At 60.7% G+C, this 55,953-nt stretch carries 53 protein-coding genes and 1 pseudogene (2 of these 54 running past the window's edge); 33 read left to right on the plus strand and 21 right to left on the minus strand.

What is annotated here, in order from left to right; translation table 11 throughout:
* A protein-coding gene (locus tag BMY45_RS09930) for an HTH-type transcriptional regulator GntR (protein WP_092397106.1) crosses the window boundary here: on the minus strand, window positions 1-228 show its 5' end (the start). 804 nt of this gene lie to the left of the window's left edge; 228 of the gene's 1,032 nt are visible here — the first part of the coding sequence; its start codon is at window positions 226-228; its stop codon lies off the left edge, out of view.
* Window positions 229-443: 215 nt separating this feature from the next.
* Here BMY45_RS09930 and BMY45_RS09935 point away from each other — a divergent pair, with 215 nt between their 5' ends.
* Window positions 444-977, plus strand: coding sequence for a gluconokinase (locus BMY45_RS09935; RefSeq protein ID WP_076386036.1), 534 nt, complete (start codon window positions 444-446; stop codon window positions 975-977).
* Between the two features lie 92 nt (window positions 978-1,069).
* Complete coding sequence (locus tag BMY45_RS09940) at window positions 1,070-2,422, plus strand: GntP family permease (RefSeq protein ID WP_047228337.1); 1,353 nt, start codon at window positions 1,070-1,072, stop codon at window positions 2,420-2,422.
* Between the two features lie 187 nt (window positions 2,423-2,609).
* Here BMY45_RS09940 and alaC read toward each other — a convergent pair whose 3' ends face one another.
* On the minus strand, window positions 2,610-3,827 hold the full coding sequence (gene alaC, locus BMY45_RS09945; protein ID WP_092397108.1) for an alanine transaminase: 1,218 nt from the start codon (window positions 3,825-3,827) through the stop codon (window positions 2,610-2,612).
* Window positions 3,828-4,038: 211 nt separating this feature from the next.
* On the opposite strand from alaC, the gene BMY45_RS09950 reads away from it, so the two are divergent.
* Together BMY45_RS09950 and BMY45_RS09955 are read left to right on the plus strand one after the other, a co-directional pair.
* Window positions 4,039-4,701 carry a LysE family translocator gene (locus BMY45_RS09950; protein WP_092397110.1) on the plus strand — a complete coding sequence of 221 codons (663 nt, stop codon included), beginning with the start codon at window positions 4,039-4,041 and terminating at the stop codon, window positions 4,699-4,701.
* Between the two features lie 78 nt (window positions 4,702-4,779).
* Window positions 4,780-5,268: a GyrI-like domain-containing protein gene (locus BMY45_RS09955; RefSeq protein WP_092397112.1), complete on the plus strand. Its 489-nt coding sequence runs from the start codon at window positions 4,780-4,782 to the stop codon at window positions 5,266-5,268.
* 117 nt (window positions 5,269-5,385) lie between these two features.
* Here the strand turns inward: BMY45_RS09955 and BMY45_RS09960 are convergent, their stop codons facing one another.
* On the minus strand, window positions 5,386-5,871 hold the full coding sequence (locus tag BMY45_RS09960; protein ID WP_092397114.1) for a GNAT family N-acetyltransferase: 486 nt from the start codon (window positions 5,869-5,871) through the stop codon (window positions 5,386-5,388).
* A gap of 143 nt (window positions 5,872-6,014) precedes the next feature.
* Here BMY45_RS09960 and BMY45_RS09965 point away from each other — a divergent pair, with 143 nt between their 5' ends.
* The 4 genes from BMY45_RS09965 (at window position 6,015) to BMY45_RS09980 (ending at window position 8,597) form a co-directional block, all read left to right on the plus strand.
* Window positions 6,015-6,449 (plus strand): YybH family protein, encoded by a 435-nt coding sequence (locus BMY45_RS09965; RefSeq protein WP_092397116.1) that lies wholly within the window; start codon window positions 6,015-6,017, stop codon window positions 6,447-6,449.
* A 67-nt stretch (window positions 6,450-6,516) separates the two neighbouring features.
* Window positions 6,517-6,861: a YciI family protein gene (locus tag BMY45_RS09970; RefSeq protein ID WP_092397118.1), complete on the plus strand. Its 345-nt coding sequence runs from the start codon at window positions 6,517-6,519 to the stop codon at window positions 6,859-6,861.
* A gap of 27 nt (window positions 6,862-6,888) precedes the next feature.
* Window positions 6,889-7,365 (plus strand): SRPBCC family protein, encoded by a 477-nt coding sequence (locus tag BMY45_RS09975; protein ID WP_092397120.1) that lies wholly within the window; start codon window positions 6,889-6,891, stop codon window positions 7,363-7,365.
* The gene (locus BMY45_RS09980) at window positions 7,365-8,597 is read left to right on the plus strand and encodes an RNA polymerase sigma factor (RefSeq protein WP_092397122.1); all 1,233 of its coding nucleotides are present in this window, start codon (window positions 7,365-7,367) and stop codon (window positions 8,595-8,597) included. The genes BMY45_RS09975 and BMY45_RS09980 overlap by 1 nt, the downstream gene beginning before the upstream one ends.
* Window positions 8,598-8,942: 345 nt before the next feature.
* Here the strand turns inward: BMY45_RS09980 and BMY45_RS09990 are convergent, their stop codons facing one another.
* From BMY45_RS09990 to BMY45_RS10005, 4 genes are all read right to left on the minus strand, one after another.
* Window positions 8,943-10,277 (minus strand): imelysin family protein, encoded by a 1,335-nt coding sequence (locus tag BMY45_RS09990; protein ID WP_092397126.1) that lies wholly within the window; start codon window positions 10,275-10,277, stop codon window positions 8,943-8,945.
* 277 nt (window positions 10,278-10,554) lie between these two features.
* Window positions 10,555-12,606: a putative bifunctional diguanylate cyclase/phosphodiesterase gene (locus tag BMY45_RS09995; protein ID WP_092397128.1), complete on the minus strand. Its 2,052-nt coding sequence runs from the start codon at window positions 12,604-12,606 to the stop codon at window positions 10,555-10,557.
* A gap of 303 nt (window positions 12,607-12,909) precedes the next feature.
* Window positions 12,910-13,506, minus strand: coding sequence for a superoxide dismutase (locus tag BMY45_RS10000; RefSeq protein ID WP_092397130.1), 597 nt, complete (start codon window positions 13,504-13,506; stop codon window positions 12,910-12,912).
* 175 nt (window positions 13,507-13,681) lie between these two features.
* Window positions 13,682-14,284 (minus strand): LysE/ArgO family amino acid transporter, encoded by a 603-nt coding sequence (locus BMY45_RS10005; RefSeq protein ID WP_092397132.1) that lies wholly within the window; start codon window positions 14,282-14,284, stop codon window positions 13,682-13,684.
* 96 nt (window positions 14,285-14,380) lie between these two features.
* Between BMY45_RS10005 and BMY45_RS10010 the strand changes: the two genes are divergently transcribed.
* From BMY45_RS10010 to BMY45_RS10025, 4 genes are all read left to right on the plus strand, one after another.
* Complete coding sequence (locus tag BMY45_RS10010; protein WP_092397134.1) at window positions 14,381-15,274, plus strand: LysR family transcriptional regulator ArgP; 894 nt, start codon at window positions 14,381-14,383, stop codon at window positions 15,272-15,274.
* Window positions 15,275-15,330: 56 nt separating this feature from the next.
* Window positions 15,331-16,323: an NAD-dependent epimerase/dehydratase family protein gene (locus tag BMY45_RS10015; RefSeq protein ID WP_092397136.1), complete on the plus strand. Its 993-nt coding sequence runs from the start codon at window positions 15,331-15,333 to the stop codon at window positions 16,321-16,323.
* Window positions 16,324-16,431: 108 nt separating this feature from the next.
* The gene (locus BMY45_RS10020; RefSeq protein ID WP_092397138.1) at window positions 16,432-17,316 is read left to right on the plus strand and encodes an ATPase; all 885 of its coding nucleotides are present in this window, start codon (window positions 16,432-16,434) and stop codon (window positions 17,314-17,316) included.
* A 235-nt stretch (window positions 17,317-17,551) separates the two neighbouring features.
* Entirely contained in the window at window positions 17,552-18,394 is an 843-nt protein-coding gene (locus BMY45_RS10025; protein ID WP_092397140.1) for a cache domain-containing protein, read from the plus strand.
* Between the two features lie 158 nt (window positions 18,395-18,552).
* On the opposite strand, the gene rapA is transcribed toward BMY45_RS10025, so the two are convergent.
* On the minus strand, window positions 18,553-21,399 hold the full coding sequence (rapA, locus tag BMY45_RS10030; RefSeq protein ID WP_092397142.1) for an RNA polymerase-associated protein RapA: 2,847 nt from the start codon (window positions 21,397-21,399) through the stop codon (window positions 18,553-18,555).
* Between the two features lie 248 nt (window positions 21,400-21,647).
* Here rapA and BMY45_RS10035 point away from each other — a divergent pair, with 248 nt between their 5' ends.
* From BMY45_RS10035 to ccoM, 3 genes are all read left to right on the plus strand, one after another.
* The gene (locus BMY45_RS10035; protein WP_092397144.1) at window positions 21,648-21,989 is read left to right on the plus strand and encodes an aspartate-semialdehyde dehydrogenase; all 342 of its coding nucleotides are present in this window, start codon (window positions 21,648-21,650) and stop codon (window positions 21,987-21,989) included.
* 93 nt (window positions 21,990-22,082) lie between these two features.
* Window positions 22,083-22,244: a hypothetical protein gene (locus tag BMY45_RS28155; protein WP_092397146.1), complete on the plus strand. Its 162-nt coding sequence runs from the start codon at window positions 22,083-22,085 to the stop codon at window positions 22,242-22,244.
* Window positions 22,245-22,391: 147 nt separating this feature from the next.
* Window positions 22,392-22,508, plus strand: coding sequence for a cytochrome c oxidase subunit CcoM (gene ccoM, locus BMY45_RS28535; RefSeq protein ID WP_025212288.1), 117 nt, complete (start codon window positions 22,392-22,394; stop codon window positions 22,506-22,508).
* A gap of 249 nt (window positions 22,509-22,757) precedes the next feature.
* Here ccoM and BMY45_RS10045 read toward each other — a convergent pair whose 3' ends face one another.
* Window positions 22,758-24,233: an inorganic phosphate transporter gene (locus BMY45_RS10045; protein WP_092397148.1), complete on the minus strand. Its 1,476-nt coding sequence runs from the start codon at window positions 24,231-24,233 to the stop codon at window positions 22,758-22,760.
* Window positions 24,234-24,594: 361 nt separating this feature from the next.
* Window positions 24,595-24,795, minus strand: a complete 201-nt coding sequence (locus tag BMY45_RS10050) for a hypothetical protein (protein WP_047228318.1) — start codon at window positions 24,793-24,795, stop codon at window positions 24,595-24,597.
* A 564-nt stretch (window positions 24,796-25,359) separates the two neighbouring features.
* On the opposite strand from BMY45_RS10050, the gene pcaR reads away from it, so the two are divergent.
* The 10 genes from pcaR to pcaC all read left to right on the plus strand — a co-directional run bounded on the left by pcaR (window position 25,360) and on the right by pcaC (window position 34,996).
* Window positions 25,360-26,202, plus strand: coding sequence for a pca regulon transcriptional regulator PcaR (gene pcaR / locus BMY45_RS10055; RefSeq protein ID WP_092397150.1), 843 nt, complete (start codon window positions 25,360-25,362; stop codon window positions 26,200-26,202).
* A gap of 291 nt (window positions 26,203-26,493) precedes the next feature.
* On the plus strand, window positions 26,494-27,840 hold the full coding sequence (locus tag BMY45_RS10060; RefSeq protein WP_092397152.1) for a 4-hydroxybenzoate transporter PcaK: 1,347 nt from the start codon (window positions 26,494-26,496) through the stop codon (window positions 27,838-27,840).
* A gap of 293 nt (window positions 27,841-28,133) precedes the next feature.
* Window positions 28,134-28,991: a CoA transferase subunit A gene (locus BMY45_RS10065; protein WP_092397154.1), complete on the plus strand. Its 858-nt coding sequence runs from the start codon at window positions 28,134-28,136 to the stop codon at window positions 28,989-28,991.
* Window positions 28,988-29,770 carry a CoA-transferase subunit beta gene (locus BMY45_RS10070; RefSeq protein ID WP_171061413.1) on the plus strand — a complete coding sequence of 261 codons (783 nt, stop codon included), beginning with the start codon at window positions 28,988-28,990 and terminating at the stop codon, window positions 29,768-29,770. Before BMY45_RS10065 ends, BMY45_RS10070 begins: the two co-directional genes overlap by 4 nt.
* Complete coding sequence (gene pcaF / locus BMY45_RS10075; RefSeq protein WP_177193335.1) at window positions 29,767-30,972, plus strand: 3-oxoadipyl-CoA thiolase; 1,206 nt, start codon at window positions 29,767-29,769, stop codon at window positions 30,970-30,972. Before BMY45_RS10070 ends, pcaF begins: the two co-directional genes overlap by 4 nt.
* A 36-nt stretch (window positions 30,973-31,008) precedes the next feature.
* Window positions 31,009-31,713 (plus strand): protocatechuate 3,4-dioxygenase subunit beta, encoded by a 705-nt coding sequence (gene pcaH / locus BMY45_RS10080; RefSeq protein ID WP_092397158.1) that lies wholly within the window; start codon window positions 31,009-31,011, stop codon window positions 31,711-31,713.
* Between the two features lies 1 nt (window position 31,714).
* Window positions 31,715-32,281 (plus strand): protocatechuate 3,4-dioxygenase subunit alpha, encoded by a 567-nt coding sequence (gene pcaG, locus BMY45_RS10085; protein ID WP_092397160.1) that lies wholly within the window; start codon window positions 31,715-31,717, stop codon window positions 32,279-32,281.
* A 134-nt stretch (window positions 32,282-32,415) separates the two neighbouring features.
* Window positions 32,416-33,780 (plus strand): 3-carboxy-cis,cis-muconate cycloisomerase, encoded by a 1,365-nt coding sequence (locus BMY45_RS10090; RefSeq protein ID WP_092397162.1) that lies wholly within the window; start codon window positions 32,416-32,418, stop codon window positions 33,778-33,780.
* Window positions 33,781-33,792: 12 nt separating this feature from the next.
* Window positions 33,793-34,593 carry a 3-oxoadipate enol-lactonase gene (gene pcaD / locus BMY45_RS10095; protein WP_092397164.1) on the plus strand — a complete coding sequence of 267 codons (801 nt, stop codon included), beginning with the start codon at window positions 33,793-33,795 and terminating at the stop codon, window positions 34,591-34,593.
* Window positions 34,594-34,603: 10 nt separating this feature from the next.
* The gene (gene pcaC / locus BMY45_RS10100; protein ID WP_014336968.1) at window positions 34,604-34,996 is read left to right on the plus strand and encodes a 4-carboxymuconolactone decarboxylase; all 393 of its coding nucleotides are present in this window, start codon (window positions 34,604-34,606) and stop codon (window positions 34,994-34,996) included.
* A 224-nt stretch (window positions 34,997-35,220) separates the two neighbouring features.
* On the opposite strand, the gene BMY45_RS10105 is transcribed toward pcaC, so the two are convergent.
* Window positions 35,221-36,474: an OprD family porin gene (locus BMY45_RS10105; protein ID WP_092397166.1), complete on the minus strand. Its 1,254-nt coding sequence runs from the start codon at window positions 36,472-36,474 to the stop codon at window positions 35,221-35,223.
* A gap of 1,016 nt (window positions 36,475-37,490) precedes the next feature.
* Between BMY45_RS10105 and BMY45_RS10110 the strand changes: the two are divergent.
* A pseudogene (locus BMY45_RS10110) lies at window positions 37,491-37,840 on the plus strand (DUF6124 family protein).
* Window positions 37,841-38,079: 239 nt separating this feature from the next.
* On the opposite strand, the gene adeC reads toward BMY45_RS10110, so the two are convergent.
* Genes adeC through BMY45_RS10125 form a run of 3 tightly spaced genes read right to left on the minus strand, consistent with a single transcriptional unit; the run spans window position 38,080 to window position 43,859 of the window.
* The gene (gene adeC / locus BMY45_RS10115) at window positions 38,080-39,537 is read right to left on the minus strand and encodes an AdeC/AdeK/OprM family multidrug efflux complex outer membrane factor (protein WP_092397168.1); all 1,458 of its coding nucleotides are present in this window, start codon (window positions 39,535-39,537) and stop codon (window positions 38,080-38,082) included.
* A complete protein-coding gene (gene emhB / locus BMY45_RS10120) occupies window positions 39,534-42,698 on the minus strand; it encodes an efflux RND transporter permease subunit EmhB (protein ID WP_092397170.1) in 3,165 nt (1,054 codons plus the stop codon). The genes adeC and emhB overlap by 4 nt, the downstream gene beginning before the upstream one ends.
* Window positions 42,699-42,701: 3 nt before the next feature.
* The gene (locus BMY45_RS10125) at window positions 42,702-43,859 is read right to left on the minus strand and encodes an efflux RND transporter periplasmic adaptor subunit (RefSeq protein WP_143071624.1); all 1,158 of its coding nucleotides are present in this window, start codon (window positions 43,857-43,859) and stop codon (window positions 42,702-42,704) included.
* A gap of 266 nt (window positions 43,860-44,125) precedes the next feature.
* On the opposite strand from BMY45_RS10125, the gene BMY45_RS10130 reads away from it, so the two are divergent.
* Window positions 44,126-44,758, plus strand: a complete 633-nt coding sequence (locus BMY45_RS10130; protein ID WP_092397172.1) for a TetR family transcriptional regulator — start codon at window positions 44,126-44,128, stop codon at window positions 44,756-44,758.
* A 211-nt stretch (window positions 44,759-44,969) separates the two neighbouring features.
* Here BMY45_RS10130 and BMY45_RS10135 read toward each other — a convergent pair whose 3' ends face one another.
* The 4 genes from BMY45_RS10135 to BMY45_RS10150 form a co-directional block, all read right to left on the minus strand.
* Window positions 44,970-45,482, minus strand: a complete 513-nt coding sequence (locus tag BMY45_RS10135) for a hypothetical protein (protein WP_092397174.1) — start codon at window positions 45,480-45,482, stop codon at window positions 44,970-44,972.
* Between the two features lie 325 nt (window positions 45,483-45,807).
* Window positions 45,808-46,857, minus strand: coding sequence for an alkene reductase (locus BMY45_RS10140; RefSeq protein ID WP_092397176.1), 1,050 nt, complete (start codon window positions 46,855-46,857; stop codon window positions 45,808-45,810).
* Window positions 46,858-46,888: 31 nt separating this feature from the next.
* Window positions 46,889-48,055, minus strand: a complete 1,167-nt coding sequence (locus BMY45_RS10145) for an MFS transporter (protein ID WP_092397178.1) — start codon at window positions 48,053-48,055, stop codon at window positions 46,889-46,891.
* Window positions 48,056-48,072: 17 nt separating this feature from the next.
* Window positions 48,073-48,375 (minus strand): ArsR/SmtB family transcription factor, encoded by a 303-nt coding sequence (locus tag BMY45_RS10150; protein WP_014336977.1) that lies wholly within the window; start codon window positions 48,373-48,375, stop codon window positions 48,073-48,075.
* Between the two features lie 156 nt (window positions 48,376-48,531).
* Between BMY45_RS10150 and BMY45_RS10155 the strand changes: the two genes are divergently transcribed.
* Entirely contained in the window at window positions 48,532-49,116 is a 585-nt protein-coding gene (locus tag BMY45_RS10155) for an acyl carrier protein phosphodiesterase (RefSeq protein ID WP_092397180.1), read from the plus strand.
* Between the two features lie 156 nt (window positions 49,117-49,272).
* On the opposite strand, the gene BMY45_RS10160 is transcribed toward BMY45_RS10155, so the two are convergent.
* Window positions 49,273-50,064 (minus strand): lysophospholipid acyltransferase family protein, encoded by a 792-nt coding sequence (locus tag BMY45_RS10160; protein WP_092397182.1) that lies wholly within the window; start codon window positions 50,062-50,064, stop codon window positions 49,273-49,275.
* Window positions 50,064-50,819, minus strand: coding sequence for an L-ornithine N(alpha)-acyltransferase (olsB, locus tag BMY45_RS10165; RefSeq protein WP_092397184.1), 756 nt, complete (start codon window positions 50,817-50,819; stop codon window positions 50,064-50,066). The genes BMY45_RS10160 and olsB overlap by 1 nt, the downstream gene beginning before the upstream one ends.
* A gap of 145 nt (window positions 50,820-50,964) precedes the next feature.
* On the opposite strand from olsB, the gene BMY45_RS10170 reads away from it, so the two are divergent.
* The 5 genes from BMY45_RS10170 (at window position 50,965) to BMY45_RS10190 (ending at window position 55,394) form a co-directional block, all read left to right on the plus strand.
* On the plus strand, window positions 50,965-51,849 hold the full coding sequence (locus tag BMY45_RS10170) for an acyl-CoA dehydrogenase middle domain-containing protein (RefSeq protein WP_092397186.1): 885 nt from the start codon (window positions 50,965-50,967) through the stop codon (window positions 51,847-51,849).
* A gap of 173 nt (window positions 51,850-52,022) precedes the next feature.
* Window positions 52,023-53,117 carry a serine hydrolase domain-containing protein gene (locus BMY45_RS10175; RefSeq protein ID WP_092397188.1) on the plus strand — a complete coding sequence of 365 codons (1,095 nt, stop codon included), beginning with the start codon at window positions 52,023-52,025 and terminating at the stop codon, window positions 53,115-53,117.
* Entirely contained in the window at window positions 53,114-53,425 is a 312-nt protein-coding gene (locus BMY45_RS10180; RefSeq protein ID WP_092397190.1) for an amidase, read from the plus strand. The genes BMY45_RS10175 and BMY45_RS10180 overlap by 4 nt, the downstream gene beginning before the upstream one ends.
* A 219-nt stretch (window positions 53,426-53,644) precedes the next feature.
* Complete coding sequence (locus BMY45_RS10185; RefSeq protein ID WP_092397192.1) at window positions 53,645-54,235, plus strand: YceI family protein; 591 nt, start codon at window positions 53,645-53,647, stop codon at window positions 54,233-54,235.
* 1 nt (window position 54,236) lies between these two features.
* Entirely contained in the window at window positions 54,237-55,394 is a 1,158-nt protein-coding gene (locus BMY45_RS10190; protein ID WP_092397194.1) for a phospholipase D-like domain-containing protein, read from the plus strand.
* A gap of 88 nt (window positions 55,395-55,482) precedes the next feature.
* Here BMY45_RS10190 and bglX read toward each other — a convergent pair whose 3' ends face one another.
* Window positions 55,483-55,953 carry the 3' portion of a beta-glucosidase BglX gene (bglX, locus tag BMY45_RS10195; RefSeq protein WP_092397196.1) on the minus strand. The gene runs 1,821 nt beyond the window's last position, so the window shows 471 of its 2,292 coding nt (coding positions 1,822-2,292); its start codon lies off the right edge, out of view; the stop codon is at window positions 55,483-55,485.

Genomic DNA, 55,953 nt, shown 5'->3' on the forward strand with positions numbered 1-55,953 from the left:
CACCGAATGGCTCTGGGCCGAAGCCAGGGCGCGGGCGGCGGGGTTGACCACGTAGTTCAGGTCGCGGGCGGCCTGGCGGACTTTTTCCACCAGGCTTTCGGCAACGGTGCTGACGCCGCGCAGGGCACGGGAAGCGGTGATAGGACTGACACCGGCCAGGCGTGCGACTTCGTTGAGCGTGGGGCGGCCGGTGGTGCGGGTATTCTTATCGTTTTTAGTGACGGTCATCAGGGCGGCTTGCCAAACAAAAATCAAGGCACTAAGGTAGCGCTGTCTCGACGCGGCTGCAAATGCGTGAGCGGGGTTTGCCTGAGCCCTGACCGTTAGCGTTGTGAACGAACATGCTGCAACCACAAAAATGACAAGAAGGCGTCGGCAACTTCTGCTTTTGCTCTGGTGTCACAACTTGCAAAGGTAGCGCTGTCTGCGCGCTGAGGTGTTACATGAATAATCCCATCACCGCCCTGGTCATCATGGGCGTTGCCGGTTGCGGCAAGACTTGCGTCAGCCAGGCCCTGTGCCAGTTGAGCGGCGCCACCGCCATTGAAGGCGACACTTTCCACCCTGCGGCCAACATCCAGAAGATGAGCGCCGGTATCCCCTTGAACGACGACGACCGTGCCGGCTGGCTTGACAGCCTGTGCGACGAGTTGCGCCGTGTCGATGCGATGGGCGAGCGTCCGGTGCTGACCTGTTCGGCCCTCAAGCACAGTTATCGCGAACGTCTGCGCAGCGCCTTGCCGGGCCTGGGCTTCGTGTTTCTTGAGTTGACCCCTGAAGTGGCCGCCGACCGCGTGTCCCATCGTCCGGGGCACTTCATGCCGTCGACTCTGATCGACAGCCAGTTTGCCACCCTTCAATCCCCTGTTGGCGAGCCCCTGACCCTGGCTCTGGACGCGTCCAGCCACAGCGTCGATGAACTGGCTCATCAGGCTTATGTCTGGTGGGTGGATCACGGTTTGAAGCTGGCCAGTTGAATTGCAAAAATTTTGCGTCAGAAAGATAGCGCTGTCCCGACGGCTTATAAATAACCGCTTCAATAACAACAACAAATCAGGAGACACCTCCCATGTTCGGCATGTCCCACGAGACGTTTCTGCTGCTTGATGCAGTGGTTACGGTGATCGGACTTATCGTCCTCATCACCAAGTTCAAACTCCACCCGTTTATTGCACTGACCATCGCGGCCGCTTTTCTGGGCCTGACCTCGGGCATGCCGATCGGCACCATCATCAAGGCGTTCCAGGACGGCTTCGGTGGCGTGCTGGGCTTTGTCGGCATCATTCTGGCGTTGGGCACAATGCTCGGCAAAATGATGGCCGAATCGGGCGGGGCCGATCAGATCGCCCAAACCCTGATCCGTGCCTTCGGCAAGGATAAAGTTCAGTGGGCCATGATGTTCGCCGCCTTCCTGGTGGGCATTCCGCTGTTCTTTGAAATCGGTTTCGTGCTGCTGATCCCGCTGGTGTTCATCGTGGCGCGTCGCACCGGTGTCTCGATCATCAAGATCGGTATCCCGCTGCTGGCCGGTCTCTCCGCGGTCCACGGCCTGGTGCCACCGCACCCGGGCCCGCTGCTGGCGATTGGCGTATTTGGTGCCGACATCGGTAAAACCATTCTCTATGGCCTGATCGTGGCGTTGCCAACGGCCATTATTGCCGGGCCGATTTTCGGTACATTCATTGCCAAGCACATCCCCGGCCATCCGAATCAGGAGCTGGTGGATCAACTGGCCCGTGAGACCGATTCTGCCGATCTGCCGAGCTTCAACATCACGCTGATCACCGTGCTGTCGCCGGTGTTCCTGATGCTGCTCAAGACTTTTGCCGATGTGGTGCTGCCTGAAGGCAATTTCTTCCGCACGTTCATGGACCTGATCGGGCATCCGATTTCTGCACTGCTGTTGGCGTTGCTGCTATCGCTGTACACCTTCGGCTACAAGCAGGGCATCGGTTCCAGCCAGATACTCAAGTGGCTGGACGCGAGTCTGGCACCGACTGCGGCGATCATTCTGATCATCGGTGCAGGCGGTGGCTTCAAGCAGATGCTGGTCACCAGCGGTGTGGGTGATGTGATCGGTCACATGGCGGTGAGTGCGCAGATTTCACCGATCCTGTTGGCCTGGCTGGTGGCGGCGGTGATTCGCATCGCCACAGGCTCGGCGACCGTGGCAACCATCACGGGTGCCGGGATCGTGGTACCAGTGGTCGGGATGATTCCGGGTGTGAACCGTGAGCTGCTGGTCCTGGCGACCGGTGCCGGTTCGCTGATCCTGTCTCACGTTAACGATGCCGGTTTCTGGCTGGTCAAGCAGTACTTCAACATGACCGTGGCCGAAACCTTCAAGACCTGGACTGCGATGGAAACCATCCTGTCCGTGGTAGCGCTGATCTTCATCTTGTTGCTGTCGCTGGTGATCTAAGAACACCTGGACTGTCTGTGGCGAGGGAGCTTGCTCCCGCTGGGCCTTGTAGGAGCTGTCGAGTGCAACGAGGCTGCGATCTTTCCCTAGACGCTTGAATCTCAAGCGAAAGATCAAAAGATCGCAGGCTTCGCCAGCTCCTACAGAGTCGAGCGCGAGCAAGCCCGCTCCCACACTGGGTTTTGTGTCAGGCGTTAGGTTTGCTTACCAACCCATCCGCCCGGAACATCCCGCGAATGCCGCGCACGGCCTGGCGAATCCGGTCCTGGTTTTCGATCAGTGCAAAGCGCACGTGATCATCGCCATATTCACCGAACCCCACCCCCGGCGAGACGCAGACCTTGGCTTCGGCCAACAGTTTCTTGGCAAACTCCAGCGAACCCAAGTGAGCATAAGCCTCGGGGATCTTGGCCCAGACGTACATCGACGCCTTGGGATTTTCCACCATCCAGCCCAGTTCATGCAGGCCCTTGACCAGCACATTGCGGCGCTGGCGGTACTGTTCGGCGATATCACGCACGCACTGCTGATCGCCTTCAAGCGCGGCGATGGCCGCCACCTGCAGCGGTGTGAAGGTGCCGTAGTCGTGATAGCTCTTGATCCGCGCCAGGGCGTTGACCAGCTCCGCATTGCCCACCATGAAGCCGATACGCCAGCCAGCCATGTTGTAGCTCTTGGACAGGGTGAAGAATTCCACGGCAATGTCTTTCGCACCGGGCACTTGCATGATCGACGGGGCTTTCCAGCCGTCGTAGACGATGTCGGCGTAGGCCAGGTCGTGGATCACCAGCACGTCGTACTGTTTGGCCAGGGCGATGACCCGCTCGAAGAAATCCAGCTCCACGCATTGCGCGGTCGGGTTGGACGGAAAGCCCAGGATCATCATTTTCGGCTTGGGAATCGAGCCGCGAATGGCGCGCTCCAGCTCATCGAAAAAATCCACGCCCGGCACCAGGGGCACCGAACGCACCTGGGCGCCGGCGATCACCGCGCCGTAGATGTGGATCGGATAACTGGGATTGGGCACCAGCACGGTGTCGCCCTGGTCCAGGGTCGCCAGCATCAGATGCGCCAGGCCTTCCTTGGAACCGATGGTGACGATGGCTTCGGTTTCCGGGTCAATGTCCACCTCGTAGCGGTCCTTGTACCAGCGCGAAATGGCGCGGCGCAGGCGCGGTATGCCTTTGGAGGTGGAATAACCGTGGGTGTCTTCACGCTGAGCGACGGTGACCAGCTTTTCCACGATGTGTGCAGGTGTGGCGCCGTCGGGGTTACCCATGCTCAAGTCAATGATGTCTTCGCCGCGCCGACGCGCAGCCATCTTCAGCTCGGCAGTGATATTGAATACATACGGGGGGAGTCGATCGATGCGCGCAAAGCGGCGCGGCGAACCTGGGTTGGCCATTGTTGCCTCGAGATACGTGAGCGCCCGGAACCGTCCGAGCGACGTTGGCCACTGCGGTGGCCTGCGGCGCAAGATAAAGGGGCTGATGGCCAATTGTCCAGTAGCGGCGCGCAACTATTTTCGACGACACTGTCGATCCGGTCGTGGGGCTTTGAGTCACGCCTGCAGGCTGCACGACTCGTCTTCTTCAAAAAATCGAATGGACTGAATGATGGAATTTTCCAGCGGTTTCCTGCTGAGCCTTTCTTTGTGCCTGGACATTGGCGTGGCCAATATCGCCATGATTACCTTGGCCATGCAGCGTGGCTATTTCCAGGGTTTTGCCCTGGGCTTGGGCACATGTGTGGGGGACTTGGTCTACGCGGTCCTGGCCTTGGCCGGCATGACGGTGCTGCTGCAATACGAAACGGTGCGCTGGGTGCTGTGGATCGGCGGCTCGGTGGTACTGCTGTATTTCGCCGCGAAGATGATTCATTCAGCGATCTATCACCCTGCGGTGTTGGCCGAGGCTGGTGAGGTGCGGGGTAATTCTTCCGGGCAGGAATTTTTTCGCGGGATTTTCCTGGCGATGTCCTCGCCCAGTGCCATTCTCTGGTTCGCGGCGGTGGGCGGCACATTGATCGCTCGTTCGGGCGGCGGAACGATCCTCAGTTCGGCGCTGTTCCTGAGTGGGTTTCTCTGTGCCGGACTGCTCTGGTGTGCAGGCCTGTGCCTGGCGGCAACCCAGGGTGGCAAGCTGTTGGGCGATAAACTGTTGCGCTATTGCTATTGGGCATCGGCAGCCATCTTCTGCTATTTCGCGGTGTACGTGATTGTTTCTGGCTACAACGAGTTTATCGGCAAGCTCGCGCCGGCCGTTGTGCCTGGACTCTGACAAGCGAAACGGACCTGGCAATCTCCATTTGGCTTCTATACTGCAAAACCCGACCTCACGTTTCTGGAGTGTTGATGCATGGAAAAGCACGAATCCGATAACACCGCCGAACCACGCTTCGAACACGGACGCTTTCAGCTCATCGCCGGTTTTGGTGGCCGTTTTACTCAGGACTCCGCCCAGGATATCCCGCTGCTCTGGGAAAAGTTTTTGCCCTGGCTCGGTAAAGTGCCAGGGCAGAAAGACGAGGTCACCTATGGCGTGTGTTGCAACCCGGACGGGGAGGGAGGGTTTGAATACATTGCCGGAGTGGAAGTCAGCCGGCTCGATGACCTGCCCGAACAGTTGCGCTGGATCGAAATTCAGCCTGGGCACTACGCCGTGTTCGAACACAAAGGACCGTTGAAAGACCTGCCGCAGACGTTCCACTACATCTGGAAAGAGTGGCTGCCGCGATCCGGCCACACTGCTGCCGACGCACCGGAGTTCGAACGCTACAGCGAAGACTTCAATCCCAGGACCGGTGAGGGCACTCTAGAGATCTGGATTCCTCTCAAACCGAGCTGATTGCCATCCTCTGGGCAATGCGAAACCTGTGGGAGCGAGCCTGCTCGCGATAGCGGTAAAACCGTCAGCGACGATGCTGATGTGAGGGTCTATCGCGAGCAAGTTCGCACAGTTGGGTCAAAACACCAGCCCCATCCGCCGCTCGTAACCGATGCGGCCCTTGTACGCCTCGCCACTGTCGACCCAGCCCAACCGCGTGTACAGGCCGATGGCCAAGACATTATCGGCGTCGACCGAGAGCTCCAGCCCTCTGATTTGCGGCCATGCCGCCCGAGCCACGGCAGGAAGCGCTTGCAGGCAGGCCTTACCGTAACCTTTGCCCTGGGCCCGATAATCGACTTGCAGGGCGTGCAGGGTGGCGCTGTGTTCGTTGGCCCAGGCTGGCAGCACTGGCGGGCGCTTGAGTAACAGGAACGCTACTGGCACCTCGCCTGCCAGCAACGCAAACCCTTTGACGCCGGGGCCGGGCCTGGACAACAGCGTGTGCAGTGCGCCGTGGATATCGCCGGCGAACTTGATCTGTTCGGGGTGGATTTCGATGGCTTCGACCTGCGTGCGCTGCAGCTCGGTGAGGTCTTCGTAGGGGACGAGCTGAGCGGTCACAGAAGCATCCGTTGTTTGCCGACAGAATGGGCCTGGGATTCTAGCGAATTTTCTTCTTTGAATTATTTTTGTTTGGGTTGTCGATTCGCAGTTTCTCTAAACGACAAAGGGTGTCTTCAACAAAAAACCTGCGGAGAATTACCATGAATAGCCAAACCACCGAAACCGAAATCAAGGCCCTGATCGAGACTTATCGCCAGGCCGTCATGGAAAAGAATGTTGAAAAAGTCATGGCGCTCTATGACGACAACATCGTTTCGTTCGATGCCATCCAGGCCCTGCAATTCAAGGGTAAAGTCGCTTACCGGGCCCATTGGCAGGCGTGCATGGAGATGTGCCCCGGACCGCACAAGTTCGACTTCCATCAAGTCGAGATTACCTCGGCCGACGCTATCGCCTTCGCTCACTGGCTGGCCTATTGCGGCGGTACCAACGACAAAGGTGAAGAGCAGGCGTGCTGGATGCGCACCACGGCTTGCTATCAGCGTGTGGCGGGGCAATGGAAGATCGTCCATGAGCATTGGTCCGCGCCGTTTGATCCGATGGCCGGCACAGCCCTGTTCGACCTGCAGCCCTGATCGTCGGGTTTTTCGCCGAGTGTCTTTCAGCGGTCCATAGTTGATCAGTTCGATCACGGAGCTTTCCATGAAGTATTTATGCCTGGTCTATAGCAACGAGCATGCGCTGCACAACTCACCCGACAGCCCGCAGGACGCTGAATGCATGGCCTATGCCGAGTCGATCCAGGGCAGCGGTCGGATGATTGCCGCCGAGGCCCTGGAGTCGGTGCAAACCGCTACCACGGTGCGCATGCGCGGCGGCAAGTTGTCGATTACGGACGGTCCGTTTGCCGAAACCAAGGAGCAACTGGCGGGCTTCTACCTGATCGACGCCAAAGACCTGAACGAAGCCCTCCAGGTCGCCGGCAACATTCCGGCGGCCCGGGTCGGCTGCGTCGAGGTCCGACCGGTACGCCAACTGAACCCCTGAACAACAATCACAAACAGGATTTCATTCATGAACCTCAAACCTGCCTCGTTCGAGTTATCCATCAGCCGGGTGATCGACGCCCCGCGCCGGAAGATCTTTCGCGCCTGGACCGAGCCGGCCCTGCTTGTCCAATGGTGGGGGCCCCACGGCATGACGACGCCGGAGTGCGAAATGGACCTGTGGGTCGGTGGTCAGTTTCGCACCCTGATGCGTGCCCCGGACGGCAGTGAGTATCCGACCATGGGCGTGTTCCTGGAGATCATCGCCCCGCAGCGGCTGGTGTTCACCGATGCGTTTGTGCCCGGCTGGATCCCCTCCGGCAAAGCCTTCATGACCGGCGAAGTGTTGCTTGAGGAGGTGGGCGATAAAACCCGTTACACCGCCCGCGCCCTGCACTGGAACGAAGAAGACCGCCAGGCCCACGAAGCCATGGGCTTTCATGACGGCTGGGGCCAGAGCCTTGACCGGCTCGAGGCGCTGGTGACCCAGGGCATGCCCGACTGATGTCGGCCGAAGAAGTCAGCGCACGGGTCGAGCAGGTTTATCGGCAAGACTCGCGGCGCATCCTGGCGACGCTGATTCGCCTGCTGGGAGATTTCGACCTTGCTGAAGAGGCCTTGCATGAGGCCTTCTTCATCGCGGTCGAGCGCTGGCAGCGTGACGGTGTGCCGGATAACCCTCGGGCCTGGCTGGTGTCGGCCGGGCGCTTCAAGGCCATCGACAGTTTGCGCAGGCGCGCTCGCTTCGCGGCGTCCCGGCCGATGCTGATTGCCCAGCTCGAAGAACTGGAGCAGAGCGACTGGAGTGATGAGGACGTGGAAGACGATCGCCTGCGGCTGATCTTCACCTGTTGCCACCCGGCCCTGGCGGCTGATGCCCAGGTGCCGCTGACGTTGCGGGAAGTGTGCGACCTGACCACCGAAGAGATCGCCCGGGCCTTTCTCGCCGCCCCGGCGGCCATCGCCCAGCGCATCGTGCGGGCCAAGGCAAAAATTCGCGATGCGAAGATCCCCTATCAGGTGCCGTCCCGCTCGGAACTGCCCGAGCGGCTGGACAGCGTGTTGCGAGTGATTTACCTGGTATTCAACGAAGGCTATTCGGCCTCGATGGGGGCCGAGGTCACGCGTGAAGATTTGACCCGCGAAGCGATCCGCCTGGCCCGCCTGTTGATGGAGCTGTTGCCTGAAGCCGAAGTCATGGGGCTGTTGGCGTTGATGCTGCTGCACGAGTCGCGGCGGCGAGCACGAACCTCTCCCAGCGGTGAACTGATCCTGCTGGATGAGCAGGACCGCTCCTTGTGGGACGCCGACATGATCGCCGAAGGCTGCGCCTTGGTGGAAGCCGTGCTCAATACCCGACGATTCGGGCCTTATTGCCTGCAAGCCGCGATTGCGGCAGTGCACGCCGAAGCCCCCACGGCGCAGGAGACCGACTGGCCGCAGATCGTCGGCCTCTATGATGTGCTGTTGCGTGCAGTGCCTTCGCCGGTGATCGAACTCAACCGCGCCGCGGCCCTGGCCAAGCGTGATGGACCGCAAGTGGGCTTGCAGCGGATCGACGCGATTCTGGACCGGGGTGAGTTGCTCGATTATCACCTGGCCCACTCGGCGCGGGCAGAACTTTGCCGGCAGTTGGGACGCGTGGAGGAGGCGAGGGCGGCGTATCGACGCGCGCTTGAATTGACGCAGCAATTGCCGGAGAGGCGGTTTATCGAGGGGCGGCTTGCGGAGTTGTAGTGATGACCACAAGCGATGAAACTTCCTGTGGGAGTTGTGGAGTGCCTCGTATTTATGAACACCCCAAACCACTGTGGGAGCGGGCTTGCTCGCGAAAGCGTCGGCACAGTCAACATCGCTGTCGCTTGACCCACCGCCATCGCGAGCAAGCCCGCTCCACAAGGAAGTTGTGGTGTGCATCGTATTTATGAACACCCAAAACCACTGTGGGAGCGAGCCTGCTCGCGATAGCGGTATGTCAGTCACATTGCTGTTGGCTGATACATCGCTATCGCGGGCAAGCCCGCTCCCACAGGGCTTTTCGGCTTGACTGACGGGCATAACCCGTCAGTCAGCCAGCATTGATCAGAACTCGTGATCAGCGCTGTCCGGGTTCAGGTCGCTGATGCCCAGTTTGCCCGCGGCGTGTTCGATCGCGCCGGTCTGCTTGACCAGCGCGGCGATGGCGTCGCGCACGACCTGATTGCCAGCGGTGTTGCCCGCCGCGATCAGTTGGTCATAGTGCTCACCTTTGTTGGCGTGATCGACCATGACCTGGATCTTGGCTTCGGTGTCGGCCAGGTCGGCCTTGAGGGCGCTGTCAGCGGCCGGGTCAGCCTTGGCCACCAGGGACGACAGGCTGGCGCCGGTCATCTTGGTGCCGTCGACCCGGGTGTATTCGCCCAGGTAAACGTTGCGCACACCTTTGGCATCGTAGAAGTGCGAGTTGTGGGTGTTGTCGCTGAAGCAGTCCTGCTCGTCTTCTGGCGAGTTGGCTTCCAGGGACACCTTCATGCGCTCGCCCGCCAGTTCTCCCAGGGACAGGCTGCCCATGCCGAACAGCATCTTGCGCAGGCCGGTTTCGGCAGGCTCGGCTTCCAGGGTGGCGCGGTAGTTGTCAGCCACGTTTGGCTTCCAGTTGCCGACCATTTCTTCCAGATCGCTGACCAGCAGTTGGGTCACGGCCTTGAGGTAGGCGCGACGACGGTCGTTATGGCCGCCAGTAGCACCGGCGCCTTCCAGGTAATCGGAGGCCGGACGCTTGCCGGCACCAGGGCCGGTGCCGTTGAGGTCCTGGCCCCACAGCAGGAATTCGATGGCGTGGTAGCCGGTGGCAACGTTGGCCTCGGAACCGCCCAGCTCGTTCAGGCTGGCGAGTTTCTCCGGGGTGATGTCTTTCACGTCGACCTTGTCTTCACCCACCTGGACTTCGGTATTGGCGATGATATTGGCGGTAGCGCCCGGGTTACCCAATGCGTGCGCATAGGAGGTGTCGACGTAGTCGATCAGGCCTTCATCCAGCGGCCAGGCGTTCAACTGGCCTTCCCAGTCGTCGATGATGGTGTTGCCGAAGCGGAACACTTCGCTTTGCAGGTAAGGGACGCGCGCAGCGACCCAGGCGGCCTTGGCGGCGTTGAGGGTCTCGTCGTTCGGTTTGGCCAGGAACGCATCGATCGCGGTTTGCAGGGTTTTCGCGGTGGATTCGGCATCGCTGTAGACCGCATGGACGATGTCGGCGTAGTGCGCGACAACGGCCTTGGCAGCGGCTTCGTCGATTTTGCCGGCTGCAGCTGGGGCGGCGGTGCTGGCGGCGGGCGTTGACGCTTGCGGCGCGGCGGCCTTGTCTTTGCCTTCGCCGCAACCGGCGAGGGAAATAGCGATGGCCAGCAAACTGGCGGTAGCCAGAGGCATACGAATCATGGCGAACATCCTGCTTCGGTGATGGATGGGACAGGCGCGAGGTGCGCAAAACTGCGACATAATGCGAAAGATTTGCATTATGTGTAAAGAGTTGTAGCTGTAAATATTTCTTATTTGCTCACCCACGACCCCAGACTCTGCAGCGTCCGTAGGAGCTGTCGAGTGCAACGAGGCTGCGATCTTCTTTCCCCTGACGCTTGAATCTCAAGACAAAGATCAAGATCAAAAGATCGCAGGCTTCGCCAGCGCCTACAGAGGCATGACAACAAAGGAAGAATCAGATGATGGAGACTTTGCTGCGCTGCGCCTGCTTGAGATAGATGCCCAACTCCCGTGCCGGCAGCGGTTTGCTGTAGTAGTAACCCTGACCTTCGTGGCAGCCTTCGGAGATGATGTAGGCCTCCTGCTCGACCGTCTCCACCCCCTCGGCGATTACTTGCATCCCCAGGCTCTTGCCCAACTGGATGATGGCCCGGACGATGGTCGCGTCATCCTCGTCATCGAGCAGGTCCTGGACGAAGCTCTTGTCGATCTTGATCTTGTCCAGGGGCAGGCTCTTGAGATAACTCAGGGACGAATAGCCGGTCCCGAAGTCATCGATGGCAATCAGCGCGCCGGAGCGGCGCAGGCTGAGCAAGTGCTGGGCGGCTGTCGTGATGTCTTCCATCAGGCCGGTTTCCGTGACCTCCAGCTCCAGGCTGCGCGGCGGCAGGCGGTACATCTGCAGCAAGTTGTTCACCACCCGCGGCAGTTCGGCGTGGTGCAATTGTACGGTGGACAGGTTGACCGCCATGCGCAGGTCCACGAAACCCTGGTCATGCCATTCGCGCAACTGTTTGCAAGCCTGATCCAGTACCCATTCGCCAATGGCGATGATGGTGCCGTTCTGTTCGGCCAGGGGAATGAACAGGTCCGGCGGCACGAGGCCGTGTTCGGGGTGATGCCAACGAATCAGGGCCTCGGTACCGACTACTCGCAGGTCGCGATAGCTGATCTGCGGCTGGTACACCAGGCTGAACTGCTCAAGCAACAGAGCCTCGCGCAGGTCTTTTTCCAATTCGCGCCGGCGGCGCATTTCACTGTCGACGCTGGCGATGTAGAACTGATAGCGATTGCGCGACCGGGCCTTGGCCAGGGTCATGGTCTGCTCGGCTTTCTGCAACAGCTTCTCGGTGCTGTCCCCATCCTCGGGAAAGAGGGTGATGCCGATGGTCGCCCGCAGGCGGATTTGCCGATCGTCGAGGACGAACGGCGCCTCCAGGTCATCGAGGATGCTCTGGGCCAACTCGGCGGCTTCGTAAGGTTGTTCGATATCGGCCTGGACGAGGGCGAACTGGTCGCCTCCCAGTCGCGCCAGCGCGCCAAGGCGTCCGCTGTGGGCCCGCAGTCGATCAGCCAGGGCCAGCAGCAACTGGTCGCCGGTTTGATAGCTGAACTGTTCGTTGATGCCCTTGAAGTCATCCAGCCCCACACACAGTACGGCCACCCGACGTTGCAAGCGCCCGGCATCCACCAGGATCTTGTCCAGTTGCTGTTGAAGCTGTTGACGATTGGGCAGGCCGGTGAGGAAGTCATACTGGGCCATGCGCAGCAGGCTGTTTTCCGCCTCGTGGCGCAGGTGTGTATTGCGCTCGATGGAGGCGAGCAATTGGTTGGCGGTGTTGATCCAGAGCCCCAGCTCGTTATGTTCGTGGCCGCGTAGCTGCGGGATCTTGTGTTCGCTTGGCCGGTCGGGGTTGATTTCGGTCAGGTGTTCGATGATCCGCGACAGCGGTTTGGTCAGCAGCCAGTGATAGACCAGGTACAAGACCAGGCCCATCGCCAGGGCTCGCAACATGCCCGATATGAAAATGATCACAGAGTTGACGATGAAACTCTGGCCGTAGGTGGCCGTGTCGAGGGTAATGCTCAGGTCGCCGTAATATTCACTGTAAGGCCCGCGCCCCACCAGTTGCGTGGTGAACGTGCGTTCCTGGCCAAGAATCAGGTCGGTCAGCCAGCGACTTCCCGACTGCTGCAGAGGTCGGGTTTTTTCGGCCAGCATGGTCTCGTGAGGATGACCGATAGAGGCCATGCGCACGGCTTCGTCCTGAAACAGTCCCTCGATCACTTGCATGCCCATCTCCCGATCAAGGCTGTAGACGGCCTGGGTCGAAGGGTCCCGGAACATATCAAGAATTCGCTGGGCGTCGCTGGCGACTGCATGATCGGTTTTGTAGGCGTCGTACACGATCTGGGCGCAGCTCAATACCACGCCGACGATCAATGCCGAGAGGAGCACGACCCGCAGTAACTTCACAGACAAGCTGTTCTTGAGTTCCAGCTTCAAAGAGGGGGTTCCTTGTTCCGTGCGGGTAGCGTCAAGTTGCCATGAGTATTGGCAATCCTGTGATGTCAGTCAAAGGGACAATCAAACACAGGGGTCTTCGCCTGAGACCTGGCCGTTATACGGCGTTTTCAGAGCTATTGCTCTACGACCATTGTGTCGGATGGAAGGGGGCGCAACTTGAGGCCTGGGTTCTATTTTTGTTGGATTTCAGACACGAGGTATTGGTCCGGAAAGGGTCCGGGACTTTGTGCCGGCTAAAAAAAACCCGGCAACACGCCGGGTTCTTTTGTCTGGCATCACGAATCAAGCGGTGAAGGTCTTGCCTTCGAACTGCTCGGCCACGAACTTCCAGTTGACCAGGTTCCAGAACGCTTCGACGTATTTCGGACGAAGGTTGCGGTAGTCGATGTAGTAGGCGTGTTCCCAAACGTCGCAGGTCAGCAGCGGGGTGTCGCCGCTGGTCAGCGGGTTGCCGGCGCCGATGGTGCTGGCCAGGGCCAGGGAACCGTCAGCCTTTTTCACCAGCCAGCCCCAACCGGAGCCGAAGGTGCCGACGGAAGTCTTGGTGAATTCTTCCTTGAACTTGTCGAACGAGCCGAACGCACTGTTGATGGCCTCGGCCAGCGCGCCGGTAGGTTGACCACCGGCGTTTGGCGCCAGGCAGTTCCAGTAGAAGGTGTGGTTCCAGACCTGAGCGGCGTTGTTGAAGATACCGCCCGAGGAAGTCTTGACGATTTCTTCCAGGGTCTTGCCTTCGAACTCGGTGCCAGGTACCAGGTTGTTCAGGTTCACGACGTAGGTGTTGTGGTGCTTGTCGTGGTGGAATTCCAGAGTCTCTTTGGAGATGTGCGGCTGCAGTGCATCGTGTGGATAAGGCAGCGGCGGCAATTCGAAAGCCATGGTGATTCTCCTAATCAGGTCAGTTGCGGTGAGCGCAAGGCCGATCACGGGCGGCCAGACTAGCGCCGGGGAGTTTGTACTCATTGCGGCGCAGGAGTCGGATCATAGCACCGGGGGAACGGCATAACCACGCAACAACTGTGTGGGATAGAGGTTCCAGAGCGGTTTGGAATAATCAGCCAGAGACGATCAACTGTATGGCCACGCTGAACATCATCGTTGCCACCAGCACGTCCAGTATCCGCCAGGTACTCGGCCGGGCCAGCCACGGTGCCAGCCATGCCGCACCGATTGCCAGTGTGAAGAACCACAGCAACGAGGCACTGGCCGCTCCCACGACATAGGCGCCGGGCACGCTTTGCTGGGCCCCGAGGGAACCGATCAGCAACACGGTGTCGAGATAGACGTGGGGGTTGAGCAGGGTCACCGCCAACGCACTGAGCAGCACCGCCCGTAACGAGCGCACCACCTGTTTTTCATCTTGTTGCAGGCTTTGTTTAGAACAGGCCCGGCGCAACGCCAGGCTGCCATACCAGAGCAGGAACGCGGCGCCGCCCCAGCGGGCTATTGAAAGCAGCAACGGGCTTTGGGCCAGCAGTGTCGCCAGGCCGAACACCCCGGCGGCCACCAACAGCGCATCGCACGTTACGCACAGGGCAGCGACCGGCAAGTGATGTTCGCGGCGCAGGCTTTGGGCCAGCACAAAGGCGTTCTGAGCGCCGATGGCCATGATCAGCCCGAGGGCCACCAATAGTCCGTTCATGTAGCTTTGCCACATAGAATTACTCCCCGAGTAGGTTTGAATGCTGGCCATTCTCCGGTGCAAAGCTGTATAAGAAAAACCAATATTGCTGATTGCTCATTAGGAAAACTGATGTTCGATTACAAACTGCTTTCCGCTCTGGCCGCTGTGGTCGAACAGGCCGGATTCGAACGTGCTGCCCAAGTGTTGGGTTTGTCGCAGTCGGCGATTTCCCAGCGGATCAAACTGTTGGAGGCGCGAGTCGGCCAGCCCGTGCTGGTGCGCGTCACGCCGCCGGCACCGACCGAAATCGGTCGCCGCTTGCTCAACCATGTGCAGCAGGTGCGGCTGTTGGAGCGCGACCTGCAAAGCCTGGTGCCAGCGCTGGATGAGGAGGGGCTGCCTGAGCGCCTGCGGATCGCCTTGAACGCCGACAGCCTGGCCACTTGGTGGGCGGTGGCCGTTGGGGATTTCTGCGCCGAACATCATCTGTTGCTCGACTTGGTGGTGGAAGACCAGAACGTTGGCCTCAAACGCATGCGGGCCGGTGAGGTGGCGGCGTGCGTCTGCGCCAGTGAACGTCCGGTGGCCGGTGCTCGTAGCGTGTTGTTGGGGGCCATGCGCTACCGGGCGTTGGCCAGCCCGGCGTTCATCGCCAGGCATTTCCCCGATGGGGTGCGCGCCGATCAACTGGCACGCACGCCGGCGCTGGTGTTCGGCCCGGATGATTTCCTGCAGCATCGCTACCTTGCTTCCCTGGGGGTCGAAGGCGGTTTCGAACATCATCTCTGCCCGTCGTCCGAAGGTTTCATTCGGCTCGCCGAAGCGGGGCTTGGCTGGGGACTGGTGCCGGAGTTGCAAATGCGTGAGCAACTGGAGCGCGGCGAGTTGGTGGAATTGCTCGCAGATAAACCGATCGATGTGCCGTTGTACTGGCATCATTGGCGCAATGGTGGGCAGTTACTGGGTTTGTTGACTGAGCGATTGATCAAGGCGGCAAGCAGCAAGCTACAAGCGGTCAGTTGAAAGCGGTTGGCTTGAAGCTTGTAGCTTGAAGCTCGAATCTGATTTTAGGAGTCTTCATGAAAATTCTGGTTACCGGCGCAAGCGGCTTCATTGGCGGGCGCTTTGCGCGTTTCGCTCTGGAGCAGGGCCTGGATGTGCGGGTCAACGGTCGCCGGGCCGAGAGCGTTGAGCACCTGGTGCGTCGCGGGGCGCAGTTCATCCCGGGGGATCTGAGTGACCCGTTGCTGGCTCGGGACCTGTGCCTGGGTGTTGACAGTGTCGTGCATTGCGCCGGTTCCGTGGGGCTTTGGGGCCGCTATCAGGATTTTCACCAGGGTAACGTCCAGGTCACGGAAAATATTGTCGAGGCCTGCCTCAAGCAGAAGGTCCGGCGCCTGGTTCATCTGTCATCGCCGTCTATTTACTTCGACGGCCGGGACCATCTGGACCTGACCGAAGAACAAGTGCCCAAGCGCTTCAAACATCCCTACGCGGCCACCAAATACCTGGCTGAACAGAAAGTCTTCGGGGCGCAGGAGTTCGGTCTCGAAGTCCTGGCTCTGCGCCCGCGCTTTGTCACCGGCGCCGGCGACATGAGCATTTTCCCCCGGCTGTTGAAAATGCAACGCAAAGGCCGCTTGGCCATTGTCGGTAACGGGTTGAACAAGGTGGACTTCACCAGCGTGCAGAATCTCAACGAAGCGCTGCTCAGCAGTCTTTTGGCCGGCGAATCGGCCCTTGGCAAGGCTTACAACATTAGTAACGGCACGCCGGTGCCGTTGTGGGATGTGGTCAATTATGTGATGCGACAGATGGAAGTCCCACAGGTCCGGCGTTATCGTTCCTACGGGCTGGCCTACAGCATCGCCGCCCTGAATGAAGGTTTTTGCACATTATGGCCGGGCCGTCCCGAACCGACGTTGTCGCGCCTGGGCATGCAGGTCATGAACAAGCATTTCACCCTGGACATCAGCCGGGCCCGGCATTATCTGGATTACGATCCACAGGTCAGCTTGTGGACCGCTCTTGATGAGTTCTGCGCCTGGTGGAAAGCCCAGGATGCCCGCTGATCGCCCCGTCATGAACCGAGTGCCAGGTTCGGGGTCAATCGGTGCGGCGGGCGAGGGGGTTATACTCGCTGCATCGAGCCAACACCGGTTTCCCAAAGGTTGAACCCAATGCCCATGCGTAACGATTCCAACGACGACTTCGATGATATACCGAGCTTGCGGATGCGGGCCGACATTCCCGATGACGATGACTTTCTGCCTGAGCGCGAACGCCCGCCCCACGTGCAAGCGCGCCCGGCACCTGTTGCGGCGGCCAAGGTCAAGGGGGCCAGTACCGGGCCACTGTGGGCACTGGTCGGTGCGCTGTTGTGTGCGCTTGCCTTCCTGGCGTGGTGGAGCTTCCAGCAGATTTCCTTGATGGAACAGCAACTGGTGGCCACCCAGGAAAGCTTTGCGCGCATCAGTGAGGATGCGGCGGGGCGCTTGCAGGACATTTCCGGCAAAGTTGTAGCCGGTCAGTCCAATGTCATGAGCGACAGTGAAGCCTTGAAGTTGCAGATCAAACAGCTGGAAAACAAGCTTCAGGAGCAGAGCAAGCAATTCGATAACAAGCTGCAGGAACAGTACAAACAACAACTGGTCGCGTTCGGGCCGTCCGCCGATCTGGGCAAGGAACTGGCCCAGATCATGGCTCAGACCACTGAACAGCAGAACGCCAACACTCAGCTGCAAGCTTCCAACAAGGAACTCCAAGCCCAGGTCCAGGCGCTGGCGGCTGAAGTTTCCGCCCTGAAAAACCAGGGCGAAGACGGTGCCCTCGATGCCCGGCTCAAGAGCATCGGTGCCGACATCACCGCTTTGAAAAGAGCCACTTCCAACTCTGCCATCGAACGCCTGGAACAGGACGTGATCGTGCTCAAGAGCCAGCAGGACAACGGTGGCACCAACACTGCCGAGTTCGACGCCTTCCGCGGCCAGGTCACCCGCAACATCAACACGCTGCAGGCGCAGATCCGCAACCTGCAACAGCAACTCGGCAGCCGGGCTCAATAACAAAGCTGTAGTCGCGAGCGATGGACCAGTTTGCGTGTGCCACTGCCATCGCAAGCAGGCTCGCTCCCACATTGTGAGCCGAGGCGCTCGCAAAATTTTTCGGCCGCTGCAAATTCCTGTGGGAGCGAGCCTGCTCGCGATGACGGCCTGACAGTCAATCCAACACCCAGTGAAGCAACGCTCTCCACCCAGCCGTCTACGCTCTTGAAACACCAACAAGAACGAGGACGCGCGTATGGGTTTTTTTCACAAGATTGCCTGGCTAGGCGCAATGCTGATGCTCGGGGTGGCACAGGTTCAGGCGGCCACTCCGGATGACGGCCAGGCGGCCCGAGCACTGCTGGAAAAGGCCCTGGCCTATTACCACGACAAGGGTGACAAGGCGTTTGCCGCGTTCAGTCGTCAAGGGGAGTTTGTTGACAAGGATCGCTACGTCTTCGTGGTGGATACCCAAGGTGTGATGCTCGCCAGCGGCGGTCCTTCTTCGGCGCTGATCGGGCGAGACGTTTCCGAGGTCCTGGGACCGGACTTGCGCAAAGCCTTCAAGGACGCCTTGAAAACTCCCGAAGCCAGTGGCATCCAGCAAGCCGAGTATCGCTGGCAGAACTGGGCTGACGGCAAGGTCGAGCGCAAGCATGTGTATTTCCAGCGGGTCGGCGAGCGAATCCTGGCCGTCGGCTACTACCTGCCACGGGCTTCCGCCGAGCAGGCCCGCGCATTGCTGGACAAGGCTTCTAGCGACCTGATGCAAAACGAAAAACCCACGCTGATGGCGATCAACTCCCTCAAGGGCGGTTACCTGCAGGATGACCTGTATGTCTTTGTCGTCGACCTCAATACCCGGCGCTATGTTGGCCACGGCACCAACCTGCGGTTGATCAATACCGATTTCGCCAAGGTCAAGGACCCGGATGGCAAAGCGGTGGGCGAGCCGATACTGGCGCTGATCGAGAAACAGAACGAGGGAGAGTACGAATACCGCTGGAAGAACCCGGTGACCGACAAGGTCGAGGACAAGCACGCGTACCTGAAGAAGGTCGGGCATTTCCTGGTGGCGGTGGGGTATTACAGTCCTTGAAGCGAGGCGCTGGATATCGTGGCGAGGGAGCTTGCTCCCGCTGGACCGGGCTGGCGCTCCAGTGCGCAGCGCCCCCCAAAAAAGGGGCCGCTTCGCAGCCCAGCGGGAGCAAGCTCCCTCGCCACAGTTGAATCCAGACAGCCTTCAGGGAGTGGCAATCAGCCCGCCACCAACACTCGAATGGCCTCCAGGCGCAGTGCCGCTTTCTCAAGCATCGCCAAACCTTGCTCACGCTGTTGGCGCAGAGCCACCAGTTCGCTGTCGCGTACCGTCGGGTTGACCGCTTGCAGGGCGGTCAGGCGCGCCAGTTCTTCGTCGGTATCGGCTGCCAGGCGACGCTGGGCTTCGGCCACGCGTTCGGCGTGACGCGGGGCGATCTTCTCTTCACCGGCGTTGATCCGTGGCGAGAGCTGGTCACGCTGGGCCTGGATGAACTTGTTGGCGCTGGCCCGGGGCACGCTTTCCAATTGATCGTTCAACGTCTCGAACGAGACTCGGGCGGCGAGGTCGTTGCCATTGGCGTCCAGCAGGCAGCGCAGGGCGGCCGGCGGCAGGTAACGGCCCAATTGCAGGGAGCGCGGGGCAACCACTTCACTGACATAGAGCAGTTCCAGCAACACGGTGCCGGGTTTGAGGGCTTTGTTCTTGATCAGCGCTACGGCGGTATTGCCCATGGAGCCGGACAGCACCAGGTCCATGCCGCCTTGCACCATCGGGTGCTCCCAGGTAATGAACTGCATGTCTTCGCGAGACAGCGCCTGGTTGCGGTCGTAGGTGATGGTCACGCCTTCGTCGTCGCCCAGCGGGAAGCTGGCATCGAGCATTTTTTCGCTCGGCTTGAGGATCAGCGCGTTGTCCGAATGGTCCTCGCTGTCGATGCCGAACGCATCGAACAGCGTTTCCATGTAGATCGGCAGGGCGAACTGGTCGTCTTGTTCGAGAATGGCTTCCACCAGCGCATCGCCTTCACCCGCGCCGCCGGAGTTGAGCTCCAGCAGACGGTCGCGGCCGGTGTGCAACTCGGCCTCCAGGCGTTCGCGTTCGGCGCGGGCTTCGTCGATCAAGGCTTGCCACTGGCCGTCATCGGCTTCCTCCAGCAAGGGCAGCAGGCGCGGGCCGAACTGATGCTGCAAGGCGTTGCCGGTCGGGCAGGTATTGAGGAACGCGTTCAGAGCCTCGTGATACCACTGGAACAGCCGCGCTTGCGGACTGGTTTCCAGGTACGGCGCATGCAGCTCGATGGTATGTTTCTGGCCGATCCGGTCCAGACGGCCAATACGCTGCTCCAGCAGGTCCGGGTGCGACGGCAGGTCGAACAACACCAAATGGTGGGCGAACTGGAAGTTGCGGCCTTCGCTGCCGATTTCCGAGCAGATCAGCACCTGGGCACCGAACTCTTCGTCGGCGAAGTAAGCCGCCGCGCGGTCGCGCTCCAGGATGTTCATGCCTTCATGGAATACCGTCGCCGGGATGCCGGAACGCACGCGCAGGGCATCTTCCAGGTCCATGGCGGTCTCGGCATGGGCGCAGATCACCAGCACTTTGGTACGCTTGAGCATCTTCAGCGTGTCGATCAGCCACTCGACCCGTGGGTCGAAACGCCACCAGCGCTGTTCTTCGTTGGCGTCCGGCTGAGCCTGGAAGCTGACTTCCGGGTACAGCTCGGCGTGATCGCCCAAGGGTAGTTCGAGGTACTCATCCGGGCATGGCAGCGGATAAGCGTGCAGCTTGCGCTCCGGGAAACCCTGTACGGCGGCGCGCGTATTGCGAAACAGCACGCGGCCGGTGCCATGACGGTCCAGCAGCTCACGGACCAGACGGGCGCTGGCTTCGACATCGCCATCATTGACGGCAGTCAGTAGCGCTTCGCCTTCGTTCCCCAGGAAACCGTGAATGGTCTTGTGCGCCTCGGGCGAGAGACGGCCCTTGTCCAGCAATTCCTGCACGGCCTCGGCCACCGGGCGATAGTTTTCGCTCTCGGCGCGAAAGGCCTTGAGGTCATGGAAGCGGTTCGGGTCCAGCAGGCGCAGACGGGCGAAGTGGCTGTCCTGGCCCAACTGTTCCGGGGTCGCGGTCAGCAGCAGCACGCCGGGAATCGTCTCGGCAAGCTGTTCGACCAAGGCGTAATGCGGGCTGACCTGATCTTCGTGCCAGACCAGGTGGTGGGCTTCGTCGACCACCATCAGGTCCCAGCCGGCGGCAAACAGCGCGTCCTGGGCCTTCTCATCGTCCACCAGCCACTCCAGCGCCACCAGGGCCAATTGGGTGTCTTCGAACGGGTTGCTGGCATCGCTTTCGATGAAGCGTTCTTCGTCGAACAAGGCGACCTGCAGGTTGAAGCGCCGACGCATTTCCACCAGCCACTGGTGCTGAAGGTTTTCCGGTACCAGGATCAGCACGCGGCTGGCGCGGCCGGAGAGCAGTTGACGGTGGATGATCAGACCGGCTTCGATGGTCTTGCCCAGGCCCACTTCGTCTGCCAGCAATACCCGTGGCGCAATGCGGTCGGCCACTTCACGGGCGATGTGCAATTGGTGGGCGATGGGCTGGGCACGTACGCCGCCCAGGCCCCAGAGCGGCGATTGCAACTGGCGGCTGGTGTGTTCCAGGGTGTGGTAGCGCAAGGAAAACCATGCCAGCGGGTCGATCTGGCCGGCGAACAGACGGTCGCTGGCCAGGCGGAACTGGATAAAGTTCGACAGCTGGGTTTCCGGCAGAGTGACGACTTCGTTCTGCCCATTGAGGCCGTGGTAGACCAGCAGCCCGTCGACATCGTCGACTTCACGCACGGTCATTTTCCAGCCTTCGAAGTGAGTGATCACATCGCCCGGCGAAAATCGCACGCGGGTGAGGGGCGCATTCCGTAGCGCGTACTGGCGAGTGTCGCCAGTGGCCGGATAGAGCACGGTCAACAAGCGGCCGTCCTGTGCCAGAACGGTGCCTAAACCCAGCTCGGCTTCGCTGTCACTGATCCAGCGTTGCCCCGGTTGATACTGCTGCGCCATGCTGCCTGACTCCCGCCTTGAAAAAGCCGGTTATCTTAACGGAATGATCCCTCAGACCAAAGGATTTACGTAGACATCGGGTCGCCATGGGCATGGATTACTTACCGGCGGTGCGGAACTTAAGTGTGCTAAGTGATCAAACAAGCTCGGCCCGGCCTATTGTGATAATGCCAACCGGGTCACAAGTTTCAGACCAGCGGTTCAAGCTGTTCCTCGCTCAGCCGACAACCTGAAGACAGGAGACCTTTATGTTGCCACCCATGCTCCCTTTGAGCGCCGTACCCATCACCGCTCAACAGGATCCGGTCCGCCAGCGACCGGACATACCGCCCGTGGTCCCGGTGCAGCAAAGCTCCAATGAAAGCACCATCGACCTGAAAAATCGCGACCCGGAGGAGGCTGCGCTGTTGCTGCGCGAGGAGCAACAGCGCCAGCAGGAACGCCACAAGCGCCGCCGCGAAGCCGACGAAGATCCTGAAGCGCACCTGGCCGTACCCGGTACTGAACTGAACGCCGATAACACCGTGCCTGTGGTGCCGCTGATAGAGGGAGAGGAACGTCAGGGGTTGTGGGTCGATATTCAGGTCTGATCCAGGCTTTGCCGACACCAGCAGGCTGGTCAACACCGCCAACAGCCGCCATCATGGGCGCATCCGCCATTTACCGCACGATGCCGACACGCCATGAGCCAAGACGACAAACTGATCGACCTCAGCGCTGAGCGCGCCAAACGCGTTCACGACCTCAACGAAAAGCGCCTTAACGAAGTCCGCCAGGCTTTCGAGCAAGCCATGCCGTTGGGCAAAACCCAGAAAAAAACCAAGAAAAAACCAAAAAAGCGCTGACCGCCCCCCTCCATTCATTGATACAGATCAGTTATTTCCCCTCCTTTTCGCCGCGTCGCGAGCGTTATTGACTCCGGTCAATTTTCATCCAGGCCTGATTGGTTAACTTGAACCCATCGCAACAGGGGCAAGACCAGGAGGCCAGTCATGTTTTTCGATAATGTGGTGTTTGCCGGAGTGTTGACCGTCGGCCTCATGTTCGTGTTTTTCGCCGGCTTTGGATTATTCATCTGGAAAGATGCACACAAGCGCAAAAAGCCATAGGTCTTTCCAGCGACAACGAGCACGCAAGGCATTTTGGGCGACTTCGGTCGCCCTTTTTTTTGGGTTTTTTCAGGCCTGCACCACTTTCCTTGTGGGAGCGGGCTTGCTCGCGAAAGCGATGTGTCAGCCACTGTACAGGTAACTGACCCGACGCCTTCGCGAGCAAGCCCGCTCCCACAAAGTGGTGGTTCTGGGCATAAAAAAAGGTGCGATCCGCAAGGATCGCACCTTCTTTTTGAGCTGCTGGTATCAGCTGCCGAGGGCCTTGGACGCCAGCCAGAACAGCGCGGCCGAGAGGGCCACCGTGGCCGGCAAGGTCAGTACCCAGGCTAGCAGGATGGTCCGTACCGTGCCGCTTTGCAGACCGCTCTTGTTGGCGACCATGGTGCCCGCCACGCCGGACGACAGTACGTGGGTGGTGGAAACCGGCAGGCTGAAGATGTTCGCCGCACCGATCATGCACGCTGTGGTGATTTGCGCCGACATACCTTGAGCGTAGGTCATGCCTTGTTTGCCGATCTTCTCACCGATGGTCAGCACCACACGCTTCCAGCCGACCATGGTGCCCAGGCCCAGGGCCAGGGCGACTGCCAGAATCACCCAGAACGGGGCATATTCTGTAGTGGCGGTCAGGTCCTTGCGCAGCTTGTTCAGGTCGTCTTTCTCACGGGCCGCCAGGCCAGGCAACTTACCAACCTTCTTCGCCGTGTCGTCCAGGCAGAGCAGGTAGCGACGCACTTCGATGCGGCTTTCCGATGGCAGCGAGTGATAGTCCGCCACGCCTTTGAGCCTCTCGAGCAGGGCTGCGATGGTGGGTTCGGTCTGTTGCGGGTTGCAGCTGAATTTCTCTGGCAGATCGCCCTTCACACTTTTGCCAAGCGCCAGGTATTCACCCAACGACTCGCTGTTGCGCTGGTAGAACTGACTCAGGTGCAACGTCGCGTCGCGGGTGCGCTCGATCTGGTAGGTGGTGCTGTTCAGGTCAAGCACGAACTGCGCCGGTACGATACCGATCAGCACCAGCATGATCAGGCCGATGCCTTTCTGGCCATCGTTGGAGCCGTGGACAAAGCTCACGGCCATGGCCGAAATCACCAGCACCAGGCGATTCCAGAACGGCGGGTGTTTCTTGTCGTCGATCTTGCGGCGCTGTTCCGGCGTTTTGTGCATCTTTGACAGCGGACGCCACCACTTCAGGCCAATCAATACCAGGGCGGCAATCAGGAAACCTGCCATGGGCGAGAACACCAGGGAGGCACCGATATCGATTGCTTTCTGCCAGTTCACCCCGTCGGCCAACGGGATATCGTTGATCAGCGCGTTGGCCAGGCCCACGCCGAGGATCGAACCGATCAGCGTGTGGGAACTGGAGGCTGGGATACCGAAGTACCAGGTGCCCAGGTTCCAGGTGATGGCCGCTGCGAGCAGCGAAAACACCATGGCCAGCCCGTGTCCAGTGTTCACATTGATCAGCAGCTCTACCGGCAGCAGGTGAACGATGGCATACGCCACGCCCACACCGCCCAGCAGCACGCCGAGGAAGTTGAACACACCGGAAAAGAACACCGCCAGATGAGGCGGCATCGCTTTGGTGTAGATAACAGTGGCCACCGCGTTTGCGGTGTCATGAAAGCCGTTGATGAACTCGAAGGCGAGGACAAAGGCCAGGGCGAGCAAGAGGCTCACAAGCACCCAAGCATCCAGTCCGCTAAATAAATCGATCATGAAGGTTTTCTGACCCGGTCGTAAGGGGGCGCGATTATGCCAGAAAACCTCGGTAATCGATGCATTGCCTGCTCATCGGTAACATTCTTCAACGAAATAATGTGCAGGCCCCCCTTCGAACCCTGGCGTTTAGCGGGTTGCGCAACCCATTGATTCGGGAGCGGAAAGCGCGCCAGGCAAGGGGCCGCTCGTCGTTGAACGAGCCTCAAGCGGTTGTGCGAAAAATCTGAAAAGAAGGTAAGCCATGGCCATTCCTCGACCGTTGTCGGGGAAATGGCGGCCCGCTCATGGCGGGCGTCCGGCACGGGCCGGCCAGGGTGTCGGCCGGATACCGCTTCACAAGAACATCAAGCGCTGAGCATTACCGCTCTTCCGCTTTGAGTTCCTGTTCCATTTTCTGAAGTTCCTGGGTAAAGGCCTGGTCCTGAACGGTGGCGCGTTTACGCCAGGGTTTGCGTTCCGGTTCAGGTTGCGCGGCGTAGGTGGTGATTTCCCCGCCGTAAACTTCCTTGTAACGTTGTTCCTGGCGCTCAAGTTCCGCGCGCAGTTCGTCTTTCGTCACAGTATTACCTAATGGATTGAATGGGTCTGGTGATACGCACTGCATGTAGACATGCAGACGGCCACGGCACCAGAGCTGACAGCTGACGTAGCATCAGGAGTTTCGTATAACGCCGATACGGGGGAAGCGCCATCCGGGTGCTTCGGGCACCGGCTGCCGGCACCACGCAGGATAGAAACCTGCAATGCCTGCGGACGGGAGCGGTCGATTGCCGCACCGTCACTGAGGGGCATTATAGCGGCCTGTCCGAAGAACACTATCGGGAAAAGTTAAAAGAATCTGTTGTTGTGTGAATCAATATTTGTATGTGCAACTTGTGGCAATTAGGTTTCAGGCAACGCCAGACAATGTCGTTATCCACTCTCCTGGCGCGCACTGCGTTCAATACTCGTGGCGTCATTACTTATTTATCAACCCTTCACACAAAAGCAAGGCGGGTGGGGGGAGCTGTGATTGCGATTATCGGTTGATGGTTCGATAATCGAACGGTGCTGACAGCCCGCCCCTTGTCTGTTCATCGGGCAGCCGCTTGTAATAGCCGCCATTCCCCGGGAAGGACCAGATATGAACGACCAATTGCGCAACGCCTTCGCTTCTGTAGCGCCACCCATCGTTGCTTCGCCGGCCAAGCGCATCCAGGCCCTGACCGGTGACCCGGACTTCATGACGTCCCTGGCCCGTGGGTTGGCCGTGGTCCAGGCGTTTCAGGAGCGCAAACGGCACCTGACCATCGCTCAGATCAGCCACCGCACGGAAATTCCCCGCGCCGCCGTCAGACGTTGCCTGCATACCTTGATCAAACTCGGCTACGCCACCACCGACGGACGGACCTATTCGCTGCTGCCCAAAGTATTGACCCTGGGTCATGCCTATCTGTCATCGACGCCTCTGGCCGTGTCCGCGCAGCCGTATCTGGACCGAATGAGCGAACAGCTGCATGAGGCCTGTAACATGGCGACGCTTGAAGGCGACGACATTCTTTATATCGCCCGTTCGGCCACCACCCAGCGGCTGATATCCGTGGACCTGTCTGTCGGCGGACGCCTGCCGGCCTATTGCACCTCGATGGGCAGAATTCTTCTGGCGGCACTGGACGACGCCTCCCTGCGAGATTACCTCGATCATGCCGACCTGCAGGCCAAGACCAGCCGGACCCTGCACACTCCCCAGGCTTTGCTGGAGTGTTTGCAAGAAGTGCGGCAGCAGGGATGGTGCATCGTCGACCAGGAACTGGAGCAGGGGCTGCGCTCGATTGCCGTGCCTGTCTACGACGCCTCCGGCCAGGTGGTGGCGGCGCTGAATGTCAGTACCCATGCCGGGCGGGTCAGCCGCAATGAACTGGAACAGCGCTTCCTACCGGGCCTGTTGGGCGCCAGCCGCGACTTGAGCGCGCAACTGTTCACTTAAGCTGTTCGATAAACGCACAGAGTCGCCTCTGACGAATTGACGGTATTTGCCTCGGATCATTAATGTCGCGGCAGCGTCATCCGACGTGATCGAGCCTGCCTCGACCGATGGATGGCGGCCCAATAATAATGAGAGGCACACCTGCCATGCATACCTCCTGCGGCCTTCACCTTGACGATCGACCGGCCTGTTTGCCCCAGATCGCCCGCTAACCAACATTTTTTTGCAGCCTTGCGGTTTATTTGCCGGGCCTCTGTTCGCCTGCGTTTTCTTGCGTGGAATAAAAACAAGATGAACCAACCCCAGACCTCTGTAGGCAATTGCCTCGACGTGCAGTCCTTCATCAACGCTCAACCCATCTCGCGCTATCAGTGGCGGGTGGTGATTCTGTGCTTCCTGATTGTTTTTCTCGACGGCCTCGACACGGCGGCCATGGGCTTCATCGCCCCGGCGCTCTCCCAGGACTGGGGCATTGATCGGGCCAGCCTGGGCCCGGTCATGAGTGCGGCGCTGATCGGCATGGTGTTCGGGGCTCTCGGCTCCGGTCCGTTGGCAGACCGTTTCGGCCGAAAAGTTGTGCTGGTAGGCGCGGTCGTGCTGTTCGGCGCGTTCAGCCTGGCATCGGCCTACAGCACCAATATCGACCAATTGTTGGTGCTGCGCTTTCTGACCGGCCTGGGGTTGGGCGCCGGCATGCCGAACGCCACCACCTTACTGTCGGAATACACCCCGGAGCGTAAAAAATCGTTGCTGGTGACCAGCATGTTCTGCGGCTTCAACCTGGGCATGGCCGGCGGCGGGTTTATCTCGGCCAAATTGATACCGGCGTTCGGTTGGCACAGCCTGCTGCTGATCGGCGGGATCCTGCCGTTGATCCTGGCGGTGGTGCTGGTGTTCTGGTTGCCGGAGTCGGCACGTTATCTGGTGGTGCGCAATCGCGGCACGGACAAGGTGCGCAAGACCCTGGCCCCGATCGATCCGCACACCGTCGCCCAGGCAGCGAGTTTCAGTGTGCCAGAACAAAAAACCGTGAAAACCCGCAACGTACTGGCGGTGATTTTCTCCGGCACCTACAGCGCCGGAACGTTATTGTTGTGGCTGACCTACTTCATGGGGCTGGTGATTGTTTACCTGCTGACCAGTTGGTTGCCGACGCTGATGCGCGACAGCGGCGCGAGCATGGAGCAGGCGGCGTTTATCGGAGCGTTGTTTCAGTTCGGCGGCGTATTGAGCGCGGTTGGGGTGGGGTGGGCGATGGACCGGTTCAATCCGCACAAGGTCATCGGCATTTTCTACTTGATGGCCGGGATATTTGCCTACGCGGTGGGGCAGAGTCTGGGCAACATTACCTTGCTCGCCACGTTGGTGCTTGTGGCCGGCATGTGCGTCAACGGCGCGCAATCGGCGATGCCGTCGCTGGCGGCGCGGTTCTATCCGACCCAAGGCCGGGCCACCGGTGTCTCGTGGATGCTGGGCATCGGCCGTTTCGGCGCGATCCTCGGCGCCTGGATGGGCGCGACATTGTTGGGCCTGGGCTGGAACTTCGAACAGGTCCTGACCGCCCTGGTCATTCCAGCGGCCTTGGCGACGGCGGCGGTGGTGATCAAGGGCATGGTCAGTCATGCGGATGCGACGTGAGCCAATGATCTGAACCTTGCGGCAGACCTGTGGGAGCGAGCCTGCTCGCGATAGCGGTGTGTCAACTTGCATAAGTGTTGGCTGACCCACTTCAATCGCGAGCAGGCTCGCTCCCACAGGATCAGGGTGTTTGGGAAATCGTTAGCCAAACAACAATCTGTTCGATAAACGAACACTCAGTCGATTATCGGATTGTTTGGCTATCACCCTCAGCTTAATCTTCAGTCACTCCGGCGCTTAAACCTCGCGCCTTTTTCTTCATCTTGATCTACTGAAAAACGGGAGCCTGCCCCATGGCTGAAATCCTTTCGCTGCACGACGCAGTGAAGCAATTCGTCAATGACGGCGATACCGTCGCGCTCGAAGGCTTCACTCACCTGATTCCGACGGCGGCGGGTCATGAAATCATTCGCCAGGGCAAGAAAGACCTGACCTTGGTGCGGATGACGCCTGACCTGATCTACGATCAGTTGATCGGCGCCGGTTGTGCTCGCAAGCTGATTTTCTCCTGGGGCGGCAATCCTGGGGTGGGCTCCCTGCACCGGCTGCGCGATGCCGTAGAAAAGCAGTGGCCGCAGCCGCTGGAGATCGAAGAGCACAGCCACGCCGACCTGGCCAATGCCTACGTCGCCGGGGCCTCAGGCCTGCCATTCGCGGTGCTGCGGGCCTACGCCGGCTCTGATCTGCCAAAGGTCAATCCGCTGATCAAAAGCGTAACCTGCCCCTTCACCGGGGAAGTGCTGGCCGCCGTGCCATCCGTGCGCCCGGACATTACAGTGATCCACGCTCAAAAAGCCGACCGCAAGGGCAATGTCCTGTTGTGGGGCATTCTCGGCGTGCAGAAAGAAGCCGCCCTGGCCGCCAAGCGCTGCATCGTCACCGTGGAAGAAATCGTCGATGACCTCAACGCACCAATGAACGCCTGCGTGTTGCCAACCTGGGCGCTGAGCGCGGTGTGCCACGTCCCGGGCGGCGCTCATCCGTCCTACGCCCACGGCTACACCGAACGTGACAACCGTTTCTATCAGGCGTGGGACCCCATCGCCCGGGACCGTGAGACGTTTACTGCCTGGATCAACGAATACATCCACGGCACCCGGGATTTCAGCGAATTCAGAACCCGACTGGCTGCTGCTTCGGAGGCGAAATAATGACGTACTCCACCAATGAAATGATGACCGTCGCCGCGGCCCGTCGATTGCAGAACAACGCTGTGTGCTTCGTGGGCATCGGCCTGCCGTCGAAGGCCGCCAACCTGGCGCGGCTGACCTCGTCGCCGGATGTGGTCCTGATCTACGAATCCGGTCCGATCGGTGCCAAGCCCAGCGTATTGCCGCTGTCCATCGGTGATGGTGAGCTGGCTGAGACCGCGGACACTGTCGTGCCGACCGGTGAGATTTTTCGCTACTGGTTGCAGGGCGGACGCATCGACGTCGGCTTTCTCGGTGCAGCCCAGGTCGACCGTTTCGGCAACATCAACACCACGGTGGTGGGCGACTACCATCAACCGAAAGTCCGCTTGCCGGGCGCCGGTGGTGCACCGGAAATCGCCGGTTCGGCCAAGAGCGTGCTGATCATCCTCAAGCAGTCGGCGCGCTCGTTTGTCGACAAGCTGGATTTCATCACCTCGGTCGGTCACGGCGAGGGCGGTGATTCCCGTAAACGCCTGGGCCTGCCGGGCGCCGGTCCGGTAGGTATCATCACCGACTTGTGCATCATGGAGCCGGAAGCCGGCAGCCATGAGTTTGTGGTCACCGCGCTGCACCCCGGCGTAACCCGCGAGCAAGTCGTTGCCGCCACCGGTTGGGCGATTCGTTTTGCCGACCAGGTGCAAACCACTGCCGAGCCGACCGAAACAGAGCTGCGCGCCCTGCGCGATCTCGAAGCACGTACTGCCGCGGCCCACGGCCAGGCACCGGGAGAAGCGTGATGCGCGACGTTTATATCTGTGATGCGATTCGAACCCCCATCGGTCGCTTCGGTGGCGGTTTGTCCGCGGTGCGCGCCGATGACCTGGCCGCCGTGCCGATCAAGGCGCTGATGGAGCGCAACCCTTCGGTGGATTGGAATGCCGTGGACGAAGTGTTTCTCGGCTGCGCCAACCAGGCCGGCGAAGACAACCGCAACGTGGCGCGCATGGCGCTGCTGCTGGCTGGCCTGCCGCAGAGCATTCCCGGCGTAACCCTCAACCGCCTTTGCGCCTCGGGCATGGACGCCGTCGGCACGGCCTTCCGCGCCATCGCCAGCGGCGAAATGGAATTGGCCATCGCCGGCGGTGTGGAGTCGATGTCCCGCGCACCGTTCGTGATGGGCAAGGCCGATGCCGCGTTCTCGCGCAACATGAAGCTGGAGGACACCACCATCGGCTGGCGCTTTATCAATCCGTTGATGAAAAGCCAATACGGCGTGGACGCGATGCCCCAGACCGCCGATAACGTGGCCGATGATTACGCGGTGTCCCGCGCTGACCAGGATGCTTTCGCCTTGCGTAGTCAGCAGCGCACGGCGGTCGCCCAGGCCGCAGGGTATTTCGCCGAAGAAATCGTCCCGGTGCGCGTCGCCCACAAGAAAGGCGAAACCGTGGTCGAGCAGGACGAACATCCCCGCGCCGACACGACGCTGGAGACCTTGAGCAAACTCAAGCCGGTCAACGGTCCAGACAAAACCGTCACCGCCGGCAACGCCTCGGGCGTGAACGATGGCGCGGCGGCTATGATCCTGGCGTCGGCCGAAGCGGTGAAGAAACACGGGCTGACGCCGCGGGGCAAAGTGTTAGGCATGGCCAGTGCCGGTGTGGCGCCTCGGGTGATGGGCATCGGCCCGGTGCCCGCGGTGCGTAAGCTTACTGAGCGCCTGGGCCTGGCGGTCGCCGACTTTGACGTGATCGAGCTTAACGAAGCCTTCGCCAGCCAGGGGTTGGCGGTGCTGCGTGAGCTGGGGCTGGCGGACGACGCGCCGCAGGTGAACCCCAATGGCGGCGCCATCGCCCTCGGTCATCCGCTGGGCATGAGCGGAGCGCGGCTGGTGCTGACGGCGTTGCATCATCTGGAAAAGACCGGCGGCAAGAAGGGCCTGGCGACCATGTGTGTTGGCGTCGGCCAGGGGCTGGCGTTGGCAATCGAACGCGTCTGACGCGTCGTTCTACTAATAAGAACCGAGGAATGCTTCATGACTGACAAGCCTGGTTATCGTCGCCCCCAAGCGGGCACCCAGCCGGAGTACCTGCACCCGCCGTACCAGTCCACCAACCTGCGCTCGCCGTCCAAGCCGTTGGTGTTCCTGCCGCATTCGCTGTCGGAAATCACCGGCCCGACTGTCGGTGCCGACCGTGTGCAGGAGAAGGATAACGACCTGACTGCCCAGCATGCCGGCGAGCCACTGGGGGAGCGGATCATCATTCACGGGCGCGTGCTGGATGAGCATGGCCAGCCTGTGCCGGGCATCCTGGTGGAGATCTGGCAGGCCAACGCCGCCGGGCGTTACAACCATGACCGCGACAACCATGACGCGCCGCTGGACCCGAACTTCACCGGCACCGGTCGCACCGTCACCGACGCTGACGGTGGGTATCAGTTCCAGACCATCAAGCCCGGCGCCTACCCGTGGGGCAACCATCACAACGCCTGGCGCCCGGCGCATATCCATTTCTCACTGTTCGGGCCGAGCATTCTGACGCGGCTGGTGACGCAGATGTATTTCCCCGGCGACCCACTCTTGGCCTACGATCCGATCTACAACTGCGTGCCGGACACCAGCGCCAAGGAACGTCTGATCGCCCGTTTCGACCTGGAAAAAACCATTCCTCACTACGCCCTCGGTTATCGTTGGGACATCGTATTGCGCGGCCGCGATGCCACGCCGATGGAGAAATAAGATGACGCTCACCGCCACTACGTCTCACACCGTTGGCCCTTACTACCACATCGGCCTGACCTGGCTGAACCGCGAAGACCTGACTGTCGCTCAAACCCTCGGCCAGCGCGTGGCGATCACCGGGCAGGTGATCGACGGCAACGGCGAGTTCGTCAATGACGCGATGCTGGAAGTCTGGCAGGCCAACGCCGCCGGAAAATACGCGCACCCGGAAGACGACCAGGACAAGCCCCTGGACCCGAATTTCGAAGGTTTTGGCCGGGTGCCGGTGGATGCCGAAGGGCGTTTTCGTTTCACCACCATCAAGCCGGGCTCCGTGCCGGGTCTTGGCGGTACGACCCAGGCGCCGCACCTTGTAGTGCTGGTGTTTGCCCGCGGTCTGGTCAAGCATTTGCTGACGCGAATCTACTTCGATGGCGAGCCGGCCAACGAAACCGATCCGCTGCTGGCCTGCGTGCCCGAAGAGCGTCGCGCCACGTTGATCACCCAGCCTGATGCGTCGGGCGTGTATCAGTGGAACGTGGTCCTGCAGGGAACAGATGCCGAGACGGTGTTCTTCGATTACTGAGTCCGCTTCGGTCCATTGCGGGCAAACCTTGCCCCCACAAGCGCTGCACAATACCTTGCAAGCAAGGTTTGCCCGAGTACCGATCAGTGACCGACAGCGCGGTGCTGTCCGACCTGCACACCCAAGGACTTTTTATGAGCGAACGACCGGGTAATCAGCTCTTTGATGCCTACTTCACCGCCCGCCACATGCGCGAGGTGTTTTGTGATGCGGGCCGGGTGCAGGCCATGCTCGATGTCGAGGCGGCGCTGGCCCGGGCTGAGGCGAAGGTGGGCTTGATCCCTGTCAGCGCAGTGGCTCCGATCGAGAAGGCCTGTGACGCGCAGTTGTACGATTTTTCGGCGTTGAGCGAGGCGATTGCCACGGCGGGCAATTCGGCGATTCCACTGGTCAAGGCCCTCGGTAAGCGCATTGCCGCTGAAGACGCCGAGGCTGAGCGCTACGTGCACCTGGGGGCCACCAGTCAGGATGTGATGGACAGTGGGTTGGTGCTGCAACTGCGCCAGGCATTGGGTTTGATTGAAGGCGAACTGGCGCAACTGGCCACGATTCTCGCCCGCCAAGCCGAACGCTACGCCGCCACGCCATTGGCCGGACGCACTTGGTTGCAACATGCAACACCGGTGACCCTGGGCATGAAGATCGCCGGGTGGCTGGGGGCGATCACCCGTAGCCGCCAACGCTTGAATGAGCTCAAGCCGCGCTTGCTGGTGTTGCAGTTCGGTGGTGCCTCCGGAACGCTTGCTGCGCTGGGTGAACAGGCTTTGCCCATCGCCGAAGCGCTGGCCGCCGAACTGCAATTGAGCTTGCCGGAACAACCTTGGCACACCCAGCGCGATCGCCTGGTTGAGTTCGGTTCGGTACTGGGCTTGATCGCCGGCAGCCTTGGCAAACTGGGCCGCGACATCAGCTTGTTGATGCAGACCGAGGCCAGTGAAGCGTTCGAACCCTCGGCGCCAGGCAAGGGCGGTTCGTCCACCATGCCGCACAAGCGCAACCCGGTGGGTGCTGCCGTACTGATTGGCGCCGCGACCCGAGTCCCAGGCCTGTTGTCGACGCTGTTCAGCGCCATGCCCCAGGAGCACGAACGCAGCCTGGGCCTGTGGCACGCCGAATGGGAAACCCTGCCGGAGATTTGCTGCCTGGTGTCCGGCGCCCTGCAACAGGCGCGGCTGCTGGCCGAAGGTCTGGAAGTGGACGCGGCGCGCATGGCTCGCAATCTGGAACTGACCCAAGGGCTGGTGCTGGCCGAAGCAGTAAGCATCGTCTTGGCCCAGCGGGTCGGCCGCGACACCGCGCACCATTTGTTGGAGCAATGCTGCAAACGCGCCGTGGCTGAGCAACGTCATTTGCGGGACGTATTGGGGGACGAACCTCAGGTCACTGCGCAGTTGTCCGCCACTGAGTTGGATGAGTTGCTCGACCCCGCTCACTACCTCGGCCAAGCCCAGACCTGGGTCGCCCGCGCCGTAGCTGAACACCTTGCCTTGAACGCCTGAAAGGAGACTGTTGTGGGATTCGTCAAACTCGCCGAAGGCGAACTGAACTATTGCTTCGATGGGCCGCAAGACGCCCCGGTGCTGGTGCTCTCCAACTCCCTGGGCACCGATCTGCACATGTGGGACGAGCAGGTCGCGGCCTTCAGCGAACACTTTCGCGTGCTGCGTTTCGACACGCGCGGCCACGGTCAATCATTGGTGACTGAAGGGCCGTACAGCATCGAACAACTGGGCCGCGACGTGCTGGCGATGCTCGATCAGCTGAACATCGACAAGGTGCATTTTTGCGGGTTGTCCATGGGCGGATTGATCGGCCAATGGCTGGGGATCAATGCCGGCGAGCGGCTGCACAAACTGGTGGTGTGCAACACCGCCGCCAAGATCGGCGACCCTTCAGTGTGGAATCCGCGCATTGAAACTGTGCTGCGGGACGGCAAGGCGGCGATGGTCGCGCTGCGGGATGCTTCAATTGCCCGCTGGTTTACCGCGGATTTTGCCGAGGCCCAACCTGCGAAGGTGAAGAAAATCACCGACATGCTCGCCGCCACTTCGCCCCAAGGCTACGCAGCTAACTGCGCGGCAGTGCGCGATGCCGACTTCCGTGAGCAGCTGTCGTCGATCCGCGTACCGCTGCTGGTGGTCGCCGGTACCGAGGATGCCGTGACCCCACCGTCGGGCGGGCACTTTATCCAGGAGCGGGTCAACGGCGCTGAATATGCCGAATTCCATGCCGCGCACCTGTCCAACGTCCAGGCCGGCGCTGCGTTCAGCGAACGGGTGCTGGCTTTCCTGCTGGGCTCCAGTGGTTCTTGAGGGTTTTTTTGTGGACGAGAAACAACGTTACGACGAAGGCATGCAAGTACGCCGCGCGGTGCTGGGCGATGCCCACGTCGACCGTAGCCTGAATGCCTTGACCGAGTTCAACAGTGAGTTCCAGGAGATGATCACCCGTCATGCCTGGGGCGACATCTGGACCCGCCCAGGCCTGCCGCGCCACACCCGCAGCCTGATCACTATCGCCATGCTGATCGGCATGAACCGCAACGAAGAACTCAAACTGCACCTGCGCGCCGCTGCCAATAATGGTGTGAGCCGCAGCGAGATCAAGGAAGTGATCATGCAGAGTGCTATCTATTGCGGCATCCCGGCGGCCAACGCCACCTTCCACCTGGCTGAGTCGGTGTGGGATGAGCTGGGCGTCGAATCGCGGGCTTGAGAACCACCGCTAGTCCTCTGTGGGAGCGAGCAAGCTTGCGATAGCGGTGTGTCAGCCTGCATGGTTGCTGAATATGCCGCCGCCATCGCGAGCAGGCTCGCTCCCACAGGGGCTTTGCGGTGGATACAAATTTTGAGGCCACACAAAAAACAGTGTGGGAGCGAGCCTGCTCGCGATGACGGTGGGTCTGTCACCTTAAATGCCGACCGACCCACCGCAGGGCTTTACAGCAAGCTGATCGGGTAGCTGACGATCAGCCGGTTTTCATCGAACTCAGTGGTGCTGAAGTCCCGGCGCATCGTCGAGTTCCGCCATTTCACGTTAAGGCTCTTCAACGCACCGCTCTGTACGGTGTAGGCCAGTTCGCTTTCGCGGCCCCATTCCTTACCATCGGTGATGGTGCCGGTGTGCACGTTGTCACCACTGATGTAGCGGTTCATCAGGGTCAGGCCCGGTACACCGACGGCGGCGAAGTTGAAGTCGTGGCGCACTTGCCAGGATTTTTCCTGGGCGTTGTCGTAGCTGGAGTTGTAGCTGTCGTTGGCCAGGGTGCCGCCGCTGGTGCCGTTGACGCGCATCCAGCCGTCGTCGCCGCTGAGTTTTTGCAGGCCGACGTAGAAGGTGTTGCCACCGTATTTGGCCGAGAGCATGGCGAAGGCGGTCTTGTTGTCCAGGTCGCCCGCCAGGGCACTGCCTTCTTCTTTGCCGATGAAGTAGCCGAGGTTGGCGCCCAGGGTCCAGTCACCGATGGGCTGGCTGTGGGTCAGGTTGAAATATTTTTGCTGGTAGATGTCCGACAGTTCCGCGTACCAGACGCCGACCTGAGTGCGCTTGTCGTTGAAGGCGTATTCGCCACCGCCGAAGTTGAAGCGATCGGAGAGGAACGCACCACGACCGTTCATGGACATGTCTTCCATGCTCGCGTCGTTGCGCATGCTGTTGGCGCGGAACTGGCCGCCGTACAGGCTCAAGCCGTTGATCTCGGTGGAGGTGACCTGACCGCCGCGGAAGGTCTGCGGCAGGGAGCGGCCGTCGTCAGAGCGCAGGATCGGCAGCACTGGCATCCATTCGCCGACTTTCAGTTCGGTTTTCGACACCTTGGCCTTGAGCGCGACGCCCAGGCGACCGAAGTCATCGGCCGGACGGCCATCATCATGCACCGGCAGCAAGCCGGTATTGGCAGTGCCACGACCGCCGTCGAGTTTGACCGAGTACATGCCCAGCACGTCCATGCCGAAACCCACCGTGCCCTGGGTAAACCCGGACTTGGCGTCGAGAATGAAACTCTGGGTCCATTCCTCGGCTTTGCCTTGCGCGTTATCCGGGTTGGTGAAGTTGCGGTTGATGTAGAAGTTGCGCAGGTTGAGATTGACCTTGGCGTCTTCGACAAACCCCGACTCCGCGGCCAGAACGGGCAGGGCGGTACTGGTCAGGGCGACGGCAATGAGGCTGGGGAAAAAGTGCTGTGTCGGTTTCATGGGCATGTCTCTATTTTTTTTGTGGACGAAGCGGGTCGTTGCCGCAACCTTGGTTGCAGACGGTACGGTGGAACCAGCGGCGTGAAGGCTGTTGAGGATCAGCCGGGTGAGGCGGGGCGTGTGGGCATGGCATCGAACCTGTTGTTATTGGTTTTGTGCGAGCGATGGTGATGGGCGGCCCGGGATCGGTTCAATTGCCGTTTGCGGGTTTTGGGCGATTATCGAACGGCAAAAGTTGATTGTATGGATGTAGTCCCTGTGGGAGCGGGTACATATCCATTGCTGCGGTAACGGCTGCTTAGGGTTCCGCCCTTACGGCGGGTCACTTTCGAAAAGCGCGAAAGTAACCAAAGCGCTCATGCCCCACCACTCGGTGCCTCGCTAGGGCTCGGCATGCCCTCACTCCGGCATTGCTCCGTGGGCCCGCCGCGAAGGGCCATCCATGGCCCAGCGCGGCTAACCCGGCATCCATGCCGGGTTGCCCACTCCACAATGCCTGCGTTCGGCCAGCGTGGTTAACGGGGCGCCAAGATCAACGTCCGCCGCGAGGCGGCCTGACAGCCGGCCTGGCTCTCCGACAGTGCTCCGATCCAATTGTGGGAGCGAGCCTGCTCGCGAAGGCGGCCTTATAGCCGACCTGTCTCTCCGACCGTGCCCCGATCCAATTGTGGGAGCGGGCTTGCTCGCGAAGACGTCGGCACATCCAACGCTGATGCAGGCTGAACCACCGCCATCGCGAGCAGGCTCGCTCCCACAGGAGGAACGCGATCACCAAAAAATCAGGCCGGCTGTCAGGCCGCCATCGCGGGCAAGCCTTGCTCCCACAGAATCCGTGGCCGGTCTGACAGACGCGACGACTTTTCCGACGAGGTTTTAAGGTTGCTGCTCGGAAGCGGTAAATCTAGCCTGTTCAGGTCGCTGCCAACTCAGCGATCGGGACTGCAAGCCCGCCGAATTCGTTAGGCGCCAGCGCCCAGACCCATGTCTCGGGCTCCAATTGATGCAGGAGCGCCGTTATGAAAAAACATCATCCTTCTTCGCCATCAGAGAGCACCTTCCCCTACAACGACCCTGATCCAGAAAAGCTCCAAGAGGCCGCAGACCGAGCACTCGATTACCATCTGGGTACCCATCCTGATCCAAAACCCAAAACCTCAACTCAAGTTTTCACCGTCATCGATACCCTAGACACCGAATGCCTATTGGCCAATCTCAGCGAAACCTGGCCTCGGCCAGTGCCATGGTCAGTGACCTGGCGTTCGACCTGGAAGGCTCCCGGCGGCATGTCGCGCTCGGCGTGGCGCAGATGATTGACTTGAGCGAGTTGTTGGCCAATCGAGCGCTTGATATCGTCGACCCGCGTTAGCCAGTCGGGCCCTAGTGTGGCGAGGGGATTTATCCCCGCTGGGCTGCGGAGCAGCCCCAAAAAAGGCTCGATGCGAAAAAATCTAGTAAACCGAGCTGGTAGGGATATGAGGGGGTTGCTGCGCAACCCAGCGGGGATAAATCCCCTCGCCACAGATTTGTGTATTGAGCTCGGAAGCGATTAGAAACAAAAAAGCCCACCTTTCGGTGGGCTTCGTGTTTCAGCGTTCAGACATCCAGTCAGAACAATTTCAGCGGCGGCGCTTTCTCGGCCACCGGTTCGTTCCTGCCGGTCTCGGCATTCCAGCCACCACCTAACGCCTTGTACAGATTGACCTCACTGGTCAATTGCGCGAGGCGGTCGGTGATCAGCGATTGTTGGGCGCTGAACAACTGACGTTGGGCGTCGAGGAAGGTCAGGTTGCTGTCGACACCAATGCGATAGCGACGCTCGGCCAGGCGGTAGTAGTCCTGGTTCGCGGCGACGAAGTCGGTCTGGGCCTGCAACTGCTCGTTGTAGGTCTGGCGCGCGGCCAGGCCGTCGGAGACTTCCTGGAACGCCGTCTGAATCGACTTCTCATATTGCGCGACATTAATGTCTTTCTGGATTTTGGCGTAATCCAGGCTCGCCCGCAGGCTGCCGGCGTTGAAGATCGGCAGGTTGATTTGCGGGGCGAAGGTCCAGGTGCCCGAGCCGCCCTTGAACAGGCCGGACAGGTCCGGGCTCAGGGTGCCGGCGTTGGCCGTCAGGCTGATGCTGGGGAAGAACGCGGCCCGTGCGGCGCCGATGTTGGCGTTGGCGGCCAGCAGGTTGCGTTCGGCCTGGAGGATGTCCGGGCGACGTTGCAACAGGTCCGACGGCAACCCTGCCGGCACTTCGCTGAGCAGGTCATCGCTCAGCGGTTGGGTGTTCAGGTTGGAGGGCAGACCGGTGCCCAGCAGCAGGGTCAGGCTGTTTTCGTCCTGAGCCACCTGGCGGGTATAGCGCGCCAGTTGTACGCGGGCGTTTTCCACTGCCGTGCGTGCCTGGCTCAGGTCCAGGGCCGAGGCCACGCCGACTTCGGCGCTGCGCGAGGTCAGCTTGAGGCTTTGCTCGTAGGTGCCCAGGGTTTCCTGGGTCAGCTTGAGCAGTTCCTTGTCGGCCTGCCAGGTCAGATAAGCGTTGGCGACGTTGGCCACCAGGCTGATCTGGGTGCTGCGACGGGCCTCTTCGGTAGCGAAGTAGCTTTGCAGCGCTTGCTCGCTCAGGCTGCGCACTCGGCCGAACAGGTCCAGTTCATATGCACTGATGCCCAGGGTGGCTGAGTATGAGCTGCTGATGGCCGCCTCACCGGTTTGCGAAGCCCGTGCCGGCACTCGCTGACGGCTGCCGGCACCGGTGGCCGAGACCGCCGGGAACAGGTCCGCCCGCTGAATGCGGTATTGCGCGGCGTAGGCATCGATATTCAGCGCCGCGACGCGCAGGTCGCGGTTGTTTTCCAGGGCTACCTGGATCAGTTGCTGCAAGGCCGGGTCATGGAAAAACTGTTTCCAGCCCTGTTCGGCGGCGGCCTGGCCGGCCGCCTTGGCCGGCTCGTAGGCCGGACCTTGCGGGTATTGCGTGGCGACCGGTGCGTCGGGCCGCTGATAATCGGGGATCAGCGAGCAGCCGCTGAGCACGACGGCAGCGATGGTCAGAGAGAGGAGCGACTTGCTCATTGGCCAGCCTCTTTAGAAGTTTCAGGAGCGTCGTCCTGGTCGGCATTTTTGCGACGGCCTATCGACGACACGGTCACGAAGAACAACGGTACCCAGAAAATTGCCAGGACGGTGGCGGTGATCATACCGCCGATCACGCCCGTACCGATGGCGTGCTGGCTGCCTGAACCGGCGCCGGTGGAAATCGCCAGCGGGACCACGCCGAGCACGAACGCCAGGGACGTCATGATAATCGGCCGCAGACGCATCCTACAGGCTTCGATGGCGGCTTCCACCAGCGTTCGACCCTGTTCGTGGAGTTCCTTGGCAAATTCCACGATCAGAATGGCGTTTTTCGCCGCCAGGCCGATGGTGGTCAACAGGCCCACCTGGAAGTAAACGTCGTTGGACAGCCCACGCAGGCTGGTCGCCATCAGCGCACCGATAATCCCCAGTGGCACTACAAGCATGACCGCGATCGGAATCGACCAGCTTTCATACAGTGCTGCCAGGCAGAGGAATACCATCAGCAGCGACAAGGCGTACAACGCAGGCGCCTGGGAGCCGGACAGACGTTCCTCGTAGGACAGGCCCGTCCAGGAAATACCGACGCCGGCCGGCAGTTTCTGGGCGATGGCCTCGACTTCGGCCATGGCTTCACCGGTGGAGTAACCCGGGGCAGGGGACCCCAGGATTTCCATCGCTTCCACGCCGTTGTAACGGGCCAGTTTCGGCGAGCCATAGACCCACTCGCCCTTGGCGAAGGCGCTGAACGGCACCATGGTCCCGGCGCTGTTTCGCACGTACCACTTCTGCAGGTCTTCGGGGCTCATGCGAGCATTGGGCTGGCCCTGAACGTAGACCCGCTTTACCCGACCACGGTCGATGAAGTCGTTCACATAGCTGCTACCAAAGGCAATCGACAGGGTGCTGTTGATATCCGAAAGGGTAATGCCCAGCGCGCTGGCTTTCTCGTCATCGATTTCCAACTGGTATTGCGGCTCGTCGTTCAGACCGTTCGGACGCACCTGAGCCAGAACCTTGCTCTCGGACGCCATGCCCAGGAACTGGTTTCGGGCTTCCATCAGTTTTTCGTGGCCGATGCCGGCGCGGTCTTGCAGGAACACGTCGAAACCGGTGGCGTTACCCAGTTCCATCACCGCCGGCGGAGCGAAGGCAAACACCATTGCGTCACGGAAGGTGAAGAAATGTTGCTGGGCGCGGCCGGCGATCTTGAACACGGTGTTGTCAGCGTTACGTTCTTCCCACGGCTTGAGCATGATGAACGCCAGGCCGGAGCTTTGGCCGCGACCGGCGAAGTTGAAGCCGGTCACGGTGAACACCGAGGCCACGCCATCGCCTTCACCGCCGTCCTTGCTTGGACGCAGCAGGAACTCGCGCATATTGTCCACCACCACCTGGGTGCGCTCGGCGCTGGAGCCGGCCGGTGTCTGTACCTGGGCAAACAGCACGCCCTGGTCTTCTTCCGGCAGGAACGCAGTCGGGATGCGGGTGAACAGCCAGATCATGCCGACCACGATGATCAGGTAGGCCAGCAGATAGGGGGCCTTGTGCTTGAGCATGTTGCCCACGCCGCGCTCGTAGCTTCTCACGCTACGGTCGAAGGTGCGGTTGAACCAGCCGAAGAAGCCGCGTTTGGGCGTGCCGTGCTCACCTTTGGGGATGGGTTTGAGCATGGTGGCGCACAGGGCAGGGGTGAAGATCAGGGCCACCAATACCGACAAGGCCATGGCCGAGACGATGGTGATGGAGAACTGTTTGTAGATCACACCGGTGGAGCCGCCGAAAAACGCCATCGGCAACAGTACTGCCGACAGCACCAGGGCGATACCTACCAGGGCACCCTGGATCTGGCCCATGGATTTCTTGGTGGCTTCCTTGGGTGACAGGCCTTCTTCGCTCATCACCCGCTCGACGTTTTCCACCACGACGATGGCATCGTCCACCAGTAATCCGATGGCCAGCACCATGCCGAACATGGTCAGGGTGTTGATGCTGAAGCCGAACGCCGCGAGGATCCCGAAAGTACCCAGCAATACCACCGGCACCGTCATCGTGGTGATGATGGTTGCACGGAAGTTCTGCAGGAACAGGAACATCACCAGGAACACCAGGGCGACCGCTTCGATCAGGGTTTCAACCACACCCTTGATCGACTCGCTCACCACGGGCGTCGTGTCATAAGGGAACACCACTTCCAGGCCTTGCGGGAAGAATGGTTTGAGATTGTCGACGGTCTGGCGCAAGGCCTTGGCCGTGTCGAGGGCGTTGGCGCCAGTGGCCAGTCTCACCGCCAGGCCGGAGGCCGGGGCGCCGTTGAACTGGGCATTAATAGCGTAGCTCTCGCCGCCCAAGGCAACATCCGCCACGTCGCCGACGCGCACTTGCGAGCCGTCTGGATTGACCCTGAGCAAGATGGCCTTGAACTGCTCGGCAGTTTGCAGGCGGGTCTTGCCGATCACGGTGGCGTTCAGTTGTTGGCCGGGGCGGGCAGGCAGGCCGCCGAGCTGGCCGGACGCGATTTGAACGTTCTGCGCGGTAATGGCGGTGGTCACATCCGCCGGGGTCAGGTTGTAGTTATTCAGCTTGGCCGGGTCGAGCCAGATCCGCATGGCGTACTGGGCACCGAAGACCTGGAAGTCACCGACACCAGCGGTGCGCGAGATCGGGTCCTGCATGTTGGACACGATGTAGTTGGACAGGTCCTCACGGGTCATGCTGCCATCGCGCGACACCACGCCGATCACCATCAGGAAGTTTCTCACTGACTTGGTGACGCGAATACCCTGCTGCTGCACTTCTTGCGGCAGCAGTGGGGTGGCCAGGTTCAACTTGTTCTGGACCTGGACCTGTGCGGTATCGGAGTTGGTGCCTTGCTCGAAGGTCGCCGTAATGGTCATGCTGCCGTCGGAGTTACTTTCCGAGGAGACATAACGCAGGTTGTCGATACCGTTGAGCTGTTGCTCGATGACCTGCACCACCGTGTCCTGCACGGTTTGCGCGGACGCGCCTGGGTAGGTCACCTGGATCGCAATGGCTGGCGGCGCGATGCTCGGGTACTGGTTGATGGGCAATTTGAGGATCGATAAAGCCCCGACCAGCATGATCACCAGGGCGATCACCCAGGCGAAAATCGGACGGTCGATAAAAAATTTCGACATGGTTTACTCCCCTTTGCCGCCAGCGGCTTTGTCAGCTGCCTGTGCGGGGGCCGGGTTCTTTTCGCCAACGTTGGTGGCCTCAGTGGCTTTGACTTCCACCCCTGGCCGTACGTACTGCAACCCTTCGGTGATCAGGCGATCCCCAGCCTTGAGCCCGTCTTCGATCAGCCACTGGCTACCGACAGTACGGCTGGCCTTGAGTTGACGCAGTTCGACCTTGTTGTCCGGACCTACCACCAGGGCGGTCGGCGCGCCTTTAAGGTCTCGGGTGACGCCTTGCTGCGGCGCAAGAATCGCCGCGCTGTTCACACCGGCCTGCAATTGCGCGTGGACGAACATGCCCGGCAGCAGGGTATGGTCAGGGTTAGGGAACACCGCGCGCAGGGTGACCGAACCGGTGGTTTGGTCGACCGACACTTCGGAGAACTCCAGCTTGCCCTCATGGGCATATTGGCTGCCGTCTTCCAGGGTCAGTTTGACCATGGCGGCGTTGTCGCCAGCCTTCTGCAGGCGGCCGCTTTCCAGTTCACGGCGCAGTTGCAGCAGTTCTACAGAACTCTGCGTCACGTCGACGTAAATCGGGTCCAGTTGCTGAATGGTTGCCAGGGCATCGGCCTGGCCGTTGCTGACCAGCGCGCCCTCGGTCACCGAGGAGCGACCGATGCGACCGGAAATCGGCGCGTAAACCTTGGTGTAGCGCACGTTGATCCGGGCGGTTTGCAGATTGGCTTCCGACTCCAGGCGGTTGGCCACGGCGGTGTCGTATTCCTGACGGCTGACGGCCTGTTCGTCCACCAATTGTTTATAGCGATCGGAAATGGACTTGGTTGAGCGCAGGTTCGCTTCTGCGCTTTTGAGGGTCGCTTCGTACATCGCCGGGTCAATCTGATACAGCTGCTGGCCGGCCTTGACGTCGGCACCTTCCTTGAACAGACGCTTGAGGATGATGCCGTTGACTTGTGGACGAACTTCCGCGATGCGGAACGCGCTGGTGCGGCCCGGAAGCTCGGACGTCAGGGTGAACGGCTGGGTCTTGAGGGTTACGACGCCGACCTGAGGAGCCGGTGCGGCAGGTGCCGCCTCTTCCTTTTTACATCCGCTGAGCAGCGATGCCAGGGCGATGGCGGTAACCAGAGCGGTAACAGCTGGCTTGAATTGCATGGAAATCCTCGGGTCCAGGCGCGTAAGAGGCGCACAAGAAAGTGGAAGGTAAAAAAGAGCGGAATAAACAATTAGTAGGATGCTAAGAAATATACTTACGTACACGGTTGTTTGTAAACACCCAAATTGCGTACCATCAGTCTTTACAAAAGCCTGACAAAAGGCCTGCGCAGGTCGCAGACGCGTTGCGAAAAAACGCCGCCTCACATTTTGTTCAGTTGATCCTTACGCATTGCTTACGCATCCTGATTGAGGTGTTTACTGCCATGGTCCGTCGTACCAAAGAGGAAGCCCTGGAGACTCGCAGCCAGATACTCGAAGCGGCCGAAAAAGCCTTTTTCGAGCGCGGTGTGGCCCGCACGACACTGGCTGACATCGCGACGCTGGCCGGTGTAACGCGCGGTGCCATCTACTGGCATTTCAGTAATAAGGCGGACTTGCTCCAGGCCATGCTCGATACGTTGCACGAGCCGCTCGATGACTTGGCCCGCGCCAGTGAAAGTGAAGAGGAGCTTGACCCCCTGGGGTGTGTTCGCAAGCTGCTGGTGCGGTTGTTCCAGCAGGTGGCCCTGGACCCGAAAACCCGACGCATTAATGAGATTTTGTTTCATAAGTGCGAGTTCACCGATGAAATGTGCGATTTGCGCCAGCAGCGGCGGCAGGTCAGTCTCGACTGCAATGTGCGTATCGCGTTGTCGTTGCGCAATGCGATGAATCGTGGCCAGTTGCCGGACAATCTGGATCCCGAACGGGCTGCAGTCGCCATTCACGCCTACATCGACGGCATTTTGTACCAGTGGCTACTGGCTCCCGACAGCTTCGCACTGGCGGGTGAGGCCGAGCGCTGGGTGGAGATCGGGCTGGATATGCTGCACCTGAGCCCCCACCTGCGCAAATAAAACAAAATGCTCAATTTCATCAGTTTGTGTCAATAGCTGAACGGCGAGGACCCCGCCGGGCCTTGATCCTGGCGGAGTCATTTATAGACGAACTGCAGACACGTTGATCGCTCGCGAGTCGCTATCGTGCAGGAGAGTGATGGCATGTTCGTGTACAGGCGCCATTGAGGCGCCTGTACCTGTCGTGTCGGCCTGTTACCGACCCTCTGGTTTATTCAACAATGAGGCGCACGGAATAGTTGAAAGGAGGTTCGAGCATCTTCTGGAAGATCTCTGAGCGACAGGTGTATTCGCCATTGCCGGTATATGCGGTTCTGCTTTTCCTGTTTGGCCGGTAACTGGGTTCCAGGACACCAAAACCGATGGGGGCTTCAAACCGGGTTTGCATTTGGCAGCCGAAGTTGAAGGTGCTCATCTGGTAGGAGAGCACGAGTTCAATCGGTTTGATCTTTCTCAGCGTCGGCTGCCAGCCAGCAGCGGGATAAGTGAACTTCCTGTTATGGACGAAATAGAATTCGCGGGTCGCTTTGGCGGGCACGTCATAAGCACTCAAGGATATGTCCGGGTGCGTGGGTAGCTCACTTAGAATGTTTGTCATTTCCAAGGCGTGGGAGGTCTTGTTTACCAGCTCCACAGTGATGCCGGTGTTGGCCAGACTGGTGGTGGCGGCTAGCGGTCCCAGTAGCAGGCCGAGGATTAAATTTTTCATCATGTTCATGGTCATGTTGTCTCTCATGTAATGCAAGGCGTAATAAAGCCTGCACAAGATAAATGTGTGCAATTAAAGTTGCTTGGTTTAGTGGTTTTTTTTACAAGGTGTTAATTGGTTTTTTTAAAATGTTAAGTGTCGGTTTAATCCATAGAGTTAGTGGGTTGTTGTTTGGACTTATTATTAGCGCTGTCGGGTGTATTAATCCACAGTGAGTCAGTGTGGTGTTGTTATTTGATGTTTCGATGTCATCAAGTTTTGATGGCTCGGAAGTTGATGGATGTAAAAAAGCCCCGGCTCTTTCGAGTCGGGGCTTTTATGTAAGGGCCGGTTATTGTATTTACATCACGGGATAATCGATGTAACCCACCGGGCCTTTCCCATAGAACGTTTCCGGATGCGGCTCGTTCAGCGGTGCGTCAGCTTTCAAGCGCGCCGGCAGGTCCGGGTTGGCAATGAACGGCACACCGAAGGCAACGGCATCCGCTTTGCCCTCGGCCAGCCAGGCGTTGGCGCTGTCCTTGGTGAAGCGTTCGTTGGCAATGTACGGGCCGCCAAAGGCTTGCTTGAGCTGCGGGCCGATGCTGTCTTCGCCTTCCTTTTCACGGGAGCAGATAAAGGCGATGCCACGCTGGCCCAGCTCGCGGGCCACGTAGCTGAAGGTTTCCAGGCGGTTCTCGTCGCCCATGTCATGGGAGTCGGCGCGTGGCGCCAGATGTACGCCCACCCGGCCGGCGCCCCAGACTTCGATGACGGCGTCGGTCACTTCCAGCAGCAGGCGGGCACGGTTTTGCAGGGAGCCGCCATAGTTGTCGGTGCGCTGGTTGGTGCTGCTTTGCAGGAACTGGTCGAGCAGGTAGCCGTTGGCGCCATGGATTTCCACGCCGTCGAAACCGGCGGCCTTGGCGTTCTCGGCGCCTACGCGATAGGCGTCGATGATGTCGGCGATCTCAGCGGTTTCCAGTGCGCGTGGCGTTGGGTAGTCGGCCAGCGGACGTACCAGGCTCACATGGCCCTTGGGCTGGATGGCGCTGGGCGCCACCGGCAATTCGCCGTTCAGGTAAGACGGATGGGAGATCCGGCCCACGTGCCACAGTTGCAGGAAAATCTTGCCGCCGGCGCCATGGATGGCTTTGGTCACGTTGCTCCAGCCGCGCACCTGGTCGTTGGACCAGATGCCGGGGGTGTCCGGGTAGCCCACGCCCATGGGGGTGACAGTGGTGGCTTCGCTGAGGATCAGGCCGGCGGAGGCTCGTTGCACGTAGTACTCGGCCATCAGCGCGTTAGGCACGCGGCCCGCGTCGGCGCGGCAGCGGGTGAGCGGCGCCATGATGATGCGGTTTTTCAGCTCGATGTCGCCGAGTTTGATCGGATCGAAAATTGTCGCCATGAACTACAACCTCATAAGTGAAGGGGAAAAGTCAGTGAGTTGCGGGAGCCAGGCCGGTATGACCGCCTTGGCGGAAAGTGATCAGGGTGACCAGCAGCGCCAGCACGGCCAGCGCTCCGGCGGCCAGGGGCACGCTGGTCAGGCCCAGGCCGTGGTCGATGACACTGCCGCCGACCCAGGCGCCCAAGGCGTTGCCGATGTTGAAGGCGCCGATGTTCAGGGTGGAAACCAGGTTTGGCGCGGCTTTGCCGAAGGTCACCACGTTGACTTGCAGGGCCGGCACGGCGGCGAAGCAGGCGGTGGCCCAGAGGAACAGGGTGATTTCAGTGGGGATCAGCGCGACGCTGGTCCAGCTCAAGACGGTGGACACCACGGCCATGGTGGTGAAAACCCCCATCAGCGTGTTCGCCAGGCTCTTGTCCGCCAGCTTGCCGCCGATGATGTTGCCCAGGGTCAGGCCCAGGCCGATCAGCACCAGGGTCCAGGTCACGCCGCGGGGCGATACGCCAGTGACTTCCCCCAGTAGGGGGGCGACGTAAGTGAACAGGGTGAACACCGAGGCGGAAAACAGCGCGGTCATGCTCAGGGACAGCCACAGGCCTGCGCCCTTGAGGGCGACGAGCTCCGAGCGCATGTCGAGTTTTTCTTCATCGCGCTTGGCCGGCAGGAAGCGGATCAGGCCGATCAGGGCAATCACGCCGATGAGAGTCACGGCCCAGAAGGTCGAGCGCCAGCCGGCTTCCTGGCCCAGCGCGGTGCCCAGCGGTACGCCGAGCACGTTGGCCAGGGTCAGGCCGGTGAACATCAGGGCCACGGCCGAGGCGCGCTTGTTCGGTGCCACCAGGCCGGCGGCCACCACCGAACCGATGCCGAAGAACGCACCGTGGCACAGGGCGGTGACGACCCTGGCGAACATCAGTACGTTGTAGTCACTGGCGATGGCGCAGAGCAGGTTGCCGATGATGAAAATCCCCATCAGCGCCACCAGGGCTGCCTTGCGTGGCAACCGCGCGGTGGCCAGAGCCATGAACGGTGCCCCGATGGCCACGCCCAGGGCATAGCCGGTCACCAGCCAGCCGGCACCGGGAATCGATACACCCAAGTCGGTCGCCACCTCAGGCAGCAGGCCCATGATGACGAACTCGGTGGTGCCGATGGCGAAGGCGCTCAGGGCCAGGATGAGAAGTGAGAGGGGCATGGTGGGTCCTTGTCGGGTCAGAGCTCTTGGCTCATTTGCTTGAGGAACTGCTGGATCACGTCCTCGTTGCGCTTGAAGAAATGCCATTGACCGACCTTCTGGCTGGTGATCAGGCCCGCCCGTTGCAACACCGCCAGATGGGCCGACACGGTGGACTGCGACAGGCCGCAACGCTGGTCGATCTGTCCGGCGCAAATGCCGAATTCGTGGTTGTGCAACTGTTCGGGGAACTGGACCTTGGGGTCTTTGAGCCAGTTGAGGATGTCTCGCCGTACTGGGTGCGCCAGGGCTTTTATTATTTCGTCGAGGTCGAGGGTCATGGTTGGCTGCTCGGGATGAGTAAAACGCTATATCGCGATGAGGCGAACCTTAAATCGTTATTTGACGATATACAAATATGGATTTGATCTGAACATCGAATAAATCGCTATATCGGGTTATAACGATATGGGGGCGGTGATGCTAAGCTTTGCGCCATGAACTATCTCGCACACCTGCACCTCGGCGGCCCCGGCCGGGAACGTCTGCTCGGCAGCCTCTATGGCGACTTCGTCAAAGGGCCGCTGCAAGGGCTGTACGATCCGCAGATCGAAGCGGCGATTGCCCTGCATCGGCGCATCGACATGTACACCGATCGTCACCCCGTGGTGGATGTCGCCTTGTCGCGCTTTTCCACCGTACGGCGGCGCTACGCCGGCATCGTGCTCGACGTGTTTTTCGATCATTGCCTGGCCCGGGACTGGACGGTGTATGGCGAAGGGCCGTTGCTGGACTTCACCTCCCAGGTCTATCGGGTGCTCGCCGCCGAGCCGCAGTTGCCTGGGCGCTTGGCGCAAATCGCGCCTTACATGGCGGCGGATGACTGGCTGGGGTCTTACCGGGAGTTCGAGGTGCTTGGGCAGGTGCTACGAGGCATTTCCCGGCGCCTGTCCCGGCCCGAGGAACTGGCCGGGGCCATGGAGGAGTTGGTCAGACTCTATGAGCCGTTGAGCGAGGATTTCCGGCTGTTCTACCCGCAGTTGCAGGACTTTGCGTTGAGCCAGACAACACCACAAAACTAATTGTGGGAGCGGGCTCTGGCTGTCACTGAAGATCAAATGTGGGAGCGAGCCTGCTCGCGATGAGGGCCTGACAGTCAAGAATCAGGTGACTGACAGACCGCTATCGCGAGCAGGCTCGCTCCCACTAAGGGATCCTTTGGCCACAAAGGACCCGGTTCAAGCTGCAATGGCTGGCCGCATCGGCACTTGTTGCTTCTGTGGAATTTCGCCAAACAACGCCTTATGCACCGCCTGTTGCGCCTGGAACGCCAGGGCTGCGCGTTCCTGGCCGTGGCAGGCAATGGGTGGCAGCAGATGGATATGCACGTCGCCCCGGTCATTGGCAAACAAGCGCATCAGATGGGACAACAGATCATCATCTCCAATGAACGGTGCCAGCGAATCAGGCTCACCGTTGCGCAGATAACGGATCGCCACCGGTTGCAGTGCCACGTCAGCATCGATGGCCGCCGACAATAAACGGCCATGGAAGGTGCGCAGGGAGCGGCCATCGGTGGTGGTGCCTTCGGGAAACATCAGCAGCGGATGGGCCTGTTCCAGGTGTCGGCCCATCTGCTTGCGGATCAACTGGCTGTCGCCCGAGCCGCGCCGGATAAACAGGCTGCCCGCTTTGGCCGCCAGCCATCCGGCCACGGGCCAGGTGCGCACTTCGGCCTTGGACAGGAAGGACATTGGCGTGAGCATGCCCAGCAGTGGGATATCGGTCCAGGACACATGGTTGCTGACCCACAGCATGGGCTGTTGCGGCATCTGGCCGTGCACCGTCACGTGGAAGGGCAGGGCGTGGCTCAGGCGCGCCATGAAAAAACGCGACCAGCGCTGGCGACGTACCATGGAGTTGGCCACACCCAACCGTTCAAACAGCCCGAACACGCTGGCCATGCTCAGGCCCAGCGTCACCACCAGCAACACTCGCGCGATTCGCGCGTACACCCGCAACCGACTCATCACACCGCTGCCTTGAAGTGGCGGGCGTAGCGTGGGCACAGTTCGTCGCGCTTGAGCAGGATGAACACGTCGGCCACCTGGAAATCCTCATCCCAGCACGGCTCACCACAGATCTTCGCGCCCAGGCGCATGTAAGCCTTGAGCAGAGGTGGCATTTCGGCGATGACGTTGGACGGCACGTCCAGGGCCGGCAACGGTTTTTTCGGCACTGCGCGCAGGTGTTCGGTGCACAGATAACGCTCGCGCAGGCGCTGCATGATCGCCTGGGCCTGGACGCCGCCGTCCTGCATCGGGATGCTCGCGCAGCCCATGAGATAGCTGTAGCCGCCCTCGTTCAGCACTTCGGCCAGTTCGCCCCAGAGTACCGCGATGGTGCCGCCGTTGCGGTAGGCCGGGTCGACGCAGGTGCGGCCGATTTCCAGGATCGGGCCCTTGAGATGGACCAGGCCGTGAAGGCTGAACTCTTCTTCACTGTAGAACCGGCCCAGGCTGCTGGCGGCGTGGTGATCAAGCAGGCGCGTCGTCGCCACGAGGCGGCCGGTGTTCAGGTCGCGTACGCCGATGTGGGCGCAGTGAACATCATAGTCGTCCATGTCCAGACCCATTTCCGCGCCTTTGAGCTTGGCGTTGAATTCGCCGCTGAAGACGTTGAAGCGCAGGGCCTGGGCTTCTTGCAGAGCGTTGGCGCCAATCAGGCGTTCGGCTTGCAGGCGGCGTTCATTGCCAGTGTCGCTGATGCGGGCGATCTGAGTCATAGCGAATCTCCGTGCGGGCTGTTCAGTTGCAGCCGATCGACTTTCTTTATGCAGCCATGTTGTGCAAAGTCAGGCTATGTAGCCCCGGTGTCATCGCCATGAAGCTTTGGTGATGCTTATATGACAGCCCATTGAGGAGCCTCCCATGCCCTGGCAAAACCTGATCGAACGCGGCGAACGACTGCCCGCCCATCCGGACCTGGCCGAGGGTTATGCGTCCTTGCTGCAACGCCTGGGGCCGGTTACGCCGTTCGAACTGGCCGTACTGGGGGCGCGATTGATGGCAACGCCGGGGTTGGCTTTTCTGGTGGGCTATCAGGCGGCGCTTCGGGTGCTTTGGCCCAGCGCGCCTCAGAGCCTGGGCGCCTTGTGCGCCACGGAGCAGCGCAGCCTGCGCCCGGCGGACATGCAGACTCGTGTCACCGATCTGCGTTTGAGCGGGCGCAAGGATTTCGTTACCGCGGGCGATGCCGCCGAGTGGCTGCTGATCGCCGCTCGCAGCGAAGCACCCGGCGAGCCGCCGCGGTTGAATCTTGCGGTGGTTTATCCCGGAGAGCCGGGCGTGACCCTGGAAAAACTCCCGGCCATCGCCCTGATGCCAGACATCAGCCATGGCCGGGTGGTGCTGGATGGCGCGCTGTGCGAGTTGTTGGCCGGCGACGGCTGGGACGCCTACGTCAAACCGTTCCGCACCCTGGAAGACCTTTACGTGCTCAGTGCCATGGCCGCCTGGTTGTATGGCGTGGGGCAGGAGTGCGCTTGGCCCCAGGCCCTGCAATTGCGCCTGCTGGGGTTGTTGGCAGGTTGCGCTGAAGTGAGCCGCCACAACCCGTCCAGCGCGGCCGGGCATGTGCTGCTGGGTGGGTTGTTCGCGCAGTTCAACGGGCTCGATGAAGAACTGGGCGACGCCCTGGCCACCGGCCCGGCGTTGTGGCGCGAGATGTGGACGCGAGATAAAGCCGTGATGGAGATGGCGGCGGGGGCGCGGGCCAAGCGGTTGGCCAAGGCGTTGGGATCTTCATTGATTTGAAGGCCCTCATCGCGGGCAAGCCTTGCTCCCACAGATCAGTGCCAAATGACAGTCTGCCGTAGACCTGTGGGAGCAAGGCTTGCCCGCGATGGCGTCAGTACTGTCGACACAAATACCCAAATTGTCATCAAGTCTGAATAGGCTCCGAAGGTTCAATCCTGCGAGCCCCAAGCATGTTCAAAGGCTGGTTACTGATTCTCCTGCTGATGTTCAACCTGCACGCCCACGCCGAAAACTGGCCTGGCGAGCAATGGTCAATCGGCCCTCACCCCACCGGGCTGGCTATCGAAGCCCTGGAGCAATACGCCTTCCCACCCCGCGACGATGCCACTCGCCAGGGTATCCGCACCGATGCGCTACTGGTGATCCAGGACGGGCGGCTGGTCTACGAACGTTATGCCGGGTCCACCCGTGCCGACACTGCGCACCTGACCTGGTCAATCAGCAAAAGCCTGATGGCGACGGTGTTCGGCGTGGCCTATGGGCAAAAGCTGTTCAGTCTGCAGGATCCGGCCGCCCGGTATTACCCGGCGTTGGGCAAGCACCCGGACATGACCCTGGCCGATCTTTTTCACTGGGCCTCGGGGCTGGATTGGCAGGAAGATTACGAATACGCACCGCTCAAGTCCTCGGTGGTAGCGATGCTCTACACCCGGGGGCGGCAGGACATGGCAGCGTTCACCGCGCAGCATGAAAGCTTCAGCCCGCCGGGACAGGCGTTCCGTTATTCCAGCGGTGACAGCAACCTGTTGGCCGCGGCATTGAAAAATATCGTCGGCCCGGAGCGCTATCCCGATTATCCCTGGACGGCCCTGTTCGAGCCGCTGGGCATCCGCCACGCCACCTGGGAAACCGACGCCGCCGGCACGTTTGTCGGGTCCTCCTACGCCTACCTCACGGCGCGGGACCTGGCGCGTGTGGGGCTGTTGATGCAACGGGAGGGACGCTGGGGCCAGCGGCAACTGATCCCGCAAGCCTGGGTGGCGTTCAATCGCGAGCCCTTCGCTCGCTTCCGGGCCGGCCAGGACGAAGCGGTGCCCGGTGGGCATTGGTGGCTCAACCGCGCTGCCGACCCGGCCATCCGCCCGTGGCCCGATGCGCCGCCGGATACGTTTGCCGCGCTGGGTCATTGGGGGCAGGCGTTGTACGTGATCCCCAGCGCCGGGCTAGTGATCGTGCGCTACGGTGATGACCGCGACGGCAGCTACCGCCACAACGAATTGCTCAAGCGAGCCATGGCGGCGTTCGCCGGGACGGTGCAGCCATGAGACGCAGACCGCTGCTCACGCTGATGTCGGTGCTTGTTGTGGTGCTGCTCGGCTGGATCTGGCTCGAGCGGGTGGCGCTGCGGGCCTTCCCCGACATCATCAGCGCCTACACCGCCAAGGAGTATTGCTCGTGTCGCTACGTGATGGAGCAACCGGCTGACTATTGCCATGGCTATGTAAAGCAGTCGGTGCCCATCAGCGATTTTCTCGAGACGCCTGAAGCGAAGCGCATTACCGTCGCCGGGCTGGGGCGAAGCAATAGCGCGCGATGGCTGGGGAAGCGGCAGGGGTGTCGGTTGGAGCCTTGACCGGATCTGTGGGAGCAAGGCTTGCCCGCGATGCAGGCGCCGCGTTTCAGCAGGCAAACCCAGTGATCGTTCATCGCGAGGAAGCTTTGCTCCCACACATTTTGAATCCCCCTTGTCAAAGGACCTGTGTGTTCCCGAAGGGGGATTGAAACAGAAGGTTTGCAAGTGCCCTCGGCCCGGTTAAGGTTCGCCACAGGTTTATCTGCCCTCCGAGTGTGTATGTTCAAGCGGTCTTTTTCTCATGCTGTCGCGACCTTGCTGCTGGCCTGCGCCGCGCTGCCGGCCCAGGCCAATTGGTACCTGGACGGCGAATCGTCGCGGCTGTCGTTTATCAGCAGCAAAAATGGCAACGTGTCCGAGGTCCAGCGCTTCCTGGTGTTGCATGGTCAGGTCCAGCCCAAGGGGATGGTCCGGCTGGAAGTGGAGCTGGAGTCGGTCAACAGTGGCATTCCCCTGCGTGACGAGCGCATGCGCGCCGAGTTGTTTGAGATCAAGCAATTTGCCGACGCCTCCATCACTGCGCAGCTCGACCTGTTACCGATCCAGGACCTGGCCAACGGCGCTCAACTGGAACTACGCTTGCCGCTGACCGTGGACCTGCACGGCAAGCAACAGGTGTATCAGGCCGAACTGCTGGCAACGCGCCTGGATGAACGACGCTTCCAGGTCGTGACCCTGGAGCCGGTGGTACTCAATGCGGCGGATTTCGACCTGGCGCCGGGATTGGAGAAGCTGCGCAAACAGGCCGGGCTGTCGGCCATCAGCCTTGCAGTGCCGGTGAATGCGGTGCTGATTTTTACGGCGCGCTGACATGAGCGGCCCGGTATTTCCGTGGCGCGAGGGCAATCGCTTCGAACTGTTGATCGATGGCCCACAGTTTTTCCCGCGCATGCTGGTGGAAATCGCCCGCGCCCAGGAACAGGTTGAGCTGGAGCTGTACCTGGTGGAGGCGGGGACTTGCGCCGAAGCGATGGTCCAGGCACTCGTCCAGGCTGCCGAGCGCGGTGTTCGCGTGCGTTGCCTGTTCGATGACTACGGCAGCCTGGCGTTTACCCAGGACCTGCGCCACCGCCTGATCGAGGCGGGCGTGGAGTTGCGTTTCTACAATCGCCTGAGTTGGCGCCGCTGGGTAAGGAATTTATATCGGGACCACCGCAAGCTGCTGTTGGTGGACCAGCGCCTGGCGGTGGTGGGTGGCACCGGGGTGACCGATGAGTTCTGGAGCCCGCTGGATGACCGCTGCGAATGGCACGAGGTGATGGTGGAAATCGTCGGCCCCTTGGTGCTGGACTGGCAGTTGCTGTTTGACCGTCAATGGCTCGCCAACCGTCATCGCCGTGCCTGGAAGCCGGCTTCCAACTTTGGCTTGCCGCGCTTGCCCCGGGTTCCGCCCATGGGCGAGGGCATGGGGCGGGTGGCGTATGCCGATGCCCGCCAGAATCGCGACATTCTGCAATCGTTGTCCCGGGCCCTGAACAGCGGTCAAAAGCGGATCTGGATGGCGACCCCGTATTTTTTGCCCACCTGGAACGTGCGCCGCTCCTTGCGCAAGGCTGCCGCCCGGGGCATCGATGTGCGCCTGCTGCTCACCGGGCCGCGCACCGATCACCCGTCCGTGCGCTACGCTGGGCACCGTTATTACCCGCGTCTGCTCAAGGCTGGGGTGAAAATCTTCGAATACCAGCCATGTTTCCTACACCTGAAGATGGTGCTGGTGGACGACTGGGTCAGCATCGGCTCCTGTAATTTCGATCACTGGAACCTGCGCTTCAATCTGGAAGCCAACCTCGAAGCCCTCGACTCCGCACTCAGCACTGCGGTGGCGGCGAGTTTCGAGCGAGACTTCGCCCAGAGCCTGGAGGTCAGTCTCGACGCCTGGAAGCGTCGGCCGCTGTGGAAACGGGTCAAGCAACGGGTGTGGGGGTTGGTGGATCGGTTGGTGGTGAACCTGCTGGGGCGGCGGGGCTAAGAAGATCGCAGCCTTCGGCAGCTCCTACAGGTGATCACCTTTCCCTGTAGGAGCTGACGAGTGCAGCGAGGCTGCGATCTGTTGAGGGTTATAGCAACTCAAAACTCTGCTGTTTCACATCCTGGGAATCCAGGCCGATCTGTACGTTGAACTTGCCCGGTTCAGCGGCGTATTTGAGCTGGGCGTTGTAGAACTTCAGATCGTCTTCGGTGATGGTGAAGTGAATGACTTTCTTCTCGCCAGCCTTGAGCATCACCTTGCGGAAGTTCTTCAGCTCCTTCACCGGGCGGATGATCGAGCCCGTCACGTCCTGGATATAGAGTTGCACCACGGTTTCGCCGTCTCGTTCGCCGGTGTTTTCCAGGGTCACGCTGGCATCGAGCTTGCCGGTCTTGTTCAGCGTGGTGGACGACAGGGCCATGTCCGTCAGGCTGAATTCGGTGTAGCTCAGGCCGTAGCCGAACGGGTAGAGCGGGCCTGTGGTGTCATCGAAGTATTGCGAGGTGTAGTTGCCCGGCTTGCCCGGCGTGAACGGCCGGCCAACGCTCAGGTGGTTGTA

The sequence above is a fragment of the Pseudomonas sp. NFACC39-1 genome (genome assembly GCF_900110355.1).
Classification (GTDB): Bacteria; Pseudomonadota; Gammaproteobacteria; order Pseudomonadales; family Pseudomonadaceae; genus Aquipseudomonas; species Aquipseudomonas tehranensis.

What these genes read in the sequence shown, in the direction of transcription:
- BMY45_RS09955 (WP_092397112.1), top strand. Translation starts at nt 4,780, where the DNA reads ATGGAAAAGCACGAATCCGATAACACCGCCGAACCACGCTTCGAACAC.
- BMY45_RS10145 (WP_092397178.1), bottom strand. Translation starts at nt 48,055, where the DNA reads ATGCCCCTCTCACTTCTCATCCTGGCCCTGAGCGCCTTCGCCATCGGC.
- BMY45_RS10090 (WP_092397162.1), top strand. Translation starts at nt 32,416, where the DNA reads ATGAGCGAACGACCGGGTAATCAGCTCTTTGATGCCTACTTCACCGCC.
- BMY45_RS10005 (WP_092397132.1), bottom strand. Translation starts at nt 14,284, where the DNA reads ATGTGGCAAAGCTACATGAACGGACTATTGGTGGCCCTCGGGCTGATC.
- BMY45_RS10175 (WP_092397188.1), top strand. Translation starts at nt 52,023, where the DNA reads ATGTTCAAAGGCTGGTTACTGATTCTCCTGCTGATGTTCAACCTGCAC.
- BMY45_RS10015 (WP_092397136.1), top strand. Translation starts at nt 15,331, where the DNA reads ATGAAAATTCTGGTTACCGGCGCAAGCGGCTTCATTGGCGGGCGCTTT.
- emhB (WP_092397170.1), bottom strand. Translation starts at nt 42,698, where the DNA reads ATGTCGAAATTTTTTATCGACCGTCCGATTTTCGCCTGGGTGATCGCC.
- BMY45_RS10035 (WP_092397144.1), top strand. Translation starts at nt 21,648, where the DNA reads ATGTTGCCACCCATGCTCCCTTTGAGCGCCGTACCCATCACCGCTCAA.
- BMY45_RS10065 (WP_092397154.1), top strand. Translation starts at nt 28,134, where the DNA reads ATGGCTGAAATCCTTTCGCTGCACGACGCAGTGAAGCAATTCGTCAAT.
- BMY45_RS10155 (WP_092397180.1), top strand. Translation starts at nt 48,532, where the DNA reads ATGAACTATCTCGCACACCTGCACCTCGGCGGCCCCGGCCGGGAACGT.
- BMY45_RS10045 (WP_092397148.1), bottom strand. Translation starts at nt 24,233, where the DNA reads ATGATCGATTTATTTAGCGGACTGGATGCTTGGGTGCTTGTGAGCCTC.
- ccoM (WP_025212288.1), top strand. Translation starts at nt 22,392, where the DNA reads ATGTTTTTCGATAATGTGGTGTTTGCCGGAGTGTTGACCGTCGGCCTC.
- BMY45_RS09940 (WP_047228337.1), top strand. Translation starts at nt 1,070, where the DNA reads ATGTTCGGCATGTCCCACGAGACGTTTCTGCTGCTTGATGCAGTGGTT.
- pcaR (WP_092397150.1), top strand. Translation starts at nt 25,360, where the DNA reads ATGAACGACCAATTGCGCAACGCCTTCGCTTCTGTAGCGCCACCCATC.
- BMY45_RS09980 (WP_092397122.1), top strand. Translation starts at nt 7,365, where the DNA reads ATGTCGGCCGAAGAAGTCAGCGCACGGGTCGAGCAGGTTTATCGGCAA.
- BMY45_RS10000 (WP_092397130.1), bottom strand. Translation starts at nt 13,506, where the DNA reads ATGGCTTTCGAATTGCCGCCGCTGCCTTATCCACACGATGCACTGCAG.
- BMY45_RS10190 (WP_092397194.1), top strand. Translation starts at nt 54,237, where the DNA reads ATGAGCGGCCCGGTATTTCCGTGGCGCGAGGGCAATCGCTTCGAACTG.
- BMY45_RS09965 (WP_092397116.1), top strand. Translation starts at nt 6,015, where the DNA reads ATGAATAGCCAAACCACCGAAACCGAAATCAAGGCCCTGATCGAGACT.
- BMY45_RS10185 (WP_092397192.1), top strand. Translation starts at nt 53,645, where the DNA reads ATGTTCAAGCGGTCTTTTTCTCATGCTGTCGCGACCTTGCTGCTGGCC.
- BMY45_RS09950 (WP_092397110.1), top strand. Translation starts at nt 4,039, where the DNA reads ATGGAATTTTCCAGCGGTTTCCTGCTGAGCCTTTCTTTGTGCCTGGAC.
- BMY45_RS10170 (WP_092397186.1), top strand. Translation starts at nt 50,965, where the DNA reads ATGCCCTGGCAAAACCTGATCGAACGCGGCGAACGACTGCCCGCCCAT.
- BMY45_RS10150 (WP_014336977.1), bottom strand. Translation starts at nt 48,375, where the DNA reads ATGACCCTCGACCTCGACGAAATAATAAAAGCCCTGGCGCACCCAGTA.
- BMY45_RS10020 (WP_092397138.1), top strand. Translation starts at nt 16,432, where the DNA reads ATGCCCATGCGTAACGATTCCAACGACGACTTCGATGATATACCGAGC.
- BMY45_RS10180 (WP_092397190.1), top strand. Translation starts at nt 53,114, where the DNA reads ATGAGACGCAGACCGCTGCTCACGCTGATGTCGGTGCTTGTTGTGGTG.
- BMY45_RS10010 (WP_092397134.1), top strand. Translation starts at nt 14,381, where the DNA reads ATGTTCGATTACAAACTGCTTTCCGCTCTGGCCGCTGTGGTCGAACAG.
- BMY45_RS09970 (WP_092397118.1), top strand. Translation starts at nt 6,517, where the DNA reads ATGAAGTATTTATGCCTGGTCTATAGCAACGAGCATGCGCTGCACAAC.
- BMY45_RS09975 (WP_092397120.1), top strand. Translation starts at nt 6,889, where the DNA reads ATGAACCTCAAACCTGCCTCGTTCGAGTTATCCATCAGCCGGGTGATC.
- BMY45_RS09990 (WP_092397126.1), bottom strand. Translation starts at nt 10,277, where the DNA reads ATGATTCGTATGCCTCTGGCTACCGCCAGTTTGCTGGCCATCGCTATT.
- BMY45_RS10060 (WP_092397152.1), top strand. Translation starts at nt 26,494, where the DNA reads ATGAACCAACCCCAGACCTCTGTAGGCAATTGCCTCGACGTGCAGTCC.
- BMY45_RS10130 (WP_092397172.1), top strand. Translation starts at nt 44,126, where the DNA reads ATGGTCCGTCGTACCAAAGAGGAAGCCCTGGAGACTCGCAGCCAGATA.
- BMY45_RS10140 (WP_092397176.1), bottom strand. Translation starts at nt 46,857, where the DNA reads ATGGCGACAATTTTCGATCCGATCAAACTCGGCGACATCGAGCTGAAA.
- BMY45_RS10105 (WP_092397166.1), bottom strand. Translation starts at nt 36,474, where the DNA reads ATGAAACCGACACAGCACTTTTTCCCCAGCCTCATTGCCGTCGCCCTG.
- adeC (WP_092397168.1), bottom strand. Translation starts at nt 39,537, where the DNA reads ATGAGCAAGTCGCTCCTCTCTCTGACCATCGCTGCCGTCGTGCTCAGC.
- BMY45_RS09935 (WP_076386036.1), top strand. Translation starts at nt 444, where the DNA reads ATGAATAATCCCATCACCGCCCTGGTCATCATGGGCGTTGCCGGTTGC.
- rapA (WP_092397142.1), bottom strand. Translation starts at nt 21,399, where the DNA reads ATGGCGCAGCAGTATCAACCGGGGCAACGCTGGATCAGTGACAGCGAA.
- BMY45_RS10125 (WP_143071624.1), bottom strand. Translation starts at nt 43,859, where the DNA reads ATGCAATTCAAGCCAGCTGTTACCGCTCTGGTTACCGCCATCGCCCTG.
- BMY45_RS10135 (WP_092397174.1), bottom strand. Translation starts at nt 45,482, where the DNA reads ATGACCATGAACATGATGAAAAATTTAATCCTCGGCCTGCTACTGGGA.
- BMY45_RS10025 (WP_092397140.1), top strand. Translation starts at nt 17,552, where the DNA reads ATGGGTTTTTTTCACAAGATTGCCTGGCTAGGCGCAATGCTGATGCTC.
- pcaH (WP_092397158.1), top strand. Translation starts at nt 31,009, where the DNA reads ATGACTGACAAGCCTGGTTATCGTCGCCCCCAAGCGGGCACCCAGCCG.
- olsB (WP_092397184.1), bottom strand. Translation starts at nt 50,819, where the DNA reads ATGACTCAGATCGCCCGCATCAGCGACACTGGCAATGAACGCCGCCTG.
- alaC (WP_092397108.1), bottom strand. Translation starts at nt 3,827, where the DNA reads ATGGCCAACCCAGGTTCGCCGCGCCGCTTTGCGCGCATCGATCGACTC.
- BMY45_RS10160 (WP_092397182.1), bottom strand. Translation starts at nt 50,064, where the DNA reads ATGAGTCGGTTGCGGGTGTACGCGCGAATCGCGCGAGTGTTGCTGGTG.
- BMY45_RS28155 (WP_092397146.1), top strand. Translation starts at nt 22,083, where the DNA reads ATGAGCCAAGACGACAAACTGATCGACCTCAGCGCTGAGCGCGCCAAA.
- pcaG (WP_092397160.1), top strand. Translation starts at nt 31,715, where the DNA reads ATGACGCTCACCGCCACTACGTCTCACACCGTTGGCCCTTACTACCAC.